At 54.7% G+C, this 57,671-nt stretch carries 48 protein-coding genes and 2 pseudogenes (2 of these 50 running past the window's edge); 15 read left to right on the forward strand and 35 right to left on the reverse strand.

Features of this window, described 5'->3' with window-relative positions:
- The 6 genes from JMJ04_RS38810 to JMJ04_RS38835 form a co-directional block, all read right to left on the reverse strand.
- Nucleotides 1–689: the 5' end (the start) of a hypothetical protein gene (locus tag JMJ04_RS38810; protein ID WP_201375716.1), read on the reverse strand. The gene continues 1,357 nt to the left of window position 1, outside the view; 689 of the gene's 2,046 nt are visible here — the first part of the coding sequence; it begins with the start codon at nt 687–689; its stop codon lies beyond the left edge, outside the window.
- Between the two features lie 63 nt (nt 690–752).
- Nucleotides 753–2,321, reverse strand: a complete 1,569-nt coding sequence (locus tag JMJ04_RS38815; RefSeq protein WP_201375717.1) for a DMT family transporter — start codon at nt 2,319–2,321, stop codon at nt 753–755.
- A gap of 1,025 nt (nt 2,322–3,346) precedes the next feature.
- Entirely contained in the window at nt 3,347–3,829 is a 483-nt protein-coding gene (locus JMJ04_RS38820) for a CYTH domain-containing protein (RefSeq protein ID WP_201375718.1), read from the reverse strand.
- Between the two features lie 268 nt (nt 3,830–4,097).
- Complete coding sequence (locus JMJ04_RS38825; RefSeq protein WP_201375719.1) at nt 4,098–4,700, reverse strand: methyltransferase family protein; 603 nt, start codon at nt 4,698–4,700, stop codon at nt 4,098–4,100.
- A gap of 220 nt (nt 4,701–4,920) precedes the next feature.
- Nucleotides 4,921–6,219, reverse strand: coding sequence for an RNA-guided endonuclease InsQ/TnpB family protein (locus tag JMJ04_RS38830; RefSeq protein WP_201375720.1), 1,299 nt, complete (start codon nt 6,217–6,219; stop codon nt 4,921–4,923).
- The gene (locus JMJ04_RS38835) at nt 6,206–6,793 is read right to left on the reverse strand and encodes an IS607 family transposase (protein WP_201370004.1); all 588 of its coding nucleotides are present in this window, start codon (nt 6,791–6,793) and stop codon (nt 6,206–6,208) included. Before JMJ04_RS38835 ends, JMJ04_RS38830 begins: the two co-directional genes overlap by 14 nt.
- Before the next feature lie 876 nt (nt 6,794–7,669).
- Here JMJ04_RS38835 and JMJ04_RS38840 point away from each other — a divergent pair.
- From JMJ04_RS38840 to JMJ04_RS38860, 5 genes and pseudogenes are all read left to right on the forward strand, one after another.
- A complete protein-coding gene (locus JMJ04_RS38840; protein ID WP_201375721.1) occupies nt 7,670–9,481 on the forward strand; it encodes an ABC transporter ATP-binding protein in 1,812 nt (603 codons plus the stop codon).
- Nucleotides 9,478–11,277: an ATP-binding cassette domain-containing protein gene (locus JMJ04_RS38845; RefSeq protein WP_201375722.1), complete on the forward strand. Its 1,800-nt coding sequence runs from the start codon at nt 9,478–9,480 to the stop codon at nt 11,275–11,277. The genes JMJ04_RS38840 and JMJ04_RS38845 overlap by 4 nt, the downstream gene beginning before the upstream one ends.
- A gap of 540 nt (nt 11,278–11,817) precedes the next feature.
- Complete coding sequence (locus tag JMJ04_RS38850; protein ID WP_201375723.1) at nt 11,818–12,348, forward strand: GNAT family N-acetyltransferase; 531 nt, start codon at nt 11,818–11,820, stop codon at nt 12,346–12,348.
- Nucleotides 12,349–12,369: 21 nt separating this feature from the next.
- A pseudogene (locus JMJ04_RS38855) lies at nt 12,370–12,810 on the forward strand (GNAT family N-acetyltransferase); the annotation flags it as partial.
- A 131-nt stretch (nt 12,811–12,941) separates the two neighbouring features.
- Nucleotides 12,942–13,670, forward strand: coding sequence for an HAD family hydrolase (locus JMJ04_RS38860; protein ID WP_201375725.1), 729 nt, complete (start codon nt 12,942–12,944; stop codon nt 13,668–13,670).
- Between the two features lie 62 nt (nt 13,671–13,732).
- Here JMJ04_RS38860 and JMJ04_RS48270 read toward each other — a convergent pair whose 3' ends face one another.
- Nucleotides 13,733–13,861 (reverse strand): hypothetical protein, encoded by a 129-nt coding sequence (locus JMJ04_RS48270; protein ID WP_268887421.1) that lies wholly within the window; start codon nt 13,859–13,861, stop codon nt 13,733–13,735.
- Between the two features lie 148 nt (nt 13,862–14,009).
- Here JMJ04_RS48270 and JMJ04_RS38865 point away from each other — a divergent pair, with 148 nt between their 5' ends.
- Complete coding sequence (locus tag JMJ04_RS38865; protein ID WP_201375726.1) at nt 14,010–14,561, forward strand: DUF6939 family protein; 552 nt, start codon at nt 14,010–14,012, stop codon at nt 14,559–14,561.
- Between the two features lie 13 nt (nt 14,562–14,574).
- On the opposite strand, the gene JMJ04_RS38870 is transcribed toward JMJ04_RS38865, so the two are convergent.
- From JMJ04_RS38870 to JMJ04_RS38890, 5 genes are all read right to left on the reverse strand, one after another.
- Nucleotides 14,575–15,264, reverse strand: coding sequence for an NUDIX hydrolase (locus tag JMJ04_RS38870; protein WP_201375727.1), 690 nt, complete (start codon nt 15,262–15,264; stop codon nt 14,575–14,577).
- Nucleotides 15,265–15,352: 88 nt separating this feature from the next.
- Nucleotides 15,353–16,267: a serine/threonine protein kinase gene (locus JMJ04_RS38875; protein ID WP_201375728.1), complete on the reverse strand. Its 915-nt coding sequence runs from the start codon at nt 16,265–16,267 to the stop codon at nt 15,353–15,355.
- A gap of 181 nt (nt 16,268–16,448) precedes the next feature.
- Nucleotides 16,449–17,273, reverse strand: coding sequence for a DUF4097 family beta strand repeat-containing protein (locus tag JMJ04_RS38880; protein WP_201375729.1), 825 nt, complete (start codon nt 17,271–17,273; stop codon nt 16,449–16,451).
- A 145-nt stretch (nt 17,274–17,418) separates the two neighbouring features.
- The gene (gene ppsA / locus JMJ04_RS38885) at nt 17,419–20,058 is read right to left on the reverse strand and encodes a phosphoenolpyruvate synthase (protein WP_201375730.1); all 2,640 of its coding nucleotides are present in this window, start codon (nt 20,056–20,058) and stop codon (nt 17,419–17,421) included.
- 60 nt (nt 20,059–20,118) lie between these two features.
- Nucleotides 20,119–20,811: a TetR/AcrR family transcriptional regulator gene (locus JMJ04_RS38890; protein ID WP_201375731.1), complete on the reverse strand. Its 693-nt coding sequence runs from the start codon at nt 20,809–20,811 to the stop codon at nt 20,119–20,121.
- Between the two features lie 134 nt (nt 20,812–20,945).
- On the opposite strand from JMJ04_RS38890, the gene JMJ04_RS47460 reads away from it, so the two are divergent.
- Nucleotides 20,946–21,101 (forward strand): hypothetical protein, encoded by a 156-nt coding sequence (locus JMJ04_RS47460; protein ID WP_236038887.1) that lies wholly within the window; start codon nt 20,946–20,948, stop codon nt 21,099–21,101.
- 29 nt (nt 21,102–21,130) lie between these two features.
- Here the strand turns inward: JMJ04_RS47460 and JMJ04_RS49210 are convergent.
- From JMJ04_RS49210 to JMJ04_RS38905, 3 genes and pseudogenes are all read right to left on the reverse strand, one after another.
- Nucleotides 21,131–21,310: pseudogene (locus JMJ04_RS49210) on the reverse strand (DUF5372 family protein); the annotation flags it as partial.
- Between the two features lie 291 nt (nt 21,311–21,601).
- A complete protein-coding gene (locus tag JMJ04_RS38900; protein ID WP_201375732.1) occupies nt 21,602–22,687 on the reverse strand; it encodes a DUF4037 domain-containing protein in 1,086 nt (361 codons plus the stop codon).
- 638 nt (nt 22,688–23,325) lie between these two features.
- The gene (locus JMJ04_RS38905; RefSeq protein ID WP_201375733.1) at nt 23,326–24,162 is read right to left on the reverse strand and encodes an LLM class flavin-dependent oxidoreductase; all 837 of its coding nucleotides are present in this window, start codon (nt 24,160–24,162) and stop codon (nt 23,326–23,328) included.
- 614 nt (nt 24,163–24,776) lie between these two features.
- On the opposite strand from JMJ04_RS38905, the gene JMJ04_RS38910 reads away from it, so the two are divergent.
- Together JMJ04_RS38910 and JMJ04_RS38915 are read left to right on the forward strand one after the other, a co-directional pair.
- The gene (locus tag JMJ04_RS38910) at nt 24,777–26,852 is read left to right on the forward strand and encodes an alpha-amylase family glycosyl hydrolase (RefSeq protein WP_201375734.1); all 2,076 of its coding nucleotides are present in this window, start codon (nt 24,777–24,779) and stop codon (nt 26,850–26,852) included.
- 416 nt (nt 26,853–27,268) lie between these two features.
- Complete coding sequence (locus JMJ04_RS38915) at nt 27,269–29,026, forward strand: peptide ABC transporter substrate-binding protein (RefSeq protein WP_201375735.1); 1,758 nt, start codon at nt 27,269–27,271, stop codon at nt 29,024–29,026.
- A 115-nt stretch (nt 29,027–29,141) separates the two neighbouring features.
- On the opposite strand, the gene JMJ04_RS38920 is transcribed toward JMJ04_RS38915, so the two are convergent.
- Nucleotides 29,142–30,116 carry an aromatic ring-hydroxylating dioxygenase subunit alpha gene (locus JMJ04_RS38920; protein ID WP_201375736.1) on the reverse strand — a complete coding sequence of 325 codons (975 nt, stop codon included), beginning with the start codon at nt 30,114–30,116 and terminating at the stop codon, nt 29,142–29,144.
- 237 nt (nt 30,117–30,353) lie between these two features.
- Here JMJ04_RS38920 and JMJ04_RS38925 point away from each other — a divergent pair, with 237 nt between their 5' ends.
- Nucleotides 30,354–31,187: a CHAP domain-containing protein gene (locus tag JMJ04_RS38925; RefSeq protein ID WP_236038889.1), complete on the forward strand. Its 834-nt coding sequence runs from the start codon at nt 30,354–30,356 to the stop codon at nt 31,185–31,187.
- Nucleotides 31,188–31,254: 67 nt separating this feature from the next.
- On the opposite strand, the gene JMJ04_RS38930 is transcribed toward JMJ04_RS38925, so the two are convergent.
- The 4 genes from JMJ04_RS38930 to JMJ04_RS38945 form a co-directional block, all read right to left on the reverse strand.
- Nucleotides 31,255–32,265: an aldo/keto reductase gene (locus tag JMJ04_RS38930; RefSeq protein WP_201375738.1), complete on the reverse strand. Its 1,011-nt coding sequence runs from the start codon at nt 32,263–32,265 to the stop codon at nt 31,255–31,257.
- A 119-nt stretch (nt 32,266–32,384) separates the two neighbouring features.
- The gene (locus JMJ04_RS38935; protein WP_201375739.1) at nt 32,385–33,104 is read right to left on the reverse strand and encodes a hypothetical protein; all 720 of its coding nucleotides are present in this window, start codon (nt 33,102–33,104) and stop codon (nt 32,385–32,387) included.
- A 40-nt stretch (nt 33,105–33,144) separates the two neighbouring features.
- Nucleotides 33,145–34,449 (reverse strand): MFS transporter, encoded by a 1,305-nt coding sequence (locus JMJ04_RS38940; protein WP_201375740.1) that lies wholly within the window; start codon nt 34,447–34,449, stop codon nt 33,145–33,147.
- Nucleotides 34,450–34,452: 3 nt separating this feature from the next.
- Nucleotides 34,453–35,625: an RNA polymerase sigma factor gene (locus JMJ04_RS38945; RefSeq protein ID WP_201375741.1), complete on the reverse strand. Its 1,173-nt coding sequence runs from the start codon at nt 35,623–35,625 to the stop codon at nt 34,453–34,455.
- Nucleotides 35,626–35,865: 240 nt separating this feature from the next.
- Between JMJ04_RS38945 and JMJ04_RS38950 the strand changes: the two genes are divergently transcribed.
- Nucleotides 35,866–36,351, forward strand: coding sequence for a DinB family protein (locus tag JMJ04_RS38950; RefSeq protein ID WP_201375742.1), 486 nt, complete (start codon nt 35,866–35,868; stop codon nt 36,349–36,351).
- 148 nt (nt 36,352–36,499) lie between these two features.
- Here JMJ04_RS38950 and JMJ04_RS38955 read toward each other — a convergent pair whose 3' ends face one another.
- Genes JMJ04_RS38955 through JMJ04_RS38965 form a run of 3 tightly spaced genes read right to left on the reverse strand, consistent with a single transcriptional unit; the run spans nt 36,500 to nt 42,203 of the window.
- The gene (locus JMJ04_RS38955) at nt 36,500–37,336 is read right to left on the reverse strand and encodes a hypothetical protein (protein ID WP_201375743.1); all 837 of its coding nucleotides are present in this window, start codon (nt 37,334–37,336) and stop codon (nt 36,500–36,502) included.
- The gene (locus tag JMJ04_RS38960) at nt 37,284–39,806 is read right to left on the reverse strand and encodes a hypothetical protein (RefSeq protein WP_201375744.1); all 2,523 of its coding nucleotides are present in this window, start codon (nt 39,804–39,806) and stop codon (nt 37,284–37,286) included. The genes JMJ04_RS38955 and JMJ04_RS38960 overlap by 53 nt, the downstream gene beginning before the upstream one ends.
- A 15-nt stretch (nt 39,807–39,821) precedes the next feature.
- The gene (locus JMJ04_RS38965) at nt 39,822–42,203 is read right to left on the reverse strand and encodes a tubulin-like doman-containing protein (protein WP_307811808.1); all 2,382 of its coding nucleotides are present in this window, start codon (nt 42,201–42,203) and stop codon (nt 39,822–39,824) included.
- Between JMJ04_RS38965 and JMJ04_RS47465 the strand changes: the two genes are divergently transcribed.
- Nucleotides 42,114–42,323, forward strand: coding sequence for a hypothetical protein (locus JMJ04_RS47465; protein WP_236038891.1), 210 nt, complete (start codon nt 42,114–42,116; stop codon nt 42,321–42,323). The genes JMJ04_RS38965 and JMJ04_RS47465 overlap by 90 nt on opposite strands.
- Before the next feature lie 387 nt (nt 42,324–42,710).
- Here JMJ04_RS47465 and JMJ04_RS38970 read toward each other — a convergent pair whose 3' ends face one another.
- The 9 genes from JMJ04_RS38970 to JMJ04_RS39010 all read right to left on the reverse strand — a co-directional run bounded on the left by JMJ04_RS38970 (nt 42,711) and on the right by JMJ04_RS39010 (nt 53,130).
- Nucleotides 42,711–45,152, reverse strand: coding sequence for a vWA domain-containing protein (locus JMJ04_RS38970; protein WP_201375745.1), 2,442 nt, complete (start codon nt 45,150–45,152; stop codon nt 42,711–42,713).
- Nucleotides 45,153–45,328: 176 nt separating this feature from the next.
- A complete protein-coding gene (locus JMJ04_RS38975; protein WP_201375746.1) occupies nt 45,329–45,781 on the reverse strand; it encodes a hypothetical protein in 453 nt (150 codons plus the stop codon).
- Nucleotides 45,782–45,821: 40 nt separating this feature from the next.
- On the reverse strand, nt 45,822–46,640 hold the full coding sequence (locus JMJ04_RS38980) for an ABC transporter permease (protein WP_201375747.1): 819 nt from the start codon (nt 46,638–46,640) through the stop codon (nt 45,822–45,824).
- Complete coding sequence (locus JMJ04_RS38985; protein WP_201375748.1) at nt 46,633–47,475, reverse strand: ABC transporter ATP-binding protein; 843 nt, start codon at nt 47,473–47,475, stop codon at nt 46,633–46,635. Before JMJ04_RS38985 ends, JMJ04_RS38980 begins: the two co-directional genes overlap by 8 nt.
- 148 nt (nt 47,476–47,623) lie before the next feature.
- On the reverse strand, nt 47,624–48,679 hold the full coding sequence (locus JMJ04_RS38990) for an ABC transporter substrate-binding protein (protein WP_201375749.1): 1,056 nt from the start codon (nt 48,677–48,679) through the stop codon (nt 47,624–47,626).
- A 112-nt stretch (nt 48,680–48,791) separates the two neighbouring features.
- Nucleotides 48,792–49,958: a sulfate adenylyltransferase gene (gene sat, locus JMJ04_RS38995; RefSeq protein WP_201375750.1), complete on the reverse strand. Its 1,167-nt coding sequence runs from the start codon at nt 49,956–49,958 to the stop codon at nt 48,792–48,794.
- 96 nt (nt 49,959–50,054) lie between these two features.
- On the reverse strand, nt 50,055–50,741 hold the full coding sequence (gene cysC / locus JMJ04_RS39000; protein ID WP_268887422.1) for an adenylyl-sulfate kinase: 687 nt from the start codon (nt 50,739–50,741) through the stop codon (nt 50,055–50,057).
- Nucleotides 50,662–51,621 (reverse strand): aryl-sulfate sulfotransferase, encoded by a 960-nt coding sequence (locus JMJ04_RS39005; RefSeq protein WP_201375752.1) that lies wholly within the window; start codon nt 51,619–51,621, stop codon nt 50,662–50,664. Before JMJ04_RS39005 ends, cysC begins: the two co-directional genes overlap by 80 nt.
- 294 nt (nt 51,622–51,915) lie before the next feature.
- Nucleotides 51,916–53,130, reverse strand: coding sequence for a threonine synthase (locus JMJ04_RS39010; RefSeq protein ID WP_201375753.1), 1,215 nt, complete (start codon nt 53,128–53,130; stop codon nt 51,916–51,918).
- Nucleotides 53,131–53,232: 102 nt separating this feature from the next.
- On the opposite strand from JMJ04_RS39010, the gene JMJ04_RS39015 reads away from it, so the two are divergent.
- The gene (locus tag JMJ04_RS39015; RefSeq protein ID WP_201375754.1) at nt 53,233–54,186 is read left to right on the forward strand and encodes an LLM class flavin-dependent oxidoreductase; all 954 of its coding nucleotides are present in this window, start codon (nt 53,233–53,235) and stop codon (nt 54,184–54,186) included.
- A 51-nt stretch (nt 54,187–54,237) separates the two neighbouring features.
- Nucleotides 54,238–55,128 (forward strand): alpha/beta hydrolase, encoded by an 891-nt coding sequence (locus JMJ04_RS39020; RefSeq protein ID WP_201375755.1) that lies wholly within the window; start codon nt 54,238–54,240, stop codon nt 55,126–55,128.
- Between the two features lie 19 nt (nt 55,129–55,147).
- Here the strand turns inward: JMJ04_RS39020 and JMJ04_RS39025 are convergent, their stop codons facing one another.
- The 3 genes from JMJ04_RS39025 to JMJ04_RS39035 form a co-directional block, all read right to left on the reverse strand.
- Nucleotides 55,148–55,450: a hypothetical protein gene (locus JMJ04_RS39025; RefSeq protein ID WP_201375756.1), complete on the reverse strand. Its 303-nt coding sequence runs from the start codon at nt 55,448–55,450 to the stop codon at nt 55,148–55,150.
- A gap of 139 nt (nt 55,451–55,589) precedes the next feature.
- Nucleotides 55,590–55,796, reverse strand: coding sequence for a DUF2795 domain-containing protein (locus JMJ04_RS39030; protein WP_201375757.1), 207 nt, complete (start codon nt 55,794–55,796; stop codon nt 55,590–55,592).
- Nucleotides 55,797–55,947: 151 nt separating this feature from the next.
- Nucleotides 55,948–56,724, reverse strand: coding sequence for an acyl-[acyl-carrier-protein] thioesterase (locus tag JMJ04_RS39035; RefSeq protein ID WP_201375758.1), 777 nt, complete (start codon nt 56,722–56,724; stop codon nt 55,948–55,950).
- 100 nt (nt 56,725–56,824) lie between these two features.
- On the opposite strand from JMJ04_RS39035, the gene JMJ04_RS39040 reads away from it, so the two are divergent.
- Nucleotides 56,825–57,671 carry the 5' portion of a potassium channel family protein gene (locus JMJ04_RS39040; RefSeq protein WP_201375759.1) on the forward strand. 236 nt of this gene lie beyond the right edge of the window, so only the first 847 of its 1,083 coding nucleotides appear in the window; its start codon is at nt 56,825–56,827; the stop codon falls past the right edge of the window.

The following is a 57,671-nucleotide window of genomic DNA, read 5'->3' on the forward strand; positions in this document are numbered from 1 at the left end:
GGCTCTGGCTCTGACTCCTCGTCTTGCAGTGCCTGGGTGTATGGATCAAACCTCTCTAGCGCAGGGTTATGCCTCAGTCGCTCGCGTGGTGGGGAGGGTTGTGGACTCGCGACTGGTCGCTTCTCCATACGTGGAGGCACATCCATCTGTGAAACAGGAGGCATATGGCTGGTTGTGTGCTCGCGGGCGTCGAGTGGCTGTCCACCTGCGGACAATTCCATTACCGGCTCGCTCTCGTTGTCTGTATGAAGGGGTTGGCTGACTGGTCCACGTGGTCCCGCGTTGCGTAGATCGGCCTTGAGCGTGTGCAGGGAGGCCGTGGGACTGAGCGGCGCGGTAATGCGTTGTGGGCTTGTTTGCGCTGTATGGGTGCGCTGGCGTGAGAGCTGACCCATGGCTAGGGCGTTCGCCAGGTTATCTACAGAGGAATAGACAGGGAAGCCAAAACGCGTCGCCAGCTGTGTTATATGCCCACTATTGGGGATGACAAAGATCACGGGTATATCGAGCTGGCGCTTGATATGCTTAAGCGCCGAGAAGTCATCTGGCCGCTGGAAGAGGCGTCCCTGCTCCGCCAGCATGATAACTACTGGCTTGCGCAGCTCGCTCAAGGCCTGACTCAGGGTGGCTCTATTGTCGGCGGTCTCCAGGTAGAGTACGCAGAAGTCGCCTGTATCACTTCGTTTCATTCGTTCCTCCCGCTACTGGCGTACGCGGCTACTGGGGCTGCGCCCTGGTGTCGCAGCTACTGTTTATCGGTCGAGGCGGTCGTATGCGGGTAGCTCTTCGCCGAAGATCGCGTCGGCGCGCAGGCCCGAGAGATCGACCGTCTGGCGACGCAGGCGAGCTTTATTGGCTAGCCCGGCGGAGGCCCGGGCCTCCTGGTGATGCTGCTGAAGCAGGCGCTTGCGTTCTCGCTGCCTTGGGCGCCAGTAGATGCTGGCTGGTGTCGTGCCGGGCTGGTGACGCGCGTGCTCATCCCAGGTCTCCAGGGTATATGCTACGGCGTGGGCCTGCTCCATTGGCACTTCCTCGACCTCAAATGACCTTGCCAGGACATCCATGTCAGATACCTCCTGTGTATTAGCTTCATACTCGCGTGAGATGATGGAAGGAATAGATCTTGCAGCCGTGGGCGTATTGAAAAGCCGGATTAGTCTGCGCAGGCTGAGCATACTCAGTCCCGCGACCGCGATCCAGGCGAGAAGCCAGCAGAGTGCCTGCCCGATGACCAGGGCCAGCATTGAGCCGTGCCCATGCGCGACAATGGTTTGGTACTCCGGCCATACCTGGGCCAACAGAATCCAGGCAGCGGGCGGGAAGCCTTCCAGGCGCAACAGGGCAAAGGCGCCAGCGATCACACCCAGAACGGGCAGGATTAGACCGCCATCGCTGCCTCGCCAGGTCTGCATTAGGCGGTCGCCAAAGAGTGCCGCACTCCGCTTTCCCTGCGTCGCTGGCCGCTCTGCTGACCCCCAGGTATTGATTAAGGCACCGGCCACGATTAGGACCCCACCAAGGTAGCCATCCAGGGGGAGAACCTCGTGCAGGTAGTAGTTGGCGAAGGCCGCGCCCAGCACTGGCTCCAGGATATAGATGAAAGAGACCGTTATTGGTGAGATGTAGTTCTGCAAACGTACCGTAATCAGCGTAGGGAGACAGGTCGTGCCAAAGGCGATATAGAGCACGCTCCACAGATCATTCGGGAGTAGTGGATGCACATCCTGCCAATTACCAAAGAGCAGAGCGATAAAATTGCCCCAGATGGCCATTGTCAGCAACTGAATGCCAAAGAGAGGGAGATAGGCCTTGCCGCGCTGCTCGTGGTCCGCCAGGAAGACATAGAACGTGCAGAAGAGGCCTCCGATAAAGGCGATCAGCGCGCCGCGCAGGCCGCCGATGGGTGAATTCAAGATGAGCAGAAGCGCTCCACAGGCCGAGACCAGCCCGGCGAACCATGTCGCTTTATGCAGGGGCTGGCGCATAAAGAGCCAGACACAGATCGCTGCCAGAAAGCCATTGAGCGAGGGGAAGAAGGCCGTGCTCGTCGCGCTATTATATTTCAACGCCACCGAGAGCGTAAACAGGCCGATGCAGATGCAACTTCCCAGCAATACTCCGCTCTTTATCACCTCGCGATTAATCTCGTGCCAGGAATAGATAATAATACACAGGGCCAGGGGTAGGAGGGACAGCATCACAAAGAAGGTAAACACAATCGGATCGATGCGCCCCAGCGACCCCTTCGAGACCGCGTAGTAGGTGCCATAGAGAAAGGTATTGAGGAAGAACGCGCCACAGGCCAGTAATTTCATGCGCATACGATAGACTCCCTTCAAGCAGCTCATGACATTCTAGGGAGAAGTATAGCCGTTTAAGAGCGCATAGAAGGCCTTTTTTGCGGTTTTTTGGCACTGTGTACTCACCGAAGGTGGCTGGGAGGGGATGATAATTTGTGACCTGCCTCGTCAAATATTTGGATGTGGTACCGCGTAATTCAGAGAAGGTGTGACACTGTATGGTTAGCAGAAGAGAAGGAGAGTATGCCAGGCTGGCTGGTAAACAATAACTGCAAGCATCTCGGCAGGTAGATGCCAGCGATCCCCCATGATTTACCAGCCAACAGGCACACGTCACCAGAAGCACCAGAAGTAGTAGAGAGATATATGTCTTGTAATATGAAAATTTGTTTTCTACTATTTAGTATACTCATAATCCAAGAATTGACAAATCTAAAGGAATCGCTCCTTAAGCTGCCCCAGCCCACGCTGCTTACGGTGTTATGCTGCACTTTGTACCCAATTTGACGCCCAATAGCTCAAAAGGTGTACTTTTCTGCCCCAAATTAGCCCAGCTCGCCCAACTTCTACATAACGCCTTCGCTCAGGTCGTCGCCTTGAAATTTGGCGTTCAAGTCCTGGGCTGCCGCGTTATGTGACATAGAGATCGTATTCGCCTTGCCACTCCTGCATCTGATTTTCGTAGCCAGCCTCCTGCAGCAGTTCGATCACGCAGAAACCCCACCACTGGCAGGGTTTCTGCTCTGTCATAACTGTGACGCTGTAAACTGTCCCTTCTGCCTAGAGGTTGGCATAAGGAAGCAAGCGCTTGAGACGCCTCCTATCCCCCGTTGCTAAAGAAAACATCTCCCTTAATGAATTTTGCTCTTTCTCAGCAAACCAACGGTTTTGAGATTCTTCTGTTATATCCCACGGGGCATGTATCAGCTAGTAAGCAGTTTGGAATCCCAAGACAGGAGTGCTGGATTGCATGGGTAAATGATGCAGAGGTTACTTCACGTGGAACTCATCAAGAAGAGCTTTTACTTGTGAATGGGTCGTTAATGCTAAATGCCCCCAGTAAAGCGCTCATCATCTGTTACTTCTGCAAGCGCAAAAGAGGGCATGATGAGAGATGAAGGATCACCGTCTGGGCCAAAATCTACTTCTGCAAGTACTAAGCCTTCGAGGGGGCCTTGGAATTGGTCGATACCCATGGGGATCGTTCCTCCGTGGAAACGGAACCGTCTTTTTTCAAGCCGATGCGAGGGCAGCGTAGAAGTTAGGAAGGAATATTCAGATTCCGAGATGTAAAAATTCGTATGGAAGATCATTCGCGTATCGTGAGGATGAGCGCGTAATTTTTGTGCTAGCTTAAACGTGACTTCATGCTCAGTCTGCATTCTCCGTAAACGGAGCGTGGTATTGTCAATATAGTGGTCAGTAATATCTGTGCGGAAAGTGGAACCAGGTGGAATGGCGGCTAATAAAAACTTCCGTTCGACTTCAGGATGGGCGTACTTGCCGAATTTTTTGTCAATAGCGACCATGAGGAGAATCCCTTCTTTAGTAGCGAACGTCATTCACAGCGTTCAAGAGAAATATATCAGGTAGTGAGTGGTATATCAAGGCGTTTCTGTCGATGCTCATGATTGGCGTTGACAGAAAAAGGCCCTTAAAATGTTACATCTTGTTACTATCATTGCAGTGGGCTTTCGAGTAGGTACTATAAAATCCTTTGGCTCTTCCGCACAAATGGCGCTAATCGCTTGCTAGAAAAGAGGAAATGTGTGGAGCGCAATGGAGCCTTGTCTTCTGCTAAAGCACAAAGGGGATGAGCCGTTTCGTGCGCCGCATATATTCCTGATAGCGCTGGCCTAGATGCTCCTGGAGGACATGCTCTTCCACCCGGATACGATAACTGAAACCAATGAGCGCGCATCCCATGATGACGAGTAGGCTCAACCAGTTGTTCGTCAAGCTGAGTCCCAATCCGAGCAACGTGATGAGGATGCCGGTATAGGAGGGATGCCGAATGAGTCGGTAGGGACCCGTTTCAATCACGGTCTGCTCGGGTGCAATGGCCACGCTGGTCGTGAAAGAGCGACCAAGCACTTGAATAGCGTAGAGACGTAATATCATCCCCGTGTACATCAGGACAATGCCCAGCCAGAAGAAGATGTTGGGCGCGCTGGTGATGGCGGTGGCAGGAATTTTCAAAGCCAGCAGTATGCCGAGGAGGAGACCGGACATGATCAGGCAAAGAAGGACCATGTGCGATCCTTTATCTTGGCGCTGGGCGCCAGCACGGAGACGTTTGAACGTTCTGATATCCACGCTCGCTTCCATCACTCTCCAGATGAGAAAGCTCGTTACCAGGACACCGAGATCGAGCGGATTCTGAGCGAAAAGCGGCTGCATGTTCCACATCCTTTGCTCTGGAACTTTTGTGTACAGCAATACGACGCGTGAGCTGCAGGCCGATACACACTGTTCTTCTATCTTACGCGATCATTCATGGTTCGGGCAAGCAAACGCTACAGAGCATGCAGGACTCTCTGCTTCTTCGCACCCGCAAAGGATTCAGGAGTGGGAACAAGGCTTGTGTGTTTGAAACGCCTCAACTATAGTTCCGTCGTGACTAGCGAATCCTGACAGAGGCCAGGATTTTCTCGCGAGCGGGTTTGTGAGGGAATGACAGCCTCACGGGATGGACTACCGGCAGATGAACCCTGCGCTCCCCATCCTCTACTCCCTCCGACCCGAAGGCATCAGGAGCTGCTTTTCTGATGATGTTATAGGACCCGTTGCAATCGGCGTGAATGAGTTGGCCATTGGATGCCCGATAGAGCCTCCGTGTGATCCGTTTGCCGCTGAAAACAGGCGCATGCTCCTGGCTTTGCTGGTAGATCGGCAAAGGATCGCGATCCAGGAAACTGGCCTTGCTGGTGTAGCTTTCTTCGGTGAGGATCACCTGGATGCCTTTTTGCTCAGCTTTGTAGGTGAGCATCTGGATGAACTGGGCATGAGGCACCTGAACAAAGTTCTGATTTGTCCGTTTCCCCAGGTTGATCTCCTGTTTCCAGCCCATGTTGCGACCAATCACGAGCGTTCCGATCCCCTCAGCCACCAGCACATCAATCACAAAACGCGAGATGGTGTGCAGATCATGCTCAATCCGCCGATTGCGCCAGAGAGTCAAGCGCTCCATGCGCCGGGTGTTTCCAGGACGACCAAGAGCTTGTTGGAGTTCTGCTCGCCGCTTGTTGTAGAACTGATTCGTACTTTTCAGACCGCGCCCGTTAACGACGACCGGGACAAAACCCGGTTTATTTGAAGTTAGTGCGATCAGATTTTCCAGACCAGGATCGATGCCAGCGATGAGCGCGGGATCGACGGCGGAGCGGCTCGGCTCCTGTTCATAAATGATCTCAACGACGACAAAACCGTGTTTGGGAACCACACGGACCTGAGTGATCGCCTTGGGATCTTGTTGGGTTTTGATCTGAATGCCCAGTCCCGAAGGCTGAATGAGGTGTCGTCCAAGGGTCCGTTTGCTGCGGCTTACGGCCTGCATCGTGTAGATGAGTACGTTGCGGCCTGTCGTTTTGTGCTTGTATTTGGGGAATTGGGGGCGTCGGCGAAATTTTGAGGGATCGCGCTTGTAGGCATCGAGCGCTTCAAAGAAGGATTTCCAGTTGCGTTCGAGCAGCAGCAATACCTGTTGGGCCACTTTCGCAGGCAGTGCTTTGTACGCTTCATGCGACTGCATCCGCCGATCCATTTCATTGTAGTTGAGGTGTTTTCCCTCAAAGATGAAGGCCTGACGGATCTCATACAGCGCCGTATTGTAGAGATTTTTGGAAGCAAAACAGGCCGCGTCAAGCGTGGCATAGCGTGGATCACTCCGAAGAATGATGTGCTTTTCAACCAGGTGCACGGTCGGCCTCCAATTCCTGCACAAGACGCTCTGTTTTGCGTTTGGCACGCCGTTGCCCATAGAGCCGGGCGCAGAACGAGTACACGATGCTGGTGAGGTCTGAGAGCAGGTCTTCTGTGCCATTGTCGGCCTGATTGACGACCTCGATCTCACGCCCATAGGTTTGAAGCAGGGTCTCGATGTAACGGAACCCGAAGCGGGTACCCCGGTCCTTGTGTTCAATGACGATACGGCCCACACTTGGATCGGCCAAGAGAGCCAGAAACTTCGGCCGATTGTCATTGACGCCAGAGCCAATTTCCTTGACAACTTTGCCCACTTGATAGCCACGGGCAGCGCAGTAGGCAACCAACCGCTCAGCTTGACTGTCCAGGTTGGTCTTGTTTTCTGCGGAAGACACCCGCGTGTAGACCACGGTTTGAGGCTTCGATGAGGGGACTGACACCCTGGTTGGCTCGTCGATGAGAATCGTGTGAGCCCCTACGCGCCGCCCCTGGATTTTCCCGTCCCGGAACCAACGCCAGGCTGTCTCATAGCGGACCCCTTGTTGTTTCGCGTAATCACTGAGTTTCATGCTCAAATCATACTATGCTACTCAATGATTGTCAAGAATTCGCTATACTTTCAAAGATCGGTTTCAATACTTGTTTCCACTATCGAGAAGAAAAAGGAAAAGATCCATGTCTGTTCCACCTACGATCTTTATACAAGAAGCTCTTCAGGTTGCTACAGAGGGTTTAAAAAACGGGGAATTGCCTATCTGGGTGGCAACGAAAGGATTAGGGCTTTCCTGCGTACCGTGTCCCTCTCATCGAGGGTGGATTGCTCAAGCAAGAGAGCTTAAACCTCTTCAACGCTTATGTTACACACCATCCTTCTTCCTCTGGACCTCTGTGGGAATATGCCAAAGCGTTGATTGGGAGCGTCTAACAAAAATAGACTGAGAATCCTAACTCATGTGGACACAAATAACGGTCTCAGAGAGAGTCTTGGAAACCATCCTTCGAGAAAAACAAAGGATTCCCCAGTTCGTTCCTCTATCTTTCCTCTATCTTTGACTCTATAGAAAACACATGCTATTATTCCCTCACTACCTGAACTTACAGACGATCTCTCATGAAAGGCAAAGCGCTATGGCTACCGGTTACCGAACGGCAAAAGGTATTGCGCGCACCCCCTATTGCAGCGCTCTTGTATTGGCCCAGAGCCTCATTGTGCCTTTTTTCAGGAACGTGCCAAATCATCCTCTCGCATAAACTGAACAAAATCAATGAAGAGGCTGTGGGCAAAACCGTTCATGGTCTTTTTGTTGCGCCCAACACAGGCCGTGGAGCGTGCAAGATAGGCTGTGCGGTCTGTTAACTGCGCCTGTTTCCTCGCCCTTTCTTGCACGCATAGAGAGCAGTTTTCATGTGTAATAGTTTCTTCAGGCAAGGAAGGAAACACAGCGATGTATGTACACAAAAAGGATTATCTTCCTCTTCTGCGAACCTATCTTGGAGCGCAGTGGCGCTCGGTCCTGTTGATGAGTCTTCTGCTGCTCATCAGCATCGGATTGCAATTGGCCAATCCGCAATTATTGCAGATATTTATTGACGCGGTATTACAAGGATCTGCCCAGAGTACGCTGATCCTTATCGGCGTGCTCTTCGTCGTCCTTGCTCTGAGCACGCAGGGCGCGTCGATTGTAGCGACGTACTTGAGCGAGAATGTGGCCTGGACCGCAACCAATCGCCTGCGCGAGGATCTGATCAGCCACTGTCTGACGCTAGATATGTCTTTCCATAAGGCTCATACGCCTGGCGAGCTGATTCAGCGTGTTGATGGGGATGTCGATGCGCTCGCGAGCTTCTTCTCACAGGCGATTATCCAACTCGTAGGGAACCTCATTCTGCTGCTTGGGATTGTACTGGTGCTTTTTCAGAAGGACTGGTACCTGGGCCTGATGATGCTGGGCTTTACCGCGCTGGCCTTCGTCCTCCTGGCGCTTTTACAAAAGTATGGCAGGCCATTCTGGCTGGCTTATCAAGTGAAGTATGCTGAGTTCTTTGGTCAGCTAGGCGAGCACTTAGAGGGGACTGAGGAAGTACGAGCGAATGGTGCCACGAGCTTTGTGATGCGCCGCTTCCACCAATTTGCTCGCCAGTGGTGGCAGATCGACTATCGCCGTTCAGTGGCAGAGTTCCTACAATTTGCTGGGACTCTCACCATTTTCTCTCTGGGGAATATCTTGGCGCTGGCCGTTGGGGCCTGGCTGCTGGGCGCGCACGCCATCTCGCTTGGTACGGTCTATGAGGTCTTTTATTATACCAACCTGATCATTCTCCCTATCAAGCAGATCCGTAATCAGATTCAGGACTTGCAAACCGCAGATGCGAGCATCGAACGTATCCAGAACTTGCTGAAGACACGCTCGACACTGACGGACGCTCACTGGCCCGTTCAGAACACCGCATTGCCTGGCACGGATACCTCTCAGACATACATGCTGCGCGAGCGTTACCAGGCACTGCCAGTTGGAGCGCTTGAGGTCGCGTTCGAGCACATTACCTTTGGGTACAATGTGGACGAGCCGGTGCTGCGCGATGTGAATTTCCATCTGCCCGCTGGCAAGGTCCTAGGCGTGCTGGGTCGGACGGGGAGCGGCAAAACGACGCTGGCGCGTTTATTGCTGCGCTTCTACGATGCCCAGTCTGGCGAGATACGCTTGAGCGGCGTGCCTCTCCAGAAGATCGAGTTGGAGCAGGTACGTCGGCGCATGGCCATGGTCACCCAGGATGTGCAGCTCTTCCAGGGGAACGTGCGCGACAACCTGACCTTCTTCAAGCGCCATGTGCCCGATGCGCAGATCAACGCCGTCCTCAATGAACTGGGTTTGGGGCGCTGGTTGCAGGCACTGCCCAATGGTCTGGGAAGCGAATTGGGGGTTGGCGGCGCGGGCCTCTCGGCTGGTGAAGCCCAGTTGCTGGCATTTGCGCGAGCTTTTCTCGAAAATTCAGATCTGGTGCTGCTAGATGAGGCTTCATCGCGCCTCGATCCTGCAACTGAACAAGTCATAGAACGGGCCATAGAACGGCTATTACATGGGAGAACTGGCATTATTATAGCCCATCGCCTGGCCACGGTGCAGCGCGCCGACTATATTCTGATTTTGCAGCATGGCCAGATACTCGAATTCGGCCCGCGCGCGGAACTGCTGGCTAATCCTGCCTCGCATTTTTCGCAGTTGTTGGCCAATAATCTCCAGGTAGTACTTTCATGAAAAACCTCCAGGTTCTGTGGCGATTGATTTGTTATCGCCCGATACTCTATAGCGCCGCAACCATACTCTGGATACTCAACGTGCTCACACCACTTCCCATGGGTCTGCTCGTGCAACACTACTTGAACGAACTTGCGCGGACGCAGCAACTCACCTCGGGACTCCAGCGGCTCAACTGGCTAGCTCTGGCCTTGATCCTGGGCAGTGGTCTCTGTGCTCTGAGTAGCGGTGTGCTGGGGCGTCTCTTGCGTTTTTCTGTGGCCCAATTGCTCCGGCGCAACCTGTTGCAACGCGTACTGGAGCAGCCAGGCGCGTCAGCCTTCTCTCATACGTTGGGGGAAACGCTCAGCCGCTTTCGCTCGGATGTGGAGCAATTCGATCGGGCGGTAGACTGGAGCATCGATGCCGTTGGGCACATACTGTTCGCCCTCCTCGCCCTGATCGTCCTGTTGAAGGTAAGCGTGCTTGTCACTGTGCTCATCTATCTGCCGCTGGCCGGAGTGGTCGCTACAACCCAGGCCATGTATGCGCGCTTGCAACGTTTCCGCAAGTCCAGCCGCCAGGCCAGCGGGAACGTTGCAAGCGCGCTGGGCGAGATCTTTGGGACGGTCCAGGCGATCCAGCTTGCCAGAGCCGAACAGGCAGTTGTAGAACATGTCCGTACCCTGAACAAGCGCAGACGCGTGGCTATGCTCAAAGATCGCGTCGTCGAGCAATTAGTGAACTCGACCGTTGGAAATATCACAGGACTGGGCACGGGATTTGTGTTGATGCTGGTCGCCCAATCGCTGCACACCTTCCAGCTTGGGATCGGTGACTTGGCGCTCTTTCTCTACTATTTGCCATTTGTTGCTGACTTTAGCAAATTTACTGGAACCTTTATGGCCCATCTCGCCCAGACGAGGATCTCTCACCAAAGACTGCTTGCCATCTCCCAGGGGATGAGCGAAGGGAAACTCGTTGAGTATCATCCGCTCTATCTTTCCAGCTCACTCCCAGAGCCACATCTAGAACAGGCAAGACCCGATAATGGACTACAGGAGTTGAGCGCGACAAACCTGACCTATCGCTATCCTGAGAGTGGGCGCGGCATCGACGGAATCAACCTGCGTGTGCGGCGCGGGTCGATCACCGTGATCACGGGGCGCGTGGCTTCCGGCAAAACGACGCTTCTGCGTGTGTTGCTGGGTCTGCTGCCGCGCGAGGTGGGCGAGATATCCTGGAACGGGCAGAAGGTGCACGATCCGGCAAGCTTCTTTGTTCCGCCACGCAGCGCCTACACCGCCCAGATTCCCCACCTCTTCAGCGCTACGCTCAAAGAGAATATCCTGCTGGATCAGCCGGAGACGCAGGAGGCGCTCCAGGCAGCTGTGCACGCGGCGGTCATGGAGCAGGATGTAGAGATGTTGGAGCATGGTCTGGAAACCACCGTAGGGGCGCGCGGCGTCAAGCTCTCCGGTGGCCAGGTCCAGCGCGCCGCAGCAGCTCGCATGTTCGCGCGTTCCGCAGACCTGCTAGTCTTCGATGATCTCTCCAGCGCCCTGGATGTGACTACTGAGCAACAGCTCTGGGAGCGGCTCCTGGCCCGGCAGAGCGAGGAACATCCCCTCACCTGCCTGCTCGTCTCTCATCGCCGCTCCGTACTCCAGCGCGCTGACCATATTCTTGTCCTCAATGAGGGTCGTGTCGAGGCTAGCGGCACCGCTGCAGATCTCCTGCTCACTTCCTCTGAGTTTCGTGCCATCTGGTCTAGCGAAACAGAAGAGGCTTCTGTTCATAAAGGAGATACCGTGTAAAAGCCTCTTCACAGCTTCAGAAAGAGAACTTATCCCGAATTTTGCAAGAGGATACCACGAAGTCGAAGAAAACGCTGCTTTTCTTCGACTTCGTGGTATCTGGGAGAGCGGCTTCTCACGTAGGGTGATGGTCTCATCCAATAGCTCAAGATTTCAGGTACGCTTTTGGCCAAGCATGGACTCATCGATGATGGTAACTTTGCCCATAGGATGGATAACTCACTTCCATTGTTTTACTCACCTTTTCTTATTGAGCCCGTTCAAGCTGGAAAATCCTGCTTTTCTTGGTGGCGAAAGAGTCTATCGAGATAGAAACAAATCCCTGAAATCATCGCAGGGTCCAAGCTAGCCTGGACTGGCTTGCGCAGCAGTATGTTGCCATTTCCCCTTACCCATTTCAGAAAAAATGAATGAATTTGAGAAATCGACAAAAATCAGGTGTTATGATATTATGAAAGTCTGCTTGGTTATTTTAGCTAATATATATGTTTATATGTTATAGTGCATTATTGGTGTATTTTTGGAAAGGCCTTGTTTGCTATGACTGCTATTTTCTCGCCTCATTTGCCTGTGCTTGAAGGAGTGACGTATCGGCAGCCGCGTGGTATGGAGGATGCGGAGACATTGGTGGCCCTGTTTGAGGCCTGCCGTGAGGCCGACCAGATCGTTAGCGTGAGCACGCTTGAAAGTATGCCGATGCTCGCGGATGTACAGGAGCTGTTGCAGCGGGTCGATCCCGCGAACATGCTTGTGGCCTGCGCTGGAGAGGAGATCATCGGCTTTGTGCGCCTGACATGGTGGCGCGAGGATTCGGGCACCTGGGCCTACTTGCATATGGGGCGTGTCGTGCCTGCCTGGCGCGGGCGTGGCCTGGGAACGGGTCTGCTTCACTGGGCCGAGGAGCGCCTGCATACCCTGGCGAACAGCAATCCAGACGTCGAGAAATGGGAGTATGCCGCCAATCCCCTAGGCATAAACACCTCGTCTACTGAGTTGCTCCAGCACGAAGGCTATTACCAGGCCTGGACAGGTGTGATCTATGAGTTATCTGACCTGAAGAATCTGCCCTAGGCAAGCTTTGAGGCTGAATATAGGGTGAGCATCATTCGTCCCGAACTCTATCGTACCTTGTGGGAGGCACAGAATAACGAGTTCTGGGCCGATCAGAGAGCCTTTGGTATCGAGGTTGCTGACGAGGCAGCCTATCAGGAGTATCTTGCTAACTTCGAGCAGGGGCGCGTTGATCCTACGCTCTGGTACCTGCTCTTCGCGGGCGAGCGTCCCGTTGCCACCGTGCAGATGCATATAGTAGGCGATATAGGTGTGATCGATGAAGTGAGCACCCATCCCGACTACCGGCGCAAGGGCCTGGCACGAAGCCTGATCCTGCATGCGCTCTACCGCCTTCGCGAGCGCGGAGTGATGCGCGTCAGCATCAGTACCGCTGAAAAGAACCACCAGGCGCGCCCCCTCTATGAGAAGCTCGGCTTCCAGCTCGTCAAAACCCTCCCTCGCTATCGCAAACAAGCCTAAAGAGTGCTCGTGCCTTCGGCACTCAGGGTAAAGGGATGTTGTCCTGTCGATTTGCGTTGAGCCAGAAAGCGTGCGAACATAATAGAAGAGGTAGCCAGACCAAAATTTTAAAGGATCACACAGAAAAAATTATGAAAAACTATCATGCAGCACTTTTTGATATGGATGGCGTTGTCGCGGATACCAATCAATCGGTTAGAGACTTCTGGTATATGCTGGCGCGGCGCGAAAAGATTACACTGAGCGAAGAAGATTTTAAGCATCATATTTATGGTTGCCCGGCGGAGCATACCCTGAGCAGACTCTTCCCGCATATGAGCGCCGAGACGCAGCAGGCGATCCATGAAGATATTATGGTTTACGAGCGCAACATGTATTACCAGGCCATGCCGGGTGTCGTCGACCTCCTGCGCGACTTTAAGCGCCAGGGGATTCTCACCGCGCTCGTTACCAGTGGCAGGCGTTGGCGCGTCAATCTCGCTTTCCAGCATATTGGTATTAGCGAACTCTTCAACGCTATCGTGACCGTAGAGGATATCACTCACGGTAAGCCCGACCCCGAATGCTACCTTCTTGGAGCGAGCTTGCTTGGCAAAGCTGCCGAGGATTGCCTGGTCTTTGAAGACGCCGTCAGCGGCATCCGCGCTGGCTATGCCGCCGGCGCGACCTGCGTGGGTATCCAGGAAGACGCCGAGCGTGCCCAGGCTCTACGTGATGCCGGAGCCGCCCTCGTCGTTCCCGACTTCCGCTCTATACATCTGGCTCCATCCAGTGTGAGCGATTTCAGCACCCTCGTCGTCCAGGCTGATGGTACCAAATACGCCCGCTTCACGCTACAAGCAGATCGCGTGCGTAGGTAACGCACTACTGGCGTACGGCCTACACATCCAGGCAAACAGTAGCCGCGTACGCCAGTAGCGGCCTATTGCTTATCAAGGGCGTAAAAGAGGGTTGGCAGGCCGTGTTCATCCGCGTCTTTATAATAGAAGGCGTCGAAATCATCCGCGCGCAGATAGCGCACCGCCAGGCGCTCGGTCTCAAAGACGATCATTTCCGGAATCCCCTTAATCATGCGGAATTGTTATCTATCACACTTCAGTTTATTGGCGAACTTCTACACTATATCAGAGCCGTGTAAAAGCGGGCAAATGCGAGGCTGTTGAGAGCAGGCTATATATTTTTTGAGGAGAGACAACAATATGACAGTATTTGTTGAGAGTCATCGTCTCACGGCTGAGACGATCAAGCGTCGTCATGGCGAGGCGCAGGTTATCGATGTTACATCGCGTGGGGCTGATCCCTGGGTGCGTTTCAGTCCCTTCTATCCGCATGGCGATATCCCTGTGCCTTTCTCACCAGGATATACCAGTCAGAGCGTCGAGGGTGTCTGGCAGGGCTTGAAGGTTTTCGAGCTTGCTGGCGTCGACATTGGCAAGTTTCGTGTTGCTAATATGAAGGGCATCAAGCGTTCTGGTCGCAGCCTGGGCAGTGTGCTTGGGCATCGCGAGGGCGTGGATGGGAAGCGCCTGCTGGGCTATCGCGAGGCACGCTCGGCCATCTACCTGCCCACCTATCGCTGGGTCCTGGAGAACAAACTCCAGCCTGAACTTGACACCTTGCGCCAGCTCTCCGCCCAGGCGAGTGTGATTCTTTTAGATTACGAGATTAATGCCAACATTGATGACCTGCGCCGCCCCATCTCCCACGCTGCCCTCATCAAAGCGTACCTGGAGAACAACTGGCCTGAGTAATACTTGAATTATGCTAGAAAAGTCCTCTGGCTTTTGCATACGCGTACGCTGAGAGCGTCAGGCCATCTGTAATTTCATTGTCACGGATGAGGCGTTCAAATTCTGCTATTGGTACCACATGTAATTCGGCAATGGCTTCATGCAGTTCTGCCTCGTGGTATGTTTCGATCTCTGCATAATAGAGTTTGTTAGATGCCGCACTCATTCCAGTATCACTATAGACTTCCCCTAAAAAGACGAGGCGTACTCCAGCGCCAGTTGCTCCAATCTCCTCGGCTAGCTCTCGCCTGGCATTTGCTTCACTTGACGATCCCTGCTCGCCAAATCCTCGCGGGACCTCTAAATGCCATGTGCGTGTTGCATGACGAAAATGACGTAGCAGCACTACACGCCCCTGACAGACTGGAAGGATAATGACACCTGGCGCTCCATCAGGATTCACAAAGCGTATATACGTGCCTAGAGAGCCATCGGGGAAGCTCACTGCATCACGCAGCAAAAGCAAATATTGATCTTGATAGACGATTCCCACCTTTGCCCACTCTGTTGGCAAATTATGTGCAGCCAGGCGCCTGGTCATCTCTGCTTCCGCCTGCTGTATTTTGTCTTCGTCCAGTAGGATTGTGAAGATTATGCCTGGTGGATTCACGAATAGTTGAGGGTGCTTTTGGGCAAAGGTCAGATACTCTCTGTTCATCATCATTTTTACCTTCATTTAAAGGAAATCTTTTCATGCCTTGAGCCTGCTATTTTTGCGCTGGTAGCAGTATAGTACAGGCTATTCCAGGGATTTAGAAGAGGCGAGGTCGCTTGAATTGGCGCAGGAGCTCGGGGCGTGGCGTCTCGGGAGGTGGGGGAAGCGCCTCCGGCAAATCTTGTTCGATGGCCCAGATGAGTGCCTGGGCGAAGTCGTTGATGCTGGGGAAGCGCTTCTCGGGACTCTTGGCCAGGGACTTCATGACCACCTGCTCAATCAGGGGCGAGAGTGAGGGATTTTGGCTACGCAATGGCGGGGGCATACGGTGCAGGTGCTGCTCGACCATCTCATCGAAGGCGCCAGTAAAGGGTCGCGTGCCACAGAGCCACTCATACACGACCACGCCTAGAGCATACTGGTCGCTGGCGCGCCGTGGCCTGCCTAGAAGTTGTTCGGGTGCGCAATAGATCACAGTTCCCTCAAAATCATGCTGAATTGGCGCGATGGGGTCGAGACTGTGCGAGACTACTGAGATGCCAAAGTCGCTTAACACAACTTCGTTGCGAGCATTGAGCAGCATGTTTTGCGGCTTGAGGTCGCGATGGATAAGCTGCTGCTGGTGGAGATAGCTTAGGGCTTGCGCGAGCTGTTGGATATAGCGAATAACCGTGGCTGGAGGGACGAGGCTACCCCTGGCATGGCGCTCGCGCAGATTGCCATTGGGCATATAGTCCATGACGACATAGGTAAAGTGGTCCCGTGTGCCGTAGTCGCGTACGGATACAATATGTGAATGTTGCAGACGCTTAATGCGAGCGGCATGAACATAGAAGCGTGCCAGGTCGTCGCCTGCGCGTTGCCCTGGGAGAATTTTTACCGCGACAGGAAGCTGCTGGCCTTCCCGTTGCGCGAGATAAATTTCTGAGCCATCGCCGCGCCCCAGGAGTTTGAGCAAGCGGTAGCCATCGATATTTCGATCCAGGTCCTGCGTGTTCTCCGTAATTTGCATGTTCATCCCGTTGTTAAAGCCATTACCATCTATATATCTTCTATTCGATTTTATGTTACAATTGTTCAGCTGTCAATTGCTTAGTACGTTTGTGATGGGGCTTTTATAGAAAGCATAGAAGGCGTTGAAGGGAGTGGAGGGCCAAGGCTCTCCACTCCCTTCAACGCCTTCTATAGTATGCTTAGTTGGTGCGCTGGTGGACGAGGACGGAGCCGGTTGTGTTCTCAATGTGCAGAGTCGATTGAGTTGGCGATGTGCTTGAGGAGTCAAAATCGTTTTGCACCTGCCCCAGCATGGAATCGACGCTGACATCAACGAGGTCATCTTTGGAGAGAGTAGCTTCAATCGTGCCGGCGGTGGTCTTCATGGTGATGTTGCTTTGAGGAGCGACATCTCCATCAAAGGTGACGGTGCCCGCGATGGTCTCTATCCAGGATGCACGGGTAAGGGTGGTCTGGTTGAGAATAATAGAACCGCCCTCGCTTTTGACGATTTGCTGGCCCGAGAGATTCTCTAGCGTGACAGAGCCAGCGGTATCCTGGATATTGGTGTCGCTCGTTTCGGGCGTGGTGATGTCAAGCTCCAGGAAGGTTGTCTCGCTGCTATAAGTGAGGTTGGAAGCCTCCTTCCTGGTCTCAGCCCGGTTGATGTATGAGGTAATCGTAATGGTATTGCCTTGCTGTGAGTAATTGGCTTCGATGGTATCGCCGTGTGCGGTATGCTTCGTGCCCTTGATAATAACTTGCTGAGCGGATCCACTGTGGATATGTATAGTGGCGGCATCGCTCTGGATGGAGATTAAGGGGCGCCCAGAGACGGTATACATATCCTGCGAAACCTCTACATTTTGCTGATCATTGTAGAAAAAATGCGAGATCGTATCTCCACTGCACGCGTTCACGAGGAGCAAAAGCAGGCCCATGAAGAGCAGGAGCGAGCCAGCACGCACCGAGGCATTGATCAGGCGCTTGCACGCAGTTTTATAGCTTGAAAATAGAAGACACATCTACTTTATCTCCACCTTTTCCACCCGCACTGATACTCTCTCGAAGATAAGATTTGCTGAACATGTGTAGCGAGAGTATGCTTCACTCAAAATTATACTCCTGCATGCAAATGTAGTTAATAATAACCTGATGGGTATTAGCATACTATTCCAGGATTTCCACATATCCTTTCGTTCCGTTCACCCGGATCCTTTGTCCGTCTTTAATCAGCTTGGTTGCATTTTCTACGCTCACGACCGCGGGAATACCGTACTCCCTGGCGATAACGGAGCCATGGGTCATCATCCCGCCTACTTCCGTCACCAGGCCTTTAATCGATACGAACAGCGCTGTCCAGCTGGGGTCGGTAAAGGCTGTGACCAGGATATCGCCCTCCTCAATGTCGGCCTCCTCCAGTTTTAAAACGATCCGCGCCCGACCTTCAATGGTTCCTGATGAAACAGGGGCTCCTATCAAAGCGCCCTTAGGGAATGCGCCAGTGTCGTACTCACTGGTGATGATCTCACCATCAGATGTCATCACACGGGGAGGCGTCAATTTCTCAAAGACCTCGTAATCCCCTTTTCGCTTCGTGATGATACTGTAATCCAGTTGGTATGTGCTGGCAACCTTCCGGAGTTCCTCAAAGGTGAGATAATAGATATCCTCCGGCTCTTGAATCACTCTTTTCTGGACCAGCAAGGCAGCCTCTTTCTTTAAAGCCTGCTTATAAACATAAAAACGCTGCATAAGGGCATACTTGGGGTATTCCCGGAAGCCGACAAAATTGCGAAAAACGCTGATCATCTTCTTTGTCTTTTTCGCCTTGCGTTTGCCACCAGGCAGACATTCTACCCTGCTGATCAGCTCTTGTTCCTTCTGCTCTGCTTCCAGCTGTTTCTGCTCAAATATCGTCTTGTGGGAACCCGGCTCGAAATTCTTGACATTAGTGATGATCATGGGAATCAGCAACGTCGGCTTCTCAGCCCATCGTGTCCTGGTAATATCAATTTCTCCAGGGCCGCGCATACCGTATTTTCTGAGATATGTCTGGATGGAATCGCCGACGGCTTTGCCGCCTTCTAGCTTCTCCAACTCCTCAAAAAAGGTTTCATCGTCGGCATGTTGAAAATATTCCAGCACAGCCGGATATGGCCGGACAACGTCCGCCACGTCTAAAAGCTCAAGCCCCATTTCCGTGGTGACATTATTAGCTACCGCTTGAGAAAGGACATCGGTAATATTCTTTTCATCCAGCCATTTCTTCATGTTTTTGCTTAGCCAACTCGACGGATAGAATCCAACAATGCCCACGCCATAGTTGTCTAACACAATTGTCTTAAAGGCCTCATCCAAATCCTGCAAAATAAAATCGAACAGCTCGTCTCCTGATTTGCCGTTGATCCTCTGCGCTACATCCCGCGTCAGCGCGTCATTTTTCGCGATCATTTTTTGCATGAGACCCGCGTCATTTTTTCGATAGATTTTCATCGCCTGTAACAGCCCGGAAACCATCTGCCCGGTCGTGCCGCCGCTCAAGCCCAGTGTTGTCTTCCCACGGGGCAATGACTTGATATACCCTTTCCTTTTCAGGACGTTGGAGAGCGCTTTCTGGATCAACATGTCTACCGAACCGAGACCGTTGTTCACAAAAATCTTTCCTGCCACCGGCGAAGCAAGATCATGAGAGATGTCCATATACCACCTGCCGCCAGCCTCGACCGTTGACGCACCAAGCTTGCTCAGCCACATCGGGGCAAAGGACAGGCCTAATGGTTTGAGGACATCTGTCATCATCTGCTGGTGACCAAGCGACATATAGACATGATTTTTCCCATCGTTCACCTTCGGCACCGGATATAAGGTGGTAATGGGACGACTCTGAACGATATACAATTGACCTTCAGAAAGACACCATTCAATGTCCTGGGGGCGGCCAAAATACGCCTCGATCCTTCTGCCTGTTTGCTCAAGCTGTAACATCTGCTCGTCCGTCAGAGTTTGTTTGTTCTGCTGGTCAGGCTCCAGTGGCTGTTCCTTTGTGCCTCCTTCTGTTAACGCATAGATTGCCAGCTTTTTCGTCGATATCTTCTTACTGATTATCTTGCCCTCTTGTACTTTATAAAGATCAGAATCCACCAGTCCGGAAACCAGCGCCTCACCAAGGCCGAAGCTGGCATCGATGGATACCACCTTCCTGTTCGACGTGATCGGATCAGCTGTAAACAGAATCCCTGCTGCCTCTGGGAAAACCATTTTCTGGATGACGACAGACAGCTGGACCTTGTTGTGGTCGAAACCGTTCTGCATGCGGTAAATCACCGCCCGGTCCGTAAAGAGGGACGCCCAGCACTTGCTGATGTGTTTCAGGATGGATTCCTTTCCTAGAATATTCAAATACGTATCCTGCTGGCCCGCAAAGGATGCCGTCGGCAGATCCTCCGCTGTAGCACTGGAACGCACAGCATAGGCATTATTCTCTCCCAGTTGTATAAGATGGCTGGTAACTGCTTCTTCAATATCCTTTGCAATGGCTGTTCCTTCGATGACGCTGCGCATTTTTGCGCTGATTTCACGAATCCTTTCCCTGTCCTCCACCTGTAAAAGAGAGAGTTGCTCCAGCAGAGCATGAAACTCTGGTGTTTGTCCGATGATGCTTTTATATGCTTCGGTAGTGACGCAGAAGCCCTCCGGTACTCTTACCCCATCAATTCTGGATAGTTCCCCCAGGTTGGCACCTTTACCCCCGACCATCGCAAGCTTGGTTTTATCGATTTCCTGAAAGCCAAGTACATATGAGTTCATACATATTCTCCTCTGCATCTTTAACGTTTGGTGTGAATGAGAAAAGGGTTTGCTCTCGAATCATGCGAGGAGAGCCTGCCAGCGTGAGAAATCTTCGCTCCAGGACTGCCGCAGGCACCCTGGCTTCATGCCCAGCACTCGCTCTAGTGCGTCAGCCGTCGCCTCGCCAAGCTGGACCAGCCGAGAGATGTCGGGATGCTCGCTCTCCTCCGCTAAGAGAAGTTCAACGGTGGTATATCCAAGATCTTCAAGCAGGGAGAGGATCATTCTCGCTGCCTGATCAGGATAAGGCGTGGTGAACACGCCTTCTTCTGTTCCCTGCTGAATGATCTGCGAGAGCCAGGGAGCCAGTCGTTTGACACGGGCCAGGTAGAGTTTCTGGCGAAAGAGGGCGTTCTCATCGGCATACCAGACGCGCATAAACGCGAATACCAGGTCCAGGTTTTCTTGTTTGTGCTGGTTGAGCACGGCAAAGACGCGCAACAGTTTGTCCTGGGCGGCCATTTCGCGAGAAGACACGATGGGAAGCACGAGTTGCTCGGCTTGCTCTCCAATGCGTTCCACCAGCGCCATCAGTAAGGCTTGCTTAGACTCAAAATAATGATAGAATGCGCCCCTGGAAATCTGGAGCGCCTCCAGGATGTCCTGGGTCGTCATCTGCTCATAGCCTTTGGTCGTAATGTAACGCGCTGCCACATCCAAAATGGCGTTGCGCTTCTCGGTGTATTCGTGGACTTTGACACTTCGGGTCATCACATCTCTCTTTCTTAGACCGACAAACGGTTTATCTATGGAGAGAATATAGTTGACAGGAGAGCCGTTGTCAAGGATATTTCCTCGGATAGCGTGAGTCGATTTTCAGACTCACCGCAGTCCAAGGACAACGCATGGAAAGGTTGGATCAACCCCTTTTTCAACACCTGATCCGACCAGACCTCACCTTCGGGCAGCCAGAGCAAGTCGCGGGAGTTGTCGCTGCGCTAGTTTTGGATGATGGGGGATTTATAACCGGTGAGATTGCCAAAGTGGATGGGAGCCCATAACTAAGCCCGCGTTTTCGCCAAGCCAGGGGCAGCGAGCGGATCTGTTGGGTCTGCGGATCAGCAAAGAAGACGCGTTCCTCTCCCCAGGCTCGGCTCTGCGAGAGCAGGGGAAAGCTGTGACCGCAGAGGGGATGGAAGGGATGGGTAATGGTAAAGCAATGCTCACCATTCGTGTTATTAGGTGTAGTTGACAGTTCGTTTAAACGGATTGGTTAAGGCCATGTGAACAAACTCAAGTTGATCAAGAGGATGAGATATGGACGAGCAAGCATCTCTTTGCTTCGTCAGAGGCTCCTTCACTCTCTCTAGCATGATCAAGGGAAACCTCGCCACGACCTTGGTAACAACGACGTGCAGTATCCCTTGCAAAAAAAACTTGATGCCAATCCCTCATGCGAATTGTAGCGATGCAGTCGCCATTGTGGGAAGCATCTGGATAAGGTGGGAAATTGCAGGTGAGACGAAAGGGGAAGTTTCGCCTCACCGCGAGCGAATCTCAGTTACCCATAGAGTTGGCGAAGCTTTTCTCGCGCCACTCCTCCTATATCGGTGTTATCGCTCCACTGATCGATGTTCCCGGTCAGTCGCCCTGCCGCAAGCTGTCGGACTGCCGGGTCGGCAATCTGCGCCACAAGAGCTTGAGCGAACCGTCCTCCGTGAATGACGGGAAAGGGACGGTCATAGAAGCGAGACACGGTCGATGGCAGTGCTCGACACACTCCTAGCTTGTTCTGTAGACGGGCCAGTACCTCATACGCCTGGGCGAGCGCTTCGCTGCGTTCACTCCAGGTGCTCGCGATCTCGGCGCGCCAGAGGAGGGGCGCGAGTTCCGGTGCGCTGCGTAATCGCCCAAAGGCTGTGCCAAACCACTTGGGGTAGGGAGCATACTGCCTCTCCAGCAGAAAGCACAGGTTCATGATATCACGCACCAGGCGCGAGCCGATAAGCGCCGAGCCAAGCTCGTCTCCCCCACTGCCAGCGCGCGGCATCAGATGCTCTTCCTGCCCGATTCGCTGCCAGCCACAGGCCAGCAGGTACAGCCACACATCATGAGGATACCAGGCAAAGCGCGCGCGGACCGCCGTGAGTTCGCCAACCTCGTCCTGGTAGACTTCCCCGGCAACCAACTCGCCCAGCAGATGCGACCGGAAGGTGAGCCAGTCGGCTGCCTCCAATGGTTGGGTCAGATCGTAGCCAAGCTGAACGCGTACAAAGTCGCGCACGGTAATCGCGATCACGCGATGCTTGATCGGTCCGGCAAGCGGTCTAGTCATAACGCGCATCCTTGGCTCGACAGGGGCTGGGAACGAGACAGGATACGCCGCAAATGTTTCAGGGAGGCTGTGGCTCAACAGGTCGCCAATCTCGTCCCTTTGCCCGATATCTTCCTCTTGCAGGAGAATGAACAAACGTGGCCCCCAATCGTGGTCAACAGACAGCTCATTGTCAAAACCAAGCACCTCGCTGCCTTGACCAAGCAGGGCGGCGGCATAGCGCAGGTCGGGAAACACGGAAGTTACCAACGGACGAACCGCCTCATGAAAAAACCGGCGGCTCAGCTCAAGACCGGACACAAAAATGGGCATAGTCATTCCTTTCCACAAAGTCAGTGGGAAATCAACGAGGAATCGGAAAGGAAGGGGAGGCAGGAGCACAAAGACTCCCTCCGCTTTAGAGGCGTCCGGCTGATTTGTTCACCAGAGAGCGACGCTCTCTACCATCACACATGATGGGAGCCCAGAACTCAAGCCAGGGTCCCTTCCAGAAGGTTGAGGAGCAGAGATAGAGTTTTCATGGGAATAGCCCTCCTTTGCTTGATTTATCTCATAATAACCGAAGAACATACAGGATGTCAAGACCTACATGCGAGACTCCGCTCACAGCGGACTGACCACCCGCATCTGTATGCCATACCGTGTGCACTGTCCACATGCTCCAGGTGAAGTTTGCCATTCAGTCAGCTTTTTTGCAAAGAATACTGCACATCGTTGTTACCAGGATCGTGGCGAGGTTTCATCATGGATCATGTTCTCTTAGGCAAATGACATGAGCAAAGTTGAAGAGAACCATGACACAGACAGGAAAAGAGAGCCTGTTTGCCAATCTAAGATGAGTAGCCCTTGGCTTCTATGGGCCAAGGGCTACTCTCATTCAGGGCAGTTCGACTCCTTCCTGCTTGCTCAAGTGCTCACCTTATTGCACAAAAACTTATCTCATTGGCTGGCTAGATGCGGATGGGTCCTTGCCTGATACGTGCGAGTGCTTGCGGTACGCTGGTATGCCACTCAATGCGCTCTTGCATCCAGGTAACGCCAGCATCCATATAGGCCCTGGCGATTGCGCGGTCCTTTTCGGGGTCTGTGCCTGTTTCAAGTGTGCTCGCGATGACGTCAAAAGGTGTGTCATTGGTGCGATATTGCTGGATATATGCGCGAATCTCGCGATAATCCTCGGCGGTCAAGGCTTTATCCCAACAGATAGGATTGATGCCATCCCAGCGTGCTGCGCGTTGAAAGGGCTTCTTATGTGGCCACGTTCCTGCTAGCCAGATGGGGATGCGTGGCTGCTGAACTGGTCTGGGCAGGAAAATTTCTTCGTTGACCTGGTAGTGTTTGCCCGCGTAGCTGAATTGCTCGCCGCTCCAGAGCCCTAAAAGCACCTCCAAACCCTCATCGAGCATCTCGCCGTGGCGCTTGCTGTCTGCGGACTCTTGAAAGCCACTATACTCCTGGCGGCGGTCGGAGCCGATGCCCAGCCCCAGGATAACGCGTCCCTGCGAGAGGTGGTCAAGGGTGACGATCTCGCGAGCAAGCTTCCAGGGACGGCGGCGTGGCAAGGGAGTTACCAGTGAGCCCAGTGTAATTTTGCTTGTTGTCATGACCATGGCGGCCAGCGCGATCCAGGGATCAGCTGTTGGCTCTACGAGGTTGCGGCCCGGATGAATGTGGTCCCAGATAAAAAAGCCATCCCAACCTGCAGCCTCTGCTTCCCGGGCGAGTTCCGCGAGCAAGCGGGGGTCGCTATAGACGCCAAAGTTGGGAGTATTAAGCGCAAATTTCATGATGTAGATTGATCCTTTTCGCTTTTGCTGTGCCTGTATTGTATGTCTGTTTAATGGTAGAGGCAAGGCCTTTGGTCTGACGCAGAGACTCAAGTCGTCTTGTTGAGACTATTTATGCCTGTGATACGAGTTATATATGTGAGGGTATTCTTTTGATGCCATTCCCTTACGTGAACTACCACTGAGCTGAAGACGCAGTGGCTTCTTCGGAAGTCACTGAAGACTTGGTTCAGTAACTTCTTCGGAAGTTTGAGTTCACCAGACTGTGCCCCAGAAATGGGAGCTCCGTTCGCTAGGTCATGACACCTGCGGTTGACGCATCAGACCGCTGCTCTGTCGCTGAGAGTTAAGTAGGCTTGAGGTAAGGGCCGGTGCTCTCGGTGTAAAAAGCCTTTTGAACCTTGTCGAGATGAAGCCGGATTCCCTTCGTGGTCACAGCGAAGGGATAAGCACCACCTGCCTTTGGGCAGAGCTTTTTGAGTCAATGGATCGTCTTTTGTTCAAAAGAACAGGGGGCGGTCCGGCGATTCATCCACGAGGCTGAAGACCTCGTGGTTTTCTCGCCACTCCCCTATAAAATGAGCAGACCCGCCTCGTGTGAAAGGTAGTAATAGATGCAAGTAATCAAAGCTCCGGCAGAGACACAGCCGGAGGCCGACTTCCTGATACATAAGAGAACCCACTTCGCGCTCTGGCGCCCCGCCGTTACCGATCCCGCTCCCAGGCTTCTTATCGGTGAGTTTGTGCCTGGGGAACCGCCAACATTAGGCCAGGAGCAGGCTTTTACCCTATCTCCTTCGGCAAAAGGTGAGGGACTATGGGATATTGCGGCTAAGGACTGCCAGCTCGAAAACGGTAAGATCTATCACTACTGGTTTGAGGTCACCGATAGCAATGCCTACAAGGAGAGTCACCCGCGTATCCTCTGTACCGATCCCTTCGCCCTCAATGTCGATTGGCGCTTGTTCTCGCCAAAGCCAGAAGATGACGCGTTTGGCGACGAAGACCGCTATCCGGCGAGCGTGGTGAAGTATCGTGATGGTGAGCTGGTGCCGTGCGATCCCGAGGGCCAGAGTCCCGATTGGCGCAATGATCCCCCTCTGGAGACCCTGCCGGTCAACACGCAACTGGTTATCTATGAGCTGCCCACAGCCTGGGCTAGAATGCGCAAAGAGGGCGGCGTGCAGGTCGCGGGTGGCAACTTTCGTGATGTCTTGGCGCTGGTCGATCCTGGGGCCATACCTTTCAGCTTCTTTGGCTTGACTGTCTTGCAGGAGGGGCGAGCGCATCTCCGTGACCTGGGTATTACGGCATTGGAGTTGTTGCCGCCCGCTGATAGCTATGTCGATGGTGGATGGGGCTATGCCACCACCAATTACTTTACTGCCGACTATAACCTGGGCAGTTATGGGAAGGGCAGGCGGCCTGCACCAACGACCGAGCTGGCGCGCTTGATTCGTGCGTGCCATCAAAATGGCGTGCGTTTCTTCGCGGATGTCGTCATGGCCTTTGCGGCCCGCAATCCCTACCGCTCAATCAACTACGCCGATTTCTTTGTCAAGGCGAATTCTGGCGATCCCGAAGAGTATGTGGGGGATATCAAGCGCGATGGCTTTGGTAGCGACCTGTTCAAGTATAACCACGAGGTCGAGGGCTATGACCCATTCACCGGGGAGCAAGGCAAATTTATTCCGGCGCGCTCCTTTATGCTGGCCTATCTCGACCACTGGATGCGTTACTATCGTATTGATGGCGTGCGCATCGATAGCATCGTGAATATCGCGAGCTGGGATTTTGTCGAGAGCTTTAAAGACCTGGGGCATCGCATCTACCAGGCGCGTTGGGTGGAGCAGGGCAACGAGCCTGAGATCGCGGGCGCGCGTTTCCTGGTCACTGGTGAAGAGCTGGATATGCCCCTCGACCTGGTGCATCAGCATCGCGTGGATAGCCTGTGGAATGAGTACTTTAAGCGCTATATACGCGCGGCCATTATTGGTCAGCAGCATCCCGACGAGGAGAGCTTCGAGGAGACCGTCAAGAAGATGGTGGATTGCCGCCTGCTGGGTTTTGGCGATGGCTCGCAGGCCATCAACTATGTCACTTCGCATGATGTCGAGGGCTATGGAAATGAGCGACTCTTCGACTACCTGAATAGCTGCGGGGTCGACGAGAAGGAGCAGCGTATCAAGCTGGCCTTTACCTGCCTGATTACCTCCGTTGGCGTCCCGATGATTCTGGCTGGCGAGGAGTTTGCCGACCAGCATGACACGCCTGCGGAGGGACCAGAGAAGCAGCGTGATGCTGTAAACTTTGAGCGGCGCTATGATCCCTGGCGTGCGCGCATTGTAGATCACGTGGCCCGGCTCGTGCGCCTGCGCACCAATTGCGAATCGTTATGGGTCAACGAGACGGAGTTTATCCATAGCGATTTCGCGGATGGCAAGCGGATTATGGCCTGGGTGCGTGGCGAGCCAGATAGCCGCAATAAAGTGGTCATCGTAGCCAACTTCAGTGATTACGGGACTCCGAACCCTAAGGATAAGCGCTCGGAATACGTCATCAACAACTGGCCTCAACTGCCCAAAGGCATGCGCTGGCGCGAAGTCACTCAGGATCGTGTTGTGCCTACCAAGCGTGCCGGGCGCGAGCCAATTCTCCCCTGGGAATCGCGCGTTTACGTCGCAGAATAGCATCACTCAACTGGCTCCCCAGGTCTGGGGAGCCGGTTATATGTCCTTCTTCTATCAAGCATTTTGTTTCTTTTTATTCCTTGATATTTCTTTCTATGTGAGATCTCCGAAGTTAACGACGTATAATTAGTGTAGGATAGTTAAGCAACGTATGTATACATTTTGGGTGAAGAGAAGCCGTACTATAGTGGCTTGGCGCTGCGAAATACCCTGAAGGGCGCAGACAGATGCCGGTCGAGAGCGAAGGATCGACCTTTCTTTCTCCTCGTTATTGGCTTCACAACAATTGATAGGGCAGTATACGTAACTCCTCGCGCGGCATCAGGTAGTCAGTTCATATCGACAACCTGTCCTATGGTCGTATTGTCTTTTTTGCGATTTAGTGTACGTTATAGCCTCAAAGGAGAGTTGATGTTATGCCTTCGGATAGAAAACGCTCTATACTTATCTGGCCAGTACTTCTTACCTTGCTGGCCCTGCTTGTTACCGCCTGTGGTGGTAGTTCAGGGGGAAATGGTAATGGGTCTGGAGCCAAGCTCTCTAACGACAAGCAGGTGTACGTCATCCCGGTGAGCGGTATATCGGATGTCGCGACACTCGATCCAGCCCTCTCGACTGATGCCCCTTCGATTAACGCCCTCAATCTGATGTTTGTAGGCCTGGTACAGCTCGATGATAATCTGAAAGTGTATGGCGAGCTGGCCCAGAACTGGAGCACCTCCAGCGATGGTCTGACCTGGACCTTTAAGCTGCGCGATGGCCTCAAGTTCAGCGATGGCAATCCCATCACCGCAGACGACGTGATCTTCAGCATTGACCGTGCGCTCAAGCCGGAGCTGAAGTCGACGGTGGCCCCAGCCTATCTGAGCCTGATCAAGGATTCAGACAAGCGCTTTGCAGGCAAGGTTCCCACGTTGATCAATGATAGCCTCTTCGCGCCTGATCCTACAACGGTCAAGATCGTGACCAGCCAGAGCGCGCAGTACTTCCTGCAAGCCCTGACCTATCCGACATCGTATGTCGTGGAGAAAAGTTTTGTGCAGAAGTATGGCGATACAGATTTTCTTAAGCACCTGAACGAGGGTGGCTGCTCGGGTCCGTTCAAACTAGACCAGCATATCTCTGGTAAGCAGGTTAGCTTTGTGCCTAACAGCAACTATTGGGGTGGTAAGCCTCAGTTGCAGAAACTGGTATACGCCTTCTACAAAGACCCACAGACGGCCTACAAGGCCTACAAGACCAACCAGGTCGATCAGGCTGGTGTGCCAACTGCTAACCTGGATGAGGCACGCTCTCTACCCAATAAACAGTATCGCCAGGTGCCTCAGTTGACCATCGACTACTTTGCGATGAACTACCTGGCTAAGCCCTTTAACAATATCAAGATCCGCCAGGCTTTTGCTCTCTCCATTGATAAAAACGCCATTCAGGATCGTATCAACAAGGGTGCGCGACTGGCGACCAACCACATAGTGCCTCAAGGTATGCCAGGGTATAATCCCAATCTCAAGGCTCCTGGTGGCGTGACTAGCACGAAGGGTGATAAAAACCTGGCCAAGCAGCTTTTCCAGCAAGGTATGCAGGAGGAGGGTTACACTCTTTCAAACTTCCCGGCTGTGACAGTGACGGTCGCCTCTGGTGGCTCACAGACTGCCAAGAACCTCTTCCAGTTTGCACAGCAACAGTGGAAGGATGCTCTGGGTGTCACAGTGACCATCAACGACGAGGACTTTAACAAACGCCTGGATGATGTCTCAAATACCGTGGGCAATGGCAAATTGCAGATGTGGTTTGCGGCCTGGGGCGCGGACTATCCCGATCCTGAAGATTGGACGACCCTGCTCTTTGGCAATGGCTCAACTAACAACTCGACCAATTATGGAATGGGGAATTCCAAGACGGTCTCGATGCAGAAGCAGATGCAGGACTTGATGCTGAAGGCTGACGTCAATCAGAACAATACTGAGCGCCTCGCTCAGTACAATCAGATTGAGCAGCAACTTGTGGATGATGTCGCCTGGATTCCCATTGACCAGCGTGCTACGAGCTATGTCCTCAAGCCCTGCGTGCAGGGAGTTGTGGATAACGCGCAGAGCCTTGTACCTCCGGGCGATTGGGCCAAGGTCTACAAGACCAGCGATTCCCCCTGTGCCAATACAGACGCCTATAAATAAGGTGGGCCTACAGGGTTATCAGGGAGACAGACATATCGCTTGTTCTTTCATGCCCTCTTGCCGGGAACATGCGAGGGAGAGTGTGCGCTAACGCACCTCTCCCTTTTTCGCTTTATCAAGCTGTACCGAAGGTGACGCCTTTCTCGCGCAGCCAGCGCCGGTAGGCGATAGAGAGCCTGTCTGAGCGCAGGTGTAGCTCGGCTTGTAGGTCCAGGGGCAGCAGTTCGGGCCGCTGTGATTCGACGACTGGAATATCCTCGAAGAGGATGCCCTCCTGGAACTTGATGATCTCCTCGTCCGACTCATCCTTGGTCGTTGTCGCCTCATAGGTCCAGACCAGGGAGTGATCGATATCGACAGGCGTGATGGTAAAGAGCAGGGCCAGCCCTGAATTATCCTCGTCCTGCTTTGCCAGGTAAGCCGTGAGAGGACGTAGAACTTTATAAATATAATGCATATACGCGCCCTGGCCCATGCCAATGGGATTAGGCTGCCAGACACAGATGTCGTTGGCGACAATCTCATCCGGCGTCACATCGACTTGATAATCAGAGAGAGCGGTATGCTCCAGGTCGCCTAGGCTTCCCTGGTGAACGAAGGGGAAGTGTGCCACATCTAGAAAGTTCTCGATCAGGCGTGGCCCTCCGGCCTGCACTTTGTAAGGGCCACAGACGACGGCCTTAAACCTCTGGTCGTCCCATTCGGGAAAGACGGGAATATCGCACTCTGGCTCTCCCAGCGAGACCCAGATGGTGTTGTACCGCTCACGGGCCTGGTAGACCTTCGCCTGGGCCTTGGCGGGCGGACACTGCTCAGGATGGGCGGGGAAGCGAATGCAGCGCCCCTCGCTATCATAGACCCAGCCGTGATATGGGCAGGCCAGCGTCGTTTTAGTTGCCTTGCCCAGCGAGAGTTTCGCGCCACGGTGAATGCAGAGATCGCGCCAGGCATGGATCTCCCCATCCGCGCTACGCCATAATACCAGGTCCTCGCCCAGTAAACGTGCCGCGACCGGTTTTCCCTCGACAATATCAGCAGAACGGGCAATAGGATGCCAATCATTAATTAAGACAGTATCTTGAATCAGCATAGTTACTAGTTCTCTCCAGGGTTATGCTTGTGTGTTTGCTAAAGCGTATCTTAACCTGAAAAAGGCTGAAGAGCAATGCCCGACGCGTGCTTTAGCAGCGTCGCCCCGCTATACAAATACACGATTTATAGAGTATACTTATCTTGAACATCTCAGCACAATATAGCGACACTAATGTAGGGTATAGACACTTCTACTGATCCTGGACGTGGATATGTGATGGTGGAGGAGAATAGAATGCTTGGTCTAGATAATCCTCTGGTCGCGAATTTTTTTAGCGCGGTTGATAGCAATACCTGGCGTTGTAAGCAGACAGGCTATACCATTGCCGGGAATATCCTGAACTTTTACCGCCTCTTTGGCACTACTGGCATGAATGGCCTGACGCACATTGGATTACCGCTGAGCAACGTCTATACGCCCGAGCCTGGCAAGCCTCGCTCATACCAGAAATTTGAGCGCGCCATTCTAGCCTACGACCCTCAGCACACATATGATCGTCCCCCTGGTGGTGGTGATGTCTACTTTATGCATATTGACCACCCCCTGCCTCAAGGCTCAACGCCGGTTCCACCCTCTCAACCCACCCCGGCCCCATCTCCAACACCAACCCCCACTCCTGTTCCTAAACCACCCCCAACTCCCGTCCCAGCTCCAGCGCCCACGCCTGCCCCTAAGCCACCACCTGTGAAGAAGCCAGTGGCTGGCAAGAGTAACAATTTTCCCGCGGGACAATGTACCTACTGGGCAGCCTACCGCTTTCACCAGGTGCATGGCGTCTGGGTGCCCTGGCTGGGCGATGCGTGGAAATGGCCTGACCAGGCCAGGAGCAACAACTGGGTGGTTTCGCGTACGCCAACGGTGGGCGCCATTATTGCCCTTCAACCTTATGTGCAGGGTGCGGGCAGCCTGGGCCATGTCGGCATCGTCGAGTCAATAACCAGCAATAAGAGCGTGCATACCAGTAACTACAACTGGTACGCTGACGGAGGAGGCTGGGGCATCTGCTCCTACTGGGACTTCCAGTATAACTCCTCCGTCGATATCGCCTTCATCTCGCTGGCGAGTTAGCCTTGCCTCACCCTGTGGGTCCATGCTGGCATGGACCCACAGGGTGGGTGCACCACGTAGGCTTCGCCTACACTTGCACGGGCGAGATCTTATCGATGGCCTTGAGTTCGTCCTCGCTGAATTCGAGGTTCTTCAGCGCGGCGACGTTTTCTTCGATCTGCTCAACCTTCGAGGCCCCGATCAGGACGCTGGTCACGGCCTTATGACGCAGATTCCAGGCCAGCGCCATTTGCGCGAGACTCTGGCCGCGCTCCTGGGCGATCTTATTCAGGCCGCGAATCTGCTCCAGTTTCTCAGGCGTGAGCATCCTTTCGGCGTGCTGTTTGTCCCACCATTCAGCCGCGCGTGAATCGCTGGGGATATTATCGCCCAGGTACTTGGTGCTCAGCAGACCCTGCGCCAGGGGGCTGAACGTAATGACACCACTCCCCGCGCGCAGCGTATGATCAAAGAGATTATGCTCTGGCCCGCGTCCCAGCAGGTTATAGTATGGCTGATGGATTGTAATAGGCGCCAAACCCATCTGTTTGGTGATCGCCACCGCCTCCTCAAACTGCGCACCTGTGAAGTTGCTCACGCCAATGTAGAGCGCCTTGCCTTGCTTCACAATCAGATCGAGGGCCGCCATCGTCTCTTCCAGCGGCGTCTCAGGATCGGGACGGTGCGCATAGAAGATATCCACATACTCCAGACCCAGGCGCTTCAGCGACTGATCCAGGCTCGCCACAAGATATTTCTTCGAGAGGCCATCGCCATAGGGGCCGGGCCACATATAATAGCCCGCCTTGCTCGAGATGATCAGCTCATCGCGTGGCATATCGCGTAAGATCTTCCCCACCACTTTCTCCGCGTTGCCCGCTGGACGCCCATAGTTATTGGCCAGGTCAAAATGGGTGATGCCCAGATCGAAGGCGCGATAGAGACAGGCGCGCGCCACCTCCTCGCCGCGATAGCCGCCAAAGGTCTCCCAGGCCCCCAGCGAAATCGCCGGAAGGCGCAGCCCGCTACGGCCGCTACGGCGATATTGCATCCGCTCATAGCGATCTTCAGCAAAGCTCGTCACTTGCGTATCTGACATACATACATCGCTTTCTAGCAAAAACACACACTTACTTTTACCACCAGGAGCAGCCAGACGACCGCACCGGTTCCCCTATTAGTATGTCACGTTTTTAAGTTTATCGATATATCTCCTGGCTATTTTAGCCATACGCTTAATGGACCAAGGGGCGTAAAGCCAGCGCGTAATGCAGTCTCCAGGCTCTCATCCTGCTCATATCCAACAATAGGAAGATCAGGATAGCAGGTAGCTATCATGCTGACCAATCCTTCCCAGTATTTTTCCGGCTCTTGCTCGGGGGTAAAGACGTTGGAGATGCCTACTACTCCGGTAGTTCTATTAGCAATCGCTCCTGCTACGATCTGCTTGGCTTTGTAAGCTGCGATAAAGCAGATGTCTGCATCATGCAAGAGTGTAGGGAGGAAGAGTTGATTTTGAGACAAAGATGTTTGGGACCATGCCTCTTCCCAGCGTAGCAGATCCTTCTCTGATGTGATTTGCCGCCATTGGAGATCAGTGTCTCTCGTCGAGGCGGTTTCTCCAGATATTTCTCTAAGAATCCATTGCGCTTGAAAGAGTTGCTCAAACCCAAAGGGGGCGAGATCCAGGATCGCGAAACTATCCTTTACAGAAACACCGTATTCCCTTTTGGTAGTAAGAAACTCAGCAAGAGTGTTATGCTCAAGGTTAATGTTGGCTTTTGGTGTCAGCGTCACGAGATTGGGGTAATAGATTGGCGTTTGTCGTTGGCAAACCCAGAAATCATCATGAAACTCCCCCAGGATATTATGAGACCGGCAGATAGTATCGCACCAGACGGCGTTATTATATGCAGCTAATTGAGTAAGTGATTGCAATTGTTCTATTCCCTTTTTCTTATGTATTCATCAAGTTATATTATTGTATCCCATCGGTGATAGTAGCCCGTTTAGGTTGGTCCATCCCCTTGAGGCTGGGATTGAAGAGGAGAGAGATGGTTGAGAGCAGGTAGATGCCGCCGAAGATGAGGATTCCTGGTGTGATGCCGAGCCAGTCGACGAGGAAGCCCGCGATCAGGCCGCCGAGAGGCATGCCCAGGAAGGCCATGGCAGTGAGGGCGCCGAAGACGCGCGCCCGCAGTTCTGCCGGGACTAACTCCTGCTCCATGGTGCTCAAGATGGGATTGATGGGACCGATTGCCACACCGCCTATGGCATAAGAGACAATGAGTATAGGCAGGGGCAGACCCAGGGCCAGGGCGAAGAAACGCAGAATTGTGGAAAAGCAGAAGCAGAGGCCGAAGGTGAGCCGCCTGGGGAGGCGATGACCAATGGCGGCGAAGAGGAGGGTTCCCGCGAAGGCCGCGCCTCCCCAGGCCGCGCTCAGCCAGCCAAGCGCAACCGGGCTTTCCAGTATCTTCTGCCCATAGCTTGGCAGCAGTACGCCGGACATTCCCTGGTCAAGCATGTTGGTAATCATGATGGTGATGGCGATGGCAAACATGACCGGTGTGCCGCGTAGAAATGTCAGCCCCTCTTTCAGATTTTGCAGATAGTTGCCCTGCTCTTGTCCCTGCTCACGCGGCTTTGCCTTGCTCGCGGGAATGCTCCAGGCAAGCAGGAGGGCCGAGAAGAAGAAGGTCGCGCCATCCACCCAGAGCAGGTTGCTGGTACCAATCACGAGGATCAATACTCCAGCCAGGGGTGCGCCAAAGAAGCCAGAGACACGGCTGACCCCATCATAGAGCGAGTTTGCACGCTCGGCAGGCATACGCGAGAGCTTGATCAGGTCTGGCAGGAGGGCATAGCGGGCCGAACTGCCCGGCGTCATAAGCAAGCCTGCCAGGAAGACCAGGATCTGCAACTGCCAGAAGCTGAGGCCGATGGTCTCATAACACAGGGGAATGAGCATGACCGCGATGCCGCTAGCCACGTCCCCCAGGATGCTGACGCGCTTGAAGCCAAGTTTATCAAGAAGCTGGCTACCGAAGAACGATGAGAGCACGACCGCGAGTGTTTCAAAGAAGGCCGTAATACCCGCTTTGGACGCGCTGCCCGTGGTCTGTAGGACCAGCCAGGGTATAGCGATAAACATCAATCTATCGCCGATAAGTGAGATCGTGTTGGCGAGAAAGAGCGCGTAGATGGGCAGCGAGCGTTTCTCTGGCAGCGCCGTGGCCTGCTCCGTTTGAAGATTCTTTTCCTGTTCCATGCTTGCTCCCATTGCCTAACCTCCATAGATATTGAGCACATCGAAGCGCTCGCGGGTCGCAACGACCTCAATTTTGGCCGCGCTGGTAATGCTCTCGCAGGTGGCGACGAGGGCGGGTACGCCCTCGGCCTCAATGCTGCGAGGTGGCAGGAGGCGAATGCGTGGATAGCGGTGGCGGAAGGCCTGGACCTCTGGCAGGTCGAAGGCCAGGGTATCCATGCAGGTATGGCAGCGGGAGCCACAGTGATTACAAAGTAGATCAATGACGATGGCATTGCGTTGACGAATCCAGCTTGAGGTTTCGGCGGGTATGCCAAAGTTGAGAGGCACCTGGTTACCACAATCAATGCAGGTAACGGAGCCTTCTCGTAGAGCGGTACGGTAATAGCCACTGGCCCATTTATCCAGGCGCGAGATCGCGGGCTTGAAGGTCTTGAAGCCCTCGAGGAACTTGATGCCGGTATTCCAGGACACATAGTCGTTCGCGCGCGGACAGCAGGCGGGACACTTTAAGTAGAGGTCGCCCTGTACCGGGTCGAGCTTGCCTAACAGGCGCTGTTGTCCACAGTGGTGACACCAGAGCGCGAGTTGGGTCCATTCGACGTTCTCATTGGGGGCATAAGCTTCCGTTTCCAGTTTAAATTCGTCGGTCAGGACGCGGCGCAGGGCCAGGGTTCCGCGCTTGAGGCGCATGGAGGCGGTATGAATATTGACACCCATCAGGCTGGCGACCTCGGAGAGCGATGACTCGCGCACATAGCGCTCAAGGAGCGAGGTACGGGTCTCGGGTGGAAGCAGGTCCATGGCGCGGTCCAGCAGTTCGGCCAGCTCTTTGCGCTCCAGCTCGACCTCCATGTCAAAGTCATCGGCCAGCGTCTCTTCAAGGATGTTCAGGCTCTCATCTGGCTCTGTTTGTAGATGAAGGCTTTGCTCCTGCTGGCGTCCCTGCTGGCGTGCCCAGCGCAGGTAGACGTTGCGCGCGATCCCTGACAGCCACGCAGAAATCTTCTCTGGCTCACGCAGGCCCTCTAGATGTTTCCAGGCCTCTAGCAATGTCTCCTGTACCAGGTCTTCCGCCACGTGTGCGTCTCCGGTCAGGCGGGTGCAGAGGCGCAGCAGGCGCGGCCTCTCGCTGCTAAGGATAGTTTCTATATTTTGTATCGCTTTATGGTGTATAGCTTCGTCCATATTCTCCATCGGTGCGTCCCTCTCGAAGTAGTCTATCATGTCTATTACTTCTATGTCGCGATTTAGGGGCGCGATTTAACGCAAAATTTGACTGAATTTTGTATTTTCTCAGAATTTCTCTGTAGTATCAAAAAAAATGATGGGTGCAATCGAAAGCTATTGCTAACGCCTGGGCTTGTAGGTGTGTTAGAGTAGGGATAGGTTAGTTTGCATATTTTGAGAGATAAGGATGAAAGTGTTATGAATACAAATCGTGCTCAGTTAATTGCTACTCTGGAGCAGACGCATGGGGTGTTGGCGGAATTGACGGCGAGCTTAAGCGATGGGGCGCTGGACTTTCGCCCAGGCGCGGAGGAGTGGAGCACGCGTGAGATCCTGGCTCACCTGGTAGACGACGAGATGTTTGTCATGCGCACGCGTGTGGAGCGTATGGTCAAAGAGGAACATCCTACGCTTGCTGATAATGATGAGAAGAAGTGGCATAGCCATCGCAACACCTCACGTGATGCCGTGAGCGAGTTATTACACGACTTCGCTATTCAGCGTGCGGCCAGCCTGAACATCCTGACCTTCCTGAGCGAGGAGGATTGGGCGCGTACAGGCTTCCACCCTGGCTACGGCGATTTCACCGTTGAGAAGTGGCTTGAGCATTGGGCCGAGCACGATCTCGTCCACATTCGCCAGATCGAGCAGAATAACGCCGCATATACAGCCAGCCAGCGGTAGCACGTCCGCTACTGGCGTACGCGGCTACTGTTGGTTGGCCTGGGAAGTCATCGCACGCGATGACTTCCCAGGCTCTTACGTGGCAATTTGTCCGGACAAAATTTCCCTGTGAAAGTCTTTGGGCGCGTGCGATATGGGAGGTCAGCAATTACCGTTGGGGTGGGAAGAGGTGGTTAAAGGGCCAGAGGCTGCTCAGGACGGTGAGTGGCGAGATGGAGGCGTTCATGCTGGCTGGTAACTGGTGCCTGGTTGGCCTGGTGGGCTGGGAGTGCCAGAAGATGGCGCCAATGCCAACGAATACAAGCAGGATCTCGATGGTCAGGAGCAGCCATTCATCTCTCAGGCGGGCTTGAAAATTGCGCTTGAAGAGAATCTCGGCAAGCAAGAGGAGCAGGCAGAGCAGGCCGTAAGTGCTGAGATAGAGGCGATGCCGCGCAGGTGGGCTGTGGTGAAAGAGGCTACAATGGGCGATGAAGACGCTGATCGCCAGCAGGGCAAAGGGGATGGGCGGTGAATTGTCGTGCCACCACATGGTGTTAATGAGGAGCAAGGAGATAGCCCCTTGAGCCAGGAGCGCGGGATGCAGCGGCTCAAACGCCGTACAGGCGTGTAAGATTCTACCGAAGCTGAATGTTCCTGGCTGGTCGCTAGGCAGTTCGGCGAGTTTAAAGCCAAAGGTGAAGGTGAGGAGCCAGATGAGGCCGAAGAGCAGCCAGATGAGCAGGATCTGGAAGAAATAGGGGACATCGGGCACGTGGCAGATGAGCGCGTCACTATTGCTAATCCTGGTTGAGGGACAAAGCAGACCATCCCAGGTCAGCATGCCCACAACAATGGCAAACGTACAGAGAAACGCGGCCAGGAGCCACCAGCGCGGGTACCAACCAGCATACTGGCGAATAATGCCTCTCAAGGACTCAGATGATGGCTCTTCACGCTGAGTTTGAGCTGTCGTCGGGGTGGGCGTAGGTGTAGGTTCTGGCATAGCTTTCCTCCGTTGTAAGCAAGTTGCCGCGACTAAAGGTGGCGATAATGAGCCAGGGATGTGCTTCGGGCAGGTATACAGGGTAGGCATCGTCAGGGATATGGAGCACATTCCGTTGTAGCTCTCTTTCACGTCCACACACAAAGGTCATGCTCTGCTCAGACATGCCCGGTCCCGGCTGGTAGAGTAGCTTACGTGCCTGCGTGAAGGCTTCGCGCCAGGCATCATCCTTCGTAAGAGCCGGACCGAGTTCCGTCATCTCGCCGGAGCAGTATGGTTGTACAGTCTCCCGGGCGAAGGCTATGAGCTGGCGGCGCAGGTTATCCTGGTTGCTGGTAGGCAGGCTCTGGCCTGTCGCTGTAAGCGTGCGCAAGAAGTGTTGCTGGATGGCTGGCAGGGTCTGATGCCAGGGCTGTACGGGGGCGAGCGTGCGCATCTTATTAACTTGCTCGACGATCTCCTCAAATGTATTCCTCGACCCATGTTGCAAGAGCTCCCCATTGACTACAAGCACGTCGCGCGATCCAGCAGGGCTGTTGTAGAGCTCCTGCTGAAGGCGCTCGGCCTGCTCGCTAAACTGGTCGCGTAGAGTTACAAAGCATGGGGCCAGGTCATGCAGACGCTCACGTAGATCGTGGACGTTTTCCTGTAGCTCCTGTATGAGCTTTGCGCGAAGTTCGTCCTCGCGAAGCTCGCAGCGGTGGATATACGCCAGGCGATGGAAGCTTAGCAGGTCGGATCGGGCGACTCGCACGGCCTGCTGGCGCTGATAATGAAAGAGCCCATGCGCGAGAAATGTGGTTGTGCTCACGCCTGCTATGATGTTCGCTAATATGCTTATGGGATATAGGAGAGGCAGAGTGATGAGTACGGCAATGAGAAAAGGGAGTGCGATCAAGGCCTGGGCCGCTGGAGAAGGTACGCGAGCCTCACGCCGAGTGAGACGCTTCCCCAGGCGTTGAGCGATTTCTGCCTCTTCAGCGCTCAGGTCTGGGGAAGGCTGTTTGTCTGCTTGAGGTGGCTTTTCAGGAGCGGTCGGCGTGGCTTGAGGGAGGCCAGCGCGTGCTGCAAATGTGCGCATGATCTCGTTATAGCCTCGTTGATGGCGGCTCTGCCAGGCGAGGCAGCGCCTTTCGAGTTGTGCCGCCTGCGAGGTAAACTCGTCGATATAGAGCATGGCGAGATGTAGCCCGGTTTCATCAACCTGGCTGGTGTCTGTAATGATCTGCTGAAGCCTTGTGGTGATGAGTGTAGACATGGCCTGCCAGGCGAGCGTGGCGCTAGCATTCCATGCCTTATAGCGCTCAGGAGCCTTCTTTGCGCGACACGTGACCAGCTCACTCCAGTTCATAGCCGCTCCAGGCTGGTGAGTGAAGGCGTGCTGTACTGCTTCGGGCCAGAAGCGGGCGAAGAGCGCCTGCGCTTGCTCTGAAAGCTGGCTGTGTAGCCGAGCTGTGTCTTCAGCGTTTGGTAGCTGAGATGGAGGCGTGGAGCGGAGCCCATCCAGGCTGGGGGCGAGGTGCTCTGGATGCTGGCGCGGATACATGCTCCAATGGAAGCCGCGTTTGATATTGGTGAGGGGACGCTCCTGGCTGTCCTCCAGCCAGTGGGTAAGCGTCTGGGCGAAGCCACGCGCTCCGGCCCGTAGCTCTTCCTGCCTGCTTGTCGCGATAGGCGTTTCCTGGAGACCGCGCCGCCATTGCTCAAGGAGGTCTCTACCAAGGCGTAGCGCACAGTAGTCTTGAATGGCCTCTTGGGGAGAGAGCACCAGGCTGGTGCTAAGGCTACCCACAACAATTGGCGTGGCCGGACTGGTGCCACCACGAATCATTTCCATGAAGAATGGTTCGGTCGTGATACTGGTGAGTAGCAGGGTAAAGAGCGCCTCCGCCATGGCATAGCAGGTCTCGTCCTCCGAGAGAAAGGCCTGCTGTGGCTGGAGTGAGTTCCCTTGATAGAGATAGCAGAAGTGAGTTGGGAGCGCAAGCTTCAGAGGTGCTTCTAACTGGTTACTCTGCTGGGTGCGGAGCATAGAGCAGATGAACGAATGGTTATTGGCGCGTTGTAGTTGAGCCTGTAGGGCTTGCTGAACCTGGGCGAGAGGGCTGCGCGTGGGATCTCCAACGATATAAATTTGCGCGCGAGGATCAGGTACAGGATAGCCCGCGCGTGTAATTCCCGTGATGAGCTGGTTGGATTGGAGCTCTTGCAAGGTCTGTGTGACCAGGAGTTCAAAAGGTCTGGTTTCTGCTGTGGATATTTGCGCCTGCTCAAGTGGGTGGGTCAGGGAGAGCTGGGTTGTCGTGCGTTTCTGTGTGTCGAGCTGAAGCAGGGCCATACCCTGGCAGAGAACGCTGTCCGGTTTTGTCCGTTGGAGGAGCAACATGAACTGTGCGCAAATATGCTCCCCCGTCTCATCGACGAAGATGACCAGTCCCGGGCGAAAACGGAGATAAATAGGCGCGCGCATGGTCTCCCTCCTTTCTCAAGATTCAGCAGGCTTCTGAGCGCTTGTTGGCGACGTTGGTTGTGTCACCGGAGTCGAGGAGCGGCGGATGACCATCTCGGGCAGGGGAAGAGCATAGCCAAGCGCGTTCCTATCTGTAACCAGGCGCTCAGCCTCACCTGAACTATGGACCGGCATCAGACCCGTGCCATGGCCCTCCTCCCAGGCGCGCTGGAAATGCTGGTAGCATTCCATGGCGCTATTGTGTTCCAGATAGAAGTCGCGTACCGTGCTGAGGCTCAGTGCGTGCAGGCCATAGCTGACTTGCAGGCTATGCGGATCATGCATGACGTTGACCAGCGGGGTCTGCCCATGACTGGCGAAGGCGCTCATATGTTGTAGGGCCTGCTTGAAGAGGGCCTCCTGACTGCCATCGCGCCAGGCCAGGCCCATAAAGAGTGAGCTATCCAGCGTGGAGGGGCCCTCCGGCCAGAGTTCGGCCTCAAAGGTCACCAGGCTAGAGAGCAGGCCATAGATGTGCTCCAGGTGCGCGATGAAGTAGCCGCTGATCTGCTCGCCACGCGTCTGCCCGTTATACGCTGGTGGCGTAGCCTTATCCAGGAGCTCAAAGAGATTCATATCCGCGAAGCGTTTCGTGTAGTACTCGCGAAAGAAATCGACCACGCGATCCGCCAATCGGGCGGCGATATAGCGCTCAATGGAGAGCGTATTGCTGCCGGGAGCGCTGGTCGTGCGCGCAAGAAACTCGGTACAGGGCTTGATGAAGTCCTGGTAGTTAATGGCCTGCTGCTCATCTTCCAGCGACATGTCTCCAGCCGTGGACCAGCGATAGAGGCGCTCCACGGCGATGTTGTGCTCATTGAGTGTACGCAGCGTGCTCAAGTCAAAGAGATGGCGCTGGTGAGGGTGAGGGTTTTCTAGCTTGCCATACCAGGCCATGCTGGCCTGGCCCTTCAGACGCAGCTCACGCGCCCGCTCGGTGGTGCTGGCGCTCTGAAACCAGGAGAGCGATTGATTAAGGGCCTCACGCACGCGTTCATTGAGATCATGCAGGAGATGCTCTAGCAGATGGTAGCGCGTAGCCAGGGCATGACGGCGCAGGCGCTCATTGTAAGCCTCAGCCAGGGCACTGGCATAGTCGCGTGTGACGCGGCGCAGGGCGCCAGGCAGGTGAGGCTGGTGCACAAGTCGTTCTTCAAGCTCATAGGGGCGCATGGGGACCCTGGGCGGCTCTCCCTCCTGCAAGCGCTCAAACATAAAGCGATACTCCTGCTGGAGAGAACGCAGATGCTGCACGCGCCGGTTAAAAAGGCTTGTCTGACCCGTATCATTCTCCTCAAAGGTGTCGACGCCTTCAATATGTCGATGCTCTTCACGGGCCTTCAAGTCAATGACCTCTTGCATACGCGCCTCGGTGTTGCGCTCGAAGCGCTCTAGTTTCGCCCAGAGGAGATCGAGATGGGCCTGCGAGGCCTCCTCGAAATCGCTGCTGCGGAAGACGCCCAGGCGCACGGCGAAGGGATTACTCTCGTCGGCCTCGATGCGCCCCACGCCATTCCATTCCTTGCTCCAGGCCCGCCGCTCGTTCTCGCCCGCCTCTCTCGTGGCAGGTTGATAACTGGCGAGGAGAGGAAGCAGGTAGGAGGCCGAGATCTGGGCGAAGGCTTGAGCCGTTTCGGAGGCAGGGAAGCATACCTCAAGCGGACAGGTCGTGCCAAAAAGCGTGGGCAGGCCACGGTCATCCGTCGAACCAAGGGTGCGACGATCCAGCCACTTTGAATGCTCCAGGAAACCAACTCCAGCCGCGTTCGTTGTCCGTTGAAAGAGATCCATGCCGACTATGCGCGCCGTATCGATGCTATCGTTCATAGAGGCATTGCCGATCAGATAGATCTCGTTGGCGATAGGGTCGTTGGTCAGGCGGTGCATACGGTTACGCATATATTTCTGATACTCACCAGTGGGGGTAGTGGCGGCGGCGCGACTATAGGCCAGTACCTCTAGCAGGCAGGCGGTGGCATTGCTCTTGCGCCAGCGCAGGTCATTGGCGGTCGCGCCATTTATGGCCTCGGGAAGCATACAGAAGACATTGATGCGCTGCTTATACTGGTGGTGCGTCAGAATCTCGCGAATCATGACGGCGATATCTACCAGGATGCCGCTACCGGTGCCGCCGCCGAGGAAGGCGACAATATTGGCCTGCACGCCCACAGTCTTAGAGATATTCTGCTCGCTGCCCAGGCGCGCCACAGCCACCAGGGCATGCTCCAGCACCTCATGAATATATTGATAATTGAAGCAGGCCGCGACATGACCGTTGTTGCGGATGCCTCCTGCGCCATTGGTAAAGTATTGTGGTATGCGCTGCTGGATAAAGGTATGCTGGTCACTGGCATCGATGCGCGTAGCGCTGGAGATGCCAATGGGGACCGAGATGTGCAGGGGAAATTCCAGGAAGACATTGTTGTGCTGGTGGCGAAACTCGACCAGGGGGCCGGAGGATCGTCGGTATCGATGTAGACCAGGGCCACGCGCTGCTGATCGCCTGGCTTGAGGACTCGCATATGCCGCATCAATTCGAGACCGGCCAGGGCCGAGGTGCTCCCAAGAAGCACCACCAGGTTAGGTGTTAGGACGCGTGATGCCGCGACCGTCGCCGGAAGTTCAGACTCTAAACGGATCTCATCTTCATGCATGCTGGCCATACAAGTCTCTTTCTAGTGGGCCGACGCTGCTAAAGCACGCGTCTACATATAATGGCGCGATATGTAGTTCACCAAGTTTGTAGGGTCCATGCTTGCATGGACTCTTCGGCCCACAGACTGGCACCCTGACGCAGGCAAGTCGCTGCGCTCGGAGGCCGAGCAAGCTCTGCCCCTACAAGCCTTTTCTCCTGAATACACCACTTTAAAAGATGTCATCTTCATAGTTGTCTATGCGGGCAGCTTTGCGCCTCTTCTGGTGCCATTTGGACTTGGAAGAGGAGGTATCAGGCCGACTCGATTCTTCATATAGCCTTTTGCTTTCCTCTGTGTTGGGAGCGTGACGGGCTTGAATATGATAGGTAGCCATCGCCTCGCCTGGATTTTCTTCTGGTAGGCGATAGTGTAACTCGTGTAGCTCCTGGAAGGCCGGCTGAACTGGCTCGCCATCACTCTTGCGCCAGGAGGTGTTGGCGAAATTATCCCTGGCCACCTCGATACCACCACTGTGTTTGAAGCGGAGGCGGAGGCCGGGCGGGAGACCAGCCTGGCGCGAGCGCAGGAACTGGGGATGTAGCAGCGCCTGGAGAGGGCCGCGACGCGCGCGTTGCAGGCGGATGTTGCCTACAGCCTCGCCCTCCTGGCTGACCAGCACCTCGCCGAAGGGATGAGGCAGGAGCGCATAGCGCACGAGCAGCACCAGGAGCAGCAAGAACAGCCAATAGAGCAGAGTAATCAACCAGGCCCGCAGCGTTTGAAGCCAGGTGGGAGCGACCAGGGCGACGCGCAGGGAGCGCTGAATCGTTCCGAAGTCGCCATGGCTATCGGCGAAACTCCCGCGTGTATGGAAGAGCAGGCGGTAAGGTCCGCTTTGTGCATTGGGCAGTGTTAGCGCAAAGCGTCCATCCTGGCGGTTTTGTACCTGTACGGGAACTGGATCTTTCGCGTTGGGCGGGATCGCCTCGGCCCGCACCTGGGCGTGAGCATATGCCTGCTGGCGCAGCAATGTCTGCCCCTCGATCGAGGCGGCGGGTAGAGCTGGAATTCCCTGGAGCGGCCACTGGCTCATCCACTCTATGGGCTGGAGTGGCAGACTATAGAGTAGGCGCAGAGCCGGGTCCCACTCAACTGTCTGGACTGTAATCTCCTGGTCGGTCGGTTGCTGTGTCGCTGGGGAGAGCAGGTTGGGCTCGGGAAAATGTTCGAGGCGCAGCGAGCGCAACTGACTGCTGAGCGTGTGCGCAAGGCTGACGCTATAGCTATTGACCGTGATATCGTAGGAGCCTGAGGGGGCGTTCTCAGGCACAAAGATGGTGCCGGTATACGTCCCAGGCGTTGCCTTGCTATTGAGCGCGACGTCCTGGCTATACTGGCCCCCGGCGCCGTTGTAGGCGACATGACCACTGAGTGAGACGGTATTATCGGTGATTGCTTCGCCATGATAGGTCAGGTGAGTGCTGATCGTGATAGGCTGGCCCAAGGCCAGTGCTGATTGTGCGCCGCTTTGCAGGTTGGCCTGTGAGATATCGAGGGCTGAGAGTGCCAGTGACGAAGCCTTTAAACTCTTCATCAGGAAGTGCCCGGAGCCAGTTACGGTCAGATTCCAGTCTCCCTGCTGGGGGCGGTCAATTGAGTAGATGACATAGTAGGGGTCAACGTTGGAGACAAAGACGCCCGGTTGTGCGCTGATGTTATGTCCCTGCGGATCTTGGAGTGCGACCGTAGTACCTGGCTGATCCTTAATGACGACTACGTCCAGGTTATCGGTATAGCTGGTCACATTGAAGGCGCGGCTGACGCTGCCATTGGGCTGGGTCAGGCCGATATCATCGCCGACCGTCCGGTGATTATGGCGGGCGAAGATATCCACAAAGAAGGGTGCGATATTCAGGGGCGAGGGCTGACCCTGGATAACCCCGTTGGCATCGTCATAGAACTTGCCCGAGGTCGCATTGGCGAGACCACTGAGAAACTCGTGGAATGAATGGTAGGGTGTTCCGGCCTGGATGGGCGCGTTATTGCCCAGCGCGATGGTATCGATGCTCCAATTGTGCTGCTTAAATTGTGGGAGAAGTTCGCTTTGAATGGCATTTACCTGGTCATTCGTGCCTGGATCGGGATTGCCATCGGTCAAGAGCACGACCGAGCCTGCGCGCGGCTGATCCTGAGTAGCCTGCTGGAGCATCTGAAGCGCTCTGTGTAGCGCATCATAGGTCGGTGTCGTGCTATTGGGCTGGCAGTGATGCGATTGCTCTGTGATGGTCTTTTGCAGAGCCTGGTGCTGCAAGGGCGTTGCCATCTCGCCGGGGTTGGCCCAGCTCTGAGCCAGGGGAAAATTATGCGGTCCGCCGGTCGCGCCATTGCCATCGAGGGCCACGACGCCGATATAGTTGCCGGGTCCGCTTAGATCGATAAAAGCATTGGCCGCCGAGCAGCGCAGGCCAGCGGGATCACTCGTGCTCATCGAGCCGGACATATCCAGGACAAGAATCGTGACTGAGTTCTGCTCAGCAGGAGTCAGGCCAGCCTCTCTGCGTGCCGTCTGAGCTAACGCCTGTGAAGCGGGAGAAGTAATGGAACCTGTCAGCAAGAGAGCGCTGAGGAGTGCGCCAAGTATATAGCAAATGTGGAAGAAGGCCTTCATCACACACATTTCCAGATGGGGGCATGACCTGCGCTGCTAAAGCACGCGCCTACATATCAAGCTACGTTGACTGCTCTCTATTCACTATAGTCCCCACATCCAAGCCAGGCGATTACTGCTGCGTCATTTGCGCTCGCTTATTTGCTTTTTGGCTTCAGGCGTTCCTCAGGCTGTATACATCAGATCGTGTGCTTATTTGCTGATAGGCGCTCCTCTAGAGTCTGCTGGGCGGCCAGCAGGAGAAAGGGGATGAGGATAAAGAGCAGGCGCGAGGCTGCCATGAGAAAGAGCAGTGTGCTCCAGGTGATTGGTGTGGCATAGAGAGCTAGCGCGACGCCGATTACCGCCAGCAGCACGCCTGTGACCAGGACAATCGTAGCCCAGCGATGCCAGCCTCGGGTATCGCGGCGGTCCTGGGCGATGCTCTCGGTAAATTGCCAGCAGACAAAGAGGCCATCGATGAAGATGAGGACTGCTATCAAATGTCCAGGTTGCGCGATCCAGGTTTGCGCCACGTTTGTACTCCAGGTCGCGGTGAAGTGCAGGGCCAGCGCGACCAGAAACGTGGCGAATACGCCGATGAGGATGTAGACGTCGCGAATGGAGCGAGCAATCGTCAAAACCACGCGCATAGAGGTTTAACACCTTTCTTATGCTTATAAAAAGCCGTATTTAACCCTGGAGTCCACGGCGTTCGCGTATCCCGCGTTCGATATTGGCGAAGATGAGCGTATCAATTGCCACGCCGATGGCGATAATAATGAGCATAACGGCCATGACCTGGGACGCGTCGGAGAGGTCACGTCCGTTGTTGAGCAGGTTGCCCAGGCTCAGCGAGACGTAAATCAGTTCAGCGGCCATCAATGAGCGCCAGGCAAAGGTCCAGCCCTGTTTCAGCCCCTCTATAATAGAGGGTAGCGCGGCCGGAAGAATGACCTGCGTGGCCAGGCGTATGCCGCGTGTGCCGAGCGTGCGCGCTGCTCTGACATACAGCGGGGGCGTATTCTTGATGCCATTGACGACACCGAGCGTAATCGAGAAGAGGGCGCCCATCACGACGACAAAGGTGATCGCCTGTTCCGTGAGGCCAAACCAGAGGATGGCCAGCGGGAGCCAGCACACACTGGGCAGGGCTTGCAGACCCAGGATCAACGAACCCACGGTCTCCTCCAGGAGGCGGAAGCGCCCGATGAGCGCGCCTAGCGCTACCCCTAGTACGAGCGAAATCGCGTAGCCAATCGCCAGTCTCTGCACACTTACCAGCGCCCCCTGGAGATACTGACCACTACTGATGCCGTCTACCAGGGAGGCGAACACAGTCAGCGGACCCGGCAGAGAATAGGAGGGCCAGATGTTCAGGATAGCTATGATGTGCCACGCCAGGAGTAAAAGTGCGTAGAACACGAGGCGGCGCAGCCAGGGACCAATTGCCGCGTATGCTGGGCGTGTCGCTGTTTGCGGTGTCGAAAGTTGAGCGGTCGCCTTAGCCATTGTGTACCACCTCTTGTTCTCCCATGGCACCCTTCAGAACCGCCAGGATCTCGGCAGCCTGGTCTACCAGGTGATGATCTTCCAGCGAGCGTGGCCGGGGGAGATCAATGCGGAAGTCACGCACAATCGTGCCAGGCCGAGGTGAGAAGACGACTACGCGGTCACCCAGGGCCACCGCTTCATGCACGTTATGGGTGACAAAGACAATCGTTTTTTGTGTTGCCGACCAGATGCTTTCAAGTTCAGCATACATGCGGTCACGCGTCAGGGCATCCAGGGCGCCAAAGGGTTCGTCCATCAGGAGTACAGCCGGATTGATGGCCAGGGCACGCGCGATAGCCACACGTTGCCGCATGCCGCCCGAGAGATGGTGAATATAGCTCTTCTCGAAGCCAGTCAGGTGGACCATGTCGATGAACTTCTGTGTGAGCGAGGCCCGTTTCTTCGCGGGGAGACCAGCCTGGCGCAGGCCAAACTCGACGTTGCCACGTACATCGAGCCAGGGGAAAAGTGCTGCCTCCTGAAAGAGCAGCACGCGGTCGGTACCTGGTCCCTGCACGGGCTTATTGCTGGCCCAGACTGTACCGTTACTGGCGCTCTCCAGGCCCGCGATAATGCTGAGCAGGGTCGATTTGCCACAGCCACTGGGACCAACAAAGCAGACAAACTCGCCCGCCTCAATGTCCAGGCTGACCGGGCGCAATGCCTCGACGGCCTGTGCGCGCCCAGCATAGGTTTTGCTGACCTGCTCTATTTTCAAAGGGATCCCATTAGGCTCTTCAGATACACTCTGAAGCTGGGACGGTAACTCAATAACTGGCGAGCGCCGAAGCATTATCTCTTTTCCTCCTGCTATAGCTTGCACACACCTTTGGCATAACGACTCGCGCCCGCGGCGCTTGCCAGAGTTAGTAGGTGCGATGGATGCTGTGCTGGCAGCCTGCGGCTATCAGCACAGCATCCATCGCACCTACTCCCCGAAATTATGGGGTAGAGATGGTCGGTTTCCCTTTGGCAGAGAGGACCGCATTAAGATCGCTGAGCTGATACAGGTTCTTCAGATCGGGCTTGCTCTTGCCCAGGAAGCCGAGCGCGAAAGCCTGGTCAGCGGCCTTGTACAGGGCACTGGGCAGTGGATCATAGGTGATGTTCAGGTTGGCGAAGGCCTGATCGAGTTCATTTTGTGGGAGCGCTTTGCCTGAGAGGCGCTTGAGCTCGCCGTTGATGATCTTCTTGGCGTCGTCGGGATGGCTCTGAATATAGCCAACGGTATCGACATGGGCTTCCAGGAACTTCTTGACCAGGTCGGGATGCTGATCATAGAAGGCTTTGCGTACGACGACATTGGTCGTCACAAACTGTCCCTCGGGCCAGAGGGTGCGCTCATCGACAAGAACCTTGCCCTTGCCCTCAACCACCAGGCGGGTGGCATAAGGCTCAGGCACCCAGGCGCCATCGATCTTGCCCTGTTTGAACAGGGAGAGAATATTGGCGTTATCGGTTGGGATAACCTGGACATTGCCACCCTTATCGGTGCTTTGCAGACCATGATTCTGGAGGTAGTTGCGTAGTGCAACGTCCTGAGTATTGCCGAGCTGAGGTGTGGCCAGCTTCTTATTAGCCAGGTCAGCGGGCGTCTTAATATTTGGTTGTACCACGAAAGAGGCGCCACCGCTGGCAGCCCCGGCAATGATGCGTAGCGCTGAACCCTGGCTCTTGATATAACCATTGATGGCCGGATTTGGGCCGACATAGCCGATATCAATGCTCTTGGCGAAGAGGGCCTCAATGAGCGCGGGTCCCGCGTTAAAGGTCGTGGTTTGCAGCGTGACGTTTGATCCAAGCGCCTTGGCGAACGTCCCTTGCTGTACGCCGACGACCGCGACGGCGTGGGTGATATTAGGGAAATACCCCAGGTGGACCGTAACCTTGCCATTGCTGCTGGCATTCGCGTCCTGCCCGGTGCATCCAAGCAGAGCAACGGCGAGCAAAGCAAACAGGGCCAGGATACTCCAGCTGTGTGGGAGCTTCTGTTTCATTCCTTTGATTACTCCTTGAAAAAAGTTAATAGAGTAAAGCGAACTCGTTTAGGTGAAAGCTTGCTTCGCATACGCCGTCGTATTTGTCACAGAGCAGGTATGTGGCGCGCCCTTACGCCACGGGTTCGCGCATAGCCTCGATAAGAATGCGGGCGACCTCTGGACGCGAGAACTCGCGTGGTGGGAGCGTCCCCTCACGCAGCAACTGGCGCACCTTTGTTCCGCTCAAGGCCACATGCTGCTCCGCGCTATGCGGACAGGTCTTCTGTGAGGCCATGGATTGGCACTCACGACAGAAGAAGGCATTTTCAAAGAAAATGGGTGTAATACCGAGCAGGACGGGATCAAATTCGGCAAAGATCTTTTGCGCGTCATAGGTGCCGTAGTAGTTGCCGACGCCCGCGTGATCGCGGCCCACGATAAAGTGTGAGCAGCCATAATTCTTGCGCATTAAGGCATGGAAGATGGCCTCACGTGGGCCAGCATAGCGCATCGAGGCTGGGAGTACGCCCAGAAGGACACGATTCGCCGGATAGTAGTTCTCCAGCAGCACCTCGTAGCAGCGCATACGTACAGCGGCGGGAATATCATCGCTCTTAGTATCACCAACAAGGGGATGCAGATAGAGGCCATCCACTGTTTCCAAGGCGCACTTCTGGATATACTCATGCGCGCGATGCACTGGATTGCGAGTCTGGAAGCCTACAACGCGTTTCCAGCCGCGCTCGGCGAAGAGCTGGCGCGATTGCGTGGGCGTGTAGCGATACTGCGCGAAGTTCTGCTGCTGCAAGGACACGATGCGTACGGGGCCACCAAGCAGGACATCTTCCTGCTGATAGACAACCTTGACGCCTGGATGGGCCTCTTCCTCGGTGCGGTAGACCTGGCGTGCCTCGTGTCGCTTATCATAGGTATACTTCTCTTCCAGCGTCAGTACAGCCTGTAATTCGCCTGCCTGATCCAAGAGCGCGACCTCGGAACCCTCCTGGAGCTTTTCAGCCTGCTCGCTTGAGACTGCCAGGGTAACGGGTACAGACCAGGGGAGACCATTGCTGAGGTGCATTGTGTTTACGACGCTCTCATAATCCGCGCGGTTGAGAAAGCCCTTCAAGGGGCTATAGGCACCATTGGCCAGTTGTTCCAGGTCCGCGAGCTGCCGCGAGCCGATGACGATCTGAGGAAGCGCCTGGCCACGTTCACGAAGCTCTTGTTGTTCGGTCTGGCTGGCGAGGTTGATGATCAATGTGCCGCCATGAGGAGCAATCAAGCCGTCTGTCATGAGTATCTATCCTGCCTTTACTCTAAATAAGAATTCTATGGGTGCGATGTCGTAGGGTCAGAGCTTGCTCGGACTAAGGCCAAGCCAGCTTGGCCCCTACAGGGTTGAAATTGGTGTTTCGAGATAGCTGGCATCCAGGTACTCTAGCTCCACGAGTTTGTGCAGGATGCGCTGCACGCTCTCCTCGATAGTCTCGGTATTGGTCTCAATGATCAATTCAGGATGCTCTGGCTCCTCATAGGGATCATCCACACCGGTAAAGTTCTTGATCTTGCCCTCGTCCACCAGTTTGTAGAGACCCTTGACATCGCGGTCGCGACAGACCTCGATGGGGCATTTCACGTAGATCTCGACAAAGTTGCCGATCTCCTGACGTGCCCACTCGCGAGCCTCGCGATAAGGCGAGATGGCGGCTGAGATGCACACTACGCCATTGCGTGTGAGTAGGCCACAGACGAAGGCGATGCGCTTGATATTGGTATCGCGGTCCTCGCGGCTAAAACCCAGGCCCTTGCTCAGGTGGGTACGTACGATGTCGCCATCGAGAATCTCAACATTGCGTCCATGCTGTCGCAGGCGCTTCTCAAGGGCATCGGAGAGGGTGCTTTTCCCGGCCCCGGAGAGGCCTGTCAACCAGATCGTAAATCCTGTATTTGCCATGCTTGACTCTCTTCCTTGATAGAAAAATATATGGGTTCTTATGCTAGAAGGTGTAGGCTTCGTAGAGACGCCACTCGGGATTGAGGTCGAATTGAGCAATGTTCTGCTGCTCGACCTCGCCATTCTTGCGCCCACGCTTCAGGAGGATGCGCGTATGCTTGCCATCGACGAGCACCCAGGCGTTATGCTGCGCATTATAGCTGCAATCCTGGAGCCAGCTTGTGCCTGCATCCACCTCTTCCTCAATCGTGGTGCCATGACCGGAGGAATTGAGGCGTACGAGCAAGGCTTTGCCGTGGACGGTGTCGGCGACGGTAAAATGCTCCTCATCCAGGATGCGTACCGAGTGGGGATGATCTAGTCCTTCAAGGATGGTCTCCCACTTCCCACTTTCGCGATCAATGGCGATAACCGTACCCTGGTGAAAGAGGGTCGCCAGGACGCGCCCATCGGGTAGCTCGGCTACCGAGTTCACATGCGTGGTCTGCTGGAGCGTGCCGTATTTGATGATGCGGTGGTCGGCCTCTTTGTCAAGCTCACGTAGCTCGCCTGTAGGGGTGTGGGTAAAACCATGGTCGGTGGCCCACCAGGTCCAGAGCACCTCGCCCGTGGGGCTGAACTCGACCAGGAGGTCAATGCCTGTGCTGGCGACGAGATAGCCGCGCCGGGTGCGTGAGACAGAGTGTAGGGCATTGAAGAGCGGAGAGCTAATAAAATCGCTCTGAAGGGTTTGCAGCTGCGTATCAACCCGGTGAATGCTATCAAAGGTGGTGACCAGGACATCCTTCTCGAATGGTGCCAGCCCAGCCGCCATGCTCAGGTTGAGCACCTTCTGTGTGGCCCCCAGGTCATCGATAAGGCAGACCAGGCCACCGAGGTCACCCCCAGGCTTCTGTTTGCTTCCAAGGACGGTCAGCGGGCAGGAGGTCTCCTCGCGCGTCTGGGTCCAGTGTTGTTTGAGCGTCGAGTGTTGCGTGGAAATGCAACTGAGCAATAGCTTCATGCAGGAACTCCGTTTACCTATATGCCTATCAGGATAGTCTGTCATCGTTATGACCTAAATCAACACACCGTTCCCTCTATGGAAGCCTGCAAGTCGCCCCTTTGCGCTCATGCTCTTATGCCGCTACCCGCAAAATATGTTGACTTAGTTTATCAAGATACTAATAATATCCTTATTAACTATACCGTATAGGATTCTTGCTTGTCAATTGTTAAAGTGCAGCAAAAAGGGTGTGGGTGGAAAACTGAGCGAAGCTCAGTTTTCCACCCACACCCTTTTTGCTGCACTTTTTTCTTAAGCCACTGGCAGTTCATCCTGCGGCTGGAGTAGTGGAACCTCTACCTGGACCGTATCGGGATATTTGAGGCCCGTGCCTGTGTTGAGCAAGACTACATGCTCGTCTGCTTTGATCCAGCCACTGGCGCGTAGTTGTTCCGCGGCGGCGAGGGTGGCAGCGCCCTCGGGGCAGACGAAGAGACCCTCCGTGGCGGCCAGCCTGGATTGAGCCTGGAGCAGCTCCTCATCGCTGATGGCAATGGCGCAACCATCGGTGTTGCGGACCGCCTCGAGTACGAGGAAATCGCCCAGGGCCTTGGGGACGTTGATGCCGAAGGCAATGGTGCGCGAGTTAGGCCAGAGCTGGGAGTCAGGCTTGCCCTCCTGCCAGGCCTGGACAATGGGAGCACAACCTGTGGCCTGAACCGCGACCAGCCGTGGCAGGCGTTCACCAATCCAGCCCATCTGCTGTAGCTCGCGCAGAGCCTTGTAAATACCGATGATGCCTACGCCGCCACCGGTGGGGTAGAGAATGACATCGGGGACATCCCAGGCGAACTGTTCCGCGAGTTCATAGCCCATCGTCTTCTTGCCCTCGATGCGGTATGGTTCCTTGAGGGTCGAGGCCTCATACCAGCCGTGGGCCTTGACGCCACGCCCGACGATGGCTCCCGCGTCATTGATCAGGCCATTGACCAGGAAGAGTCTCGCGCCGTTGATGGCACATTCATTGCGCGTAATGGTTGGTGCTCCCTCGGGCATGACGATCACGGCCTCGATACCTGCTCGCGCGGCATAGGTCGCCCAGGCGCCTCCGGCATTGCCATTGGTTGGCATGGCCAGGGTTTTAACGCCCAGTTCTTTGGCACGTGACACGCCCACGGCGGCGCCGCGCGCCTTAAAGCTGCCCGTAGGAATCACGCCCTCATCTTTTACATAGAGATTAGGTATCTCCAGCTGCGCCCCCAGACGTTTGAGGGGAATGAGCGGCGTCATGCCTTCGCCCAGGGTGACGACATTCTCTGGCGAGCGAACTGGCAGCAGCTCGTGATAGCGCCAGAGCGAGGGCTCACGCCTCTGTAACTCTTGCTTGTTGAGCTGTTTGCTTGCAGCCTCCAGGTCATAGCGTACGAGCAGGGGTGAGCCACAGGTACAGAGATGCGCCTGAGCATCTGGATCATAGCTCGCGTGACAGCGCGGGCATTCGAGGTGGTGAAGAAAGCTAAAGGCCAAGGTATACCATCCAATCTAGTAGAATAAGAGTATTGGTATGATTGTTACCAGTATTACAACATATCTCCTCTCGATCACAAGGTTTGAAAGGAAATACATGGTATGTCAACATATGAGAAAATCGTGCGCGAGCGGGTAGGTTTGGCGGTATCCGGTGCGACCGCATCTGAGGCTATTGCCGCGATTGTGGCGGCAGAAAAGGCTGGTGTGCGCCAGGTATGGATGACGCAAGGGGGTCTGTCTCCCGATACGCTAACTATCTTCGCAGCCGCTGCGGTGCAGACGCAGAGTATTCGCATGGGAACGTCTATTGTGCCCACGTATCCACGTCATCCCCTGGCTTTGGCGCAGCAAGCCCTGGCCTTAAGTGACATCGCTCCAGAGCGTTTGCGTCTGGGTGTGGGTCCAAGCCATCGGCCGATTATTGAGGGAGGCTATGGTATCCCTATGCAGAGCCCACAGGAGCACCTGCGTGAGTATGTGACGATCTTGCGTGCGGCGCTCTGGGATGGTAAAGTTGAGCATCAGGGGCGCTTCTTTGCGGTCAAAGGCACACTTCCACGCGCGCCGCATACGCCGATTCTGATATCTGCCTTGCGCGAGGGGGCTTTTCGCCTGGCGGGTGAGCTGACCGATGGCGCGCTCTCCTGGGTTTGCCCGGTTCCTTACCTGCTTGAGAAGGCCTTGCCAGCGCTAAGAGCTGGAGCCATAAAGGCTGGGCGCCAGATCCCGCCCCTGGTGGCACATATTCCGGTGGCTCTCAGCCAGGATCGGCAGGCGGTAAATGTGGCGGCACGCAAGCAATTGGGGTACTATGGGCATCTGCCTTTCTATGTCAGTATGTTTGCCGAGGCAGGTTTCCCCGTTTCACCCGAGGGTGAGCTGAGTGACGCGTTGCTTGAGAACCTGGTTGTCGCAGGGGATGAAGCGGCAATTGCGGAGCACTTAAAGAAGCTGCTGACATCTCGCCTGGATGAATTGCTGGTGATGCCCATCGTTGTGGCAAATGCCAAAGATGAACGAGAGCGCCTGGCTCGCTTGATTGGTCAAATATAATACCAGGAGCGTGCGCCCGGGATGCTCGTACTGCTTTGAGGAGGTCTGAATATGTCTTTTCAGCCAGAGGCGCCGGGTGATTGGGGCGTCATGCGAGAGATCCCTGACGTGCGTGCGATTACCGAGACACTGCTCACGGCGGACGGTTGCCCGCATTTTGTGCGTGGTTGGGTCAATGAGCATGCCACGCGCGTGCTCTTGATCCTGCATGGGCTCGGCGGACATAGTGGATGGTATATTGACCTGGGCAATGTCCTAGCGGAGCAGGGCATTACGGTCTACGCCATGGATCATCGTGGTTTTGGCCACTCGGGTGGAATGGCTGGTCATATTGATCGCTATCGCACCTATATAGATGATATTGTATTTATGCTCGCCGAAATACGCAAGCGTCACCCAGAGGCGGCTATATATCTCCTAGGACATAGCATGGGTGGCCTCTTTGCCACTTATGTCGCGGCTCGACATGGCGAGGACCTGGCCGGAGTGATCCTGCTCAACTCCTGGATTCAGGACACGGCGAAGGTTCCCTCGCTGGTCGTGCTGCAAATCCTCGTGGGAGGTCTCCTGGGTTCCCGGCGCTACTGGACAGTTGGTGATGGCGCGAAGTCAATGACAATCAATCCTGAAGCTATACGGATGCTGGAGGCGGATACCTATTGGGGGAAGCGCCAGACGGCGGCCATGCTCGTCCAAATCTTGCAGATGCGTCTCGCGGCGCTCGCCCAGGCCAGGCAGGTCACGATCCCCGCGCTTGTCTTACAGGCTGAAGATGATGCCGCTGTCTCTATTGAGACCAACCGGAAGCTCTACGAGCACCTGGCCAGTCACGATAAGACCTGGAAGGACTATCCCGGCTACCACCATGATAGCCAGTTTGAGCATGACCGCTCCCGCCTGGATGCAGACCTGATTGCCTGGCTAAGAGAGCATGCCGGGTGATGCAATGACATATATTTCCCTACAAATTTGAGCCGTTATCGGATCCGCCGCCTGTATAGGAGCTGCTACCTTGATTGATAGGATGGTGCTTTCTGACGGCCTTCTCCGTGCTTTCCTCCACGGCCGTAGGGGTGTCAACTCCGCCTCCTGTCGCGGCTCCACTGGCGTCGTAGAGTGAATCCTCGCTGATGGCATCACCTGCGTCATTTGTCTCTGGCATGGTGCTGTCATCTGGCGTTTGCTGCCGCTGGCTATCTATTTCCGCATGGCTTGGACGCCTCTGGATGTCGCCACGCTCTTTCTTATGACCTTGTTTGCTCATAGATATCTACCTTTGTGGGCTATAAAAACGCCTTTTGCGATTGCGCTACATACGTGGTACGTGAGCACCTACGCGTTGGGCTTACATTTTGTCCGAATGCGTAGGCGCACGTACGTAGCGTTGTTCCTTCGGAATAATGTTACCGTGATTCGCGATTGATCTGGCCGATCGCTTTGGTGATATCGGTAGGCTTGTTAAATGTCTCGTCTGGTAGCTTTTGCAGGGCATCCATTATCTCTTTGTCGGCACCCTGTTGCTGCGCGTGCTTGACCAGGTTATCTTTACTCGTCGGGTAGTCTATGCCCTTGAGGTGTTTCTCAACCTGAATTGGATTAATTTCTGCCATAACGAGTTGTTTCCTCCTTCTCAAAGGTTGGGTATATGTTGTCTACGGTACCTTATGTACCTGTATAGTATGTTCCATACAGGCACAAGGTAAGGCACGAACCTTCGACGGGAAAGGTGACAGAAAAATGCTTGTATTATTGTCTTGTACCCTAAAGCTCTTGAGTGTGCCAGAGCCAGCGGGAGTGTGCGCGTACTGCCACAGTTCCATTACGCGTGATGCGTTGCAGGCGGCTGAATTCCTCTCCAGCCGTAGGCCAGGGGTCGAACCAGCTCTGGATTGCGAATTGCTCGCCAAAACGAATGCTTTCGGCATACTCGATGTCGTAGGAGCGGATCCGGGGCATGGCCTTGTCGGGCGTAATGCCAGCCTGCGCATAGGCCTCCCAGGCAGCATTATCCAATGCCTCAACATAGGCTGCGTTGTTCATGTGCTGCATTAAATCGGTATCGGAGAAGCGTACTGTAGCCTCAGAGCGGTGTGGCTCGCTTTCGGGAAAAGGGGATAGTGGCGCCTCTGGCTGCTGAGGTTGCGGACCATCCGGTAGCCATATTTCGGCTGTACCTTCGGGCATACGCGTAGGACGCCCACGCTTGTCCACATAGACCCAGAGCGTGCGCGCGCTAACTACAGGCGTATCGTGTGGTTCGCCCGCCAGGTAGGCCGCGTAGCCGCGTTGTGCAGTAATGCGTGTGAAGCCCATGCCAAAGGTCTTTAAATCAAGTTTGGTATGTATCTTGATTGGAGTCGCGAAGGAAATAACGGTCCTCTTTACGATCCAGTAGCCCTCTCCCCCCAGTTGTATGTCCTCAGCATCTAGAGAAGCGATCTCCTGCATATAGCGTAAGAATGCCGCTGGAGTGAGATAGCCATAGTTATCACATTCATCATAGCGAACGGTGTGTGTATGATAGAATTGTCGATTCATTCTCCCATAAGTTCCTTTATCCAATTTCTCTGCAATTCTCTAGATTATAGAACACAAGCCGAATCTTTGTCATTCCTGATTGAGTGATTGGTGCCATTCAATGATCCGTAAACGCTCGTTACATGCGCATACGCCCACCTTGCGTGGCTTTTCGCGGGTGCCATCCTTTAGGCACTTGCAAATCGCGATTGTGCTGGTGCTGACCGTGCTTATTGTGGGCACGGTTGGCTACATGGAGATTGAGCAGCTCTCCTTCTTCGATGCCCTCTATACCACTGTGGATATGATGGCCACGATAGGTAGTAGCTCACATCCAGATACCGAGGCCGGTCGCATTTTTACCTTATTTGTTGTCGTCTTTGGCGTCGGCTCGCTCCTCTATACCTTTGGCGCGGGCATGGAGTTTATCATCGAGGGACATTTTAATCAGGCGGTCAGGAGGCATCTCATGGATAGAAAAATCGGGGCCTTACGCAACCATTGTATTATCTGTGGCTTTGGGCGTGTTGGTTCGCAGATAGCCGATGATTTCACGGAGGAGCAGAAGGTCTTTATCGTGGTCGATGAGAATGAGCAGAATATTCAAACCTGCCTGCAACGTGGCTACCTGGCTCTGCAGGGCGATGCGACGCGGGATGATATCTTGCGCGAGGCAGGCATTGAGCATGCGCGGACCGTGCTGGTGGCGACCGATAATGATGCGCACAATATTTCGATCACTCTCTCGGCGCGCCATCTCAAGCGTGAGTTATTCATTGTAGCACGCGCCAATCGCGATGAAACCAAGGTCAAGCTCAAGCTAGCAGGGGCGAATCGCGTGCTCTCACCCTACACGATCAGCGGTCACTATATGGCTAACCTGGTCTATGAGCCAGCCATGGTTGAGCTCTTTGAAGCGATCATGCAAGCTGAGACTGGAGACCTGGTGGTTGAAGAGGTGGAGCTTG

The sequence above is a fragment of the Ktedonobacter robiniae genome (assembly GCF_016587375.1).
GTDB lineage: Bacteria > Chloroflexota > Ktedonobacteria > Ktedonobacterales > Ktedonobacteraceae > Ktedonobacter > Ktedonobacter robiniae.

What these genes read in the sequence shown, in the direction of transcription:
- JMJ04_RS39020 (WP_201375755.1), top strand. Translation starts at nt 54,238, where the DNA reads ATGTCTTTTCAGCCAGAGGCGCCGGGTGATTGGGGCGTCATGCGAGAG.
- JMJ04_RS38860 (WP_201375725.1), top strand. Translation starts at nt 12,942, where the DNA reads ATGAAAAACTATCATGCAGCACTTTTTGATATGGATGGCGTTGTCGCG.
- JMJ04_RS38955 (WP_201375743.1), bottom strand. Translation starts at nt 37,336, where the DNA reads ATGCCAGAACCTACACCTACGCCCACCCCGACGACAGCTCAAACTCAG.
- JMJ04_RS38890 (WP_201375731.1), bottom strand. Translation starts at nt 20,811, where the DNA reads ATGACCCGAAGTGTCAAAGTCCACGAATACACCGAGAAGCGCAACGCC.
- JMJ04_RS38990 (WP_201375749.1), bottom strand. Translation starts at nt 48,679, where the DNA reads ATGAAACAGAAGCTCCCACACAGCTGGAGTATCCTGGCCCTGTTTGCT.
- JMJ04_RS38980 (WP_201375747.1), bottom strand. Translation starts at nt 46,640, where the DNA reads ATGGCTAAGGCGACCGCTCAACTTTCGACACCGCAAACAGCGACACGC.
- JMJ04_RS38985 (WP_201375748.1), bottom strand. Translation starts at nt 47,475, where the DNA reads ATGCTTCGGCGCTCGCCAGTTATTGAGTTACCGTCCCAGCTTCAGAGT.
- JMJ04_RS38875 (WP_201375728.1), bottom strand. Translation starts at nt 16,267, where the DNA reads ATGCAAATTACGGAGAACACGCAGGACCTGGATCGAAATATCGATGGC.
- JMJ04_RS38975 (WP_201375746.1), bottom strand. Translation starts at nt 45,781, where the DNA reads ATGCGCGTGGTTTTGACGATTGCTCGCTCCATTCGCGACGTCTACATC.
- JMJ04_RS38870 (WP_201375727.1), bottom strand. Translation starts at nt 15,264, where the DNA reads ATGATGATGAACAGAGAGTATCTGACCTTTGCCCAAAAGCACCCTCAA.
- JMJ04_RS48270 (WP_268887421.1), bottom strand. Translation starts at nt 13,861, where the DNA reads ATGATCGTCTTTGAGACCGAGCGCCTGGCGGTGCGCTATCTGCGCGCG.
- JMJ04_RS39025 (WP_201375756.1), bottom strand. Translation starts at nt 55,450, where the DNA reads ATGAGCAAACAAGGTCATAAGAAAGAGCGTGGCGACATCCAGAGGCGT.
- JMJ04_RS38825 (WP_201375719.1), bottom strand. Translation starts at nt 4,700, where the DNA reads ATGCAGCCGCTTTTCGCTCAGAATCCGCTCGATCTCGGTGTCCTGGTA.
- JMJ04_RS38915 (WP_201375735.1), top strand. Translation starts at nt 27,269, where the DNA reads ATGCCTTCGGATAGAAAACGCTCTATACTTATCTGGCCAGTACTTCTT.
- JMJ04_RS39015 (WP_201375754.1), top strand. Translation starts at nt 53,233, where the DNA reads ATGTCAACATATGAGAAAATCGTGCGCGAGCGGGTAGGTTTGGCGGTA.
- JMJ04_RS38950 (WP_201375742.1), top strand. Translation starts at nt 35,866, where the DNA reads ATGAATACAAATCGTGCTCAGTTAATTGCTACTCTGGAGCAGACGCAT.
- JMJ04_RS38900 (WP_201375732.1), bottom strand. Translation starts at nt 22,687, where the DNA reads ATGCCCATTTTTGTGTCCGGTCTTGAGCTGAGCCGCCGGTTTTTTCAT.
- JMJ04_RS38905 (WP_201375733.1), bottom strand. Translation starts at nt 24,162, where the DNA reads ATGAAATTTGCGCTTAATACTCCCAACTTTGGCGTCTATAGCGACCCC.
- JMJ04_RS38910 (WP_201375734.1), top strand. Translation starts at nt 24,777, where the DNA reads ATGCAAGTAATCAAAGCTCCGGCAGAGACACAGCCGGAGGCCGACTTC.
- JMJ04_RS47465 (WP_236038891.1), top strand. Translation starts at nt 42,114, where the DNA reads ATGACCGTTGTTGCGGATGCCTCCTGCGCCATTGGTAAAGTATTGTGG.
- JMJ04_RS38815 (WP_201375717.1), bottom strand. Translation starts at nt 2,321, where the DNA reads ATGCGCATGAAATTACTGGCCTGTGGCGCGTTCTTCCTCAATACCTTT.
- JMJ04_RS47460 (WP_236038887.1), top strand. Translation starts at nt 20,946, where the DNA reads ATGGAAAGGTTGGATCAACCCCTTTTTCAACACCTGATCCGACCAGAC.
- JMJ04_RS38835 (WP_201370004.1), bottom strand. Translation starts at nt 6,793, where the DNA reads ATGAAACTCAGTGATTACGCGAAACAACAAGGGGTCCGCTATGAGACA.
- cysC (WP_268887422.1), bottom strand. Translation starts at nt 50,741, where the DNA reads ATGGCGAGGTCGAGCAGCAGAACATTGCTCAATTCGACCTCAATCCCG.
- JMJ04_RS38840 (WP_201375721.1), top strand. Translation starts at nt 7,670, where the DNA reads ATGTATGTACACAAAAAGGATTATCTTCCTCTTCTGCGAACCTATCTT.
- JMJ04_RS38940 (WP_201375740.1), bottom strand. Translation starts at nt 34,449, where the DNA reads ATGGGAGCAAGCATGGAACAGGAAAAGAATCTTCAAACGGAGCAGGCC.
- JMJ04_RS38930 (WP_201375738.1), bottom strand. Translation starts at nt 32,265, where the DNA reads ATGTCAGATACGCAAGTGACGAGCTTTGCTGAAGATCGCTATGAGCGG.
- JMJ04_RS38845 (WP_201375722.1), top strand. Translation starts at nt 9,478, where the DNA reads ATGAAAAACCTCCAGGTTCTGTGGCGATTGATTTGTTATCGCCCGATA.
- sat (WP_201375750.1), bottom strand. Translation starts at nt 49,958, where the DNA reads ATGACAGACGGCTTGATTGCTCCTCATGGCGGCACATTGATCATCAAC.
- JMJ04_RS39035 (WP_201375758.1), bottom strand. Translation starts at nt 56,724, where the DNA reads ATGAATCGACAATTCTATCATACACACACCGTTCGCTATGATGAATGT.
- JMJ04_RS38820 (WP_201375718.1), bottom strand. Translation starts at nt 3,829, where the DNA reads ATGGTCGCTATTGACAAAAAATTCGGCAAGTACGCCCATCCTGAAGTC.
- JMJ04_RS38880 (WP_201375729.1), bottom strand. Translation starts at nt 17,273, where the DNA reads ATGTGTCTTCTATTTTCAAGCTATAAAACTGCGTGCAAGCGCCTGATC.
- JMJ04_RS39005 (WP_201375752.1), bottom strand. Translation starts at nt 51,621, where the DNA reads ATGAAGCTATTGCTCAGTTGCATTTCCACGCAACACTCGACGCTCAAA.
- JMJ04_RS38925 (WP_236038889.1), top strand. Translation starts at nt 30,354, where the DNA reads ATGCTTGGTCTAGATAATCCTCTGGTCGCGAATTTTTTTAGCGCGGTT.
- JMJ04_RS38850 (WP_201375723.1), top strand. Translation starts at nt 11,818, where the DNA reads ATGACTGCTATTTTCTCGCCTCATTTGCCTGTGCTTGAAGGAGTGACG.
- JMJ04_RS38865 (WP_201375726.1), top strand. Translation starts at nt 14,010, where the DNA reads ATGACAGTATTTGTTGAGAGTCATCGTCTCACGGCTGAGACGATCAAG.
- ppsA (WP_201375730.1), bottom strand. Translation starts at nt 20,058, where the DNA reads ATGAACTCATATGTACTTGGCTTTCAGGAAATCGATAAAACCAAGCTT.
- JMJ04_RS38945 (WP_201375741.1), bottom strand. Translation starts at nt 35,625, where the DNA reads ATGGACGAAGCTATACACCATAAAGCGATACAAAATATAGAAACTATC.
- JMJ04_RS38920 (WP_201375736.1), bottom strand. Translation starts at nt 30,116, where the DNA reads ATGCTGATTCAAGATACTGTCTTAATTAATGATTGGCATCCTATTGCC.
- JMJ04_RS38960 (WP_201375744.1), bottom strand. Translation starts at nt 39,806, where the DNA reads ATGCGCGCGCCTATTTATCTCCGTTTTCGCCCGGGACTGGTCATCTTC.
- JMJ04_RS39030 (WP_201375757.1), bottom strand. Translation starts at nt 55,796, where the DNA reads ATGGCAGAAATTAATCCAATTCAGGTTGAGAAACACCTCAAGGGCATA.